Annotated in this window: 53 protein-coding genes, 1 pseudogene and 1 riboswitch (1 of these 55 only partly in view); of the genes and pseudogenes, 27 read left to right on the top strand and 27 right to left on the bottom strand. The window is 70.6% G+C overall.

Annotated elements, in window-relative coordinates:
- From ACI3KX_RS06685 to ACI3KX_RS06695, 3 genes are all read right to left on the bottom strand, one after another.
- The coding region (locus ACI3KX_RS06685) for a sigma-70 family RNA polymerase sigma factor (RefSeq protein WP_404908924.1) at positions 1-910 on the bottom strand (910 nt) is incomplete at its 3' end.
- 437 nt (positions 911-1347) lie between these two features.
- Entirely contained in the window at positions 1348-2484 is a 1137-nt protein-coding gene (gene nagA / locus ACI3KX_RS06690) for an N-acetylglucosamine-6-phosphate deacetylase (protein WP_363357979.1), read from the bottom strand.
- Positions 2485-2525: 41 nt separating this feature from the next.
- Positions 2526-4046 carry a beta-N-acetylhexosaminidase gene (locus tag ACI3KX_RS06695; RefSeq protein ID WP_404909071.1) on the bottom strand — a complete coding sequence of 507 codons (1521 nt, stop codon included), beginning with the start codon at positions 4044-4046 and terminating at the stop codon, positions 2526-2528.
- A gap of 171 nt (positions 4047-4217) precedes the next feature.
- Positions 4218-4302: riboswitch (ZMP/ZTP riboswitch) on the top strand.
- Between the two features lie 45 nt (positions 4303-4347).
- On the opposite strand from ACI3KX_RS06695, the gene glyA reads away from it, so the two are divergent.
- The 3 genes from glyA to ACI3KX_RS06710 are packed head-to-tail and all read left to right on the top strand — an operon-like array spanning position 4348 to position 7483.
- A complete protein-coding gene (glyA, locus tag ACI3KX_RS06700) occupies positions 4348-5622 on the top strand; it encodes a serine hydroxymethyltransferase (RefSeq protein ID WP_404908927.1) in 1275 nt (424 codons plus the stop codon).
- Positions 5619-6494: a bifunctional methylenetetrahydrofolate dehydrogenase/methenyltetrahydrofolate cyclohydrolase gene (locus tag ACI3KX_RS06705; RefSeq protein WP_363357976.1), complete on the top strand. Its 876-nt coding sequence runs from the start codon at positions 5619-5621 to the stop codon at positions 6492-6494. The genes glyA and ACI3KX_RS06705 overlap by 4 nt, the downstream gene beginning before the upstream one ends.
- A gap of 38 nt (positions 6495-6532) precedes the next feature.
- Positions 6533-7483 (top strand): NAD(P)-dependent alcohol dehydrogenase, encoded by a 951-nt coding sequence (locus ACI3KX_RS06710; protein ID WP_363358245.1) that lies wholly within the window; start codon positions 6533-6535, stop codon positions 7481-7483.
- Between the two features lie 28 nt (positions 7484-7511).
- Here the strand turns inward: ACI3KX_RS06710 and ACI3KX_RS06715 are convergent, their stop codons facing one another.
- The 11 genes from ACI3KX_RS06715 to ACI3KX_RS06765 all read right to left on the bottom strand — a co-directional run bounded on the left by ACI3KX_RS06715 (position 7512) and on the right by ACI3KX_RS06765 (position 17990).
- Positions 7512-8159, bottom strand: a complete 648-nt coding sequence (locus ACI3KX_RS06715; protein WP_404908929.1) for an NAD(P)H-dependent oxidoreductase — start codon at positions 8157-8159, stop codon at positions 7512-7514.
- The gene (locus ACI3KX_RS06720) at positions 8156-8635 is read right to left on the bottom strand and encodes a MarR family transcriptional regulator (protein ID WP_363357974.1); all 480 of its coding nucleotides are present in this window, start codon (positions 8633-8635) and stop codon (positions 8156-8158) included. Before ACI3KX_RS06720 ends, ACI3KX_RS06715 begins: the two co-directional genes overlap by 4 nt.
- A 66-nt stretch (positions 8636-8701) precedes the next feature.
- The gene (locus tag ACI3KX_RS06725) at positions 8702-9769 is read right to left on the bottom strand and encodes a DUF6596 domain-containing protein (protein ID WP_363357973.1); all 1068 of its coding nucleotides are present in this window, start codon (positions 9767-9769) and stop codon (positions 8702-8704) included.
- A gap of 62 nt (positions 9770-9831) precedes the next feature.
- Positions 9832-10212, bottom strand: a complete 381-nt coding sequence (locus ACI3KX_RS06730; RefSeq protein WP_363357972.1) for a YciI family protein — start codon at positions 10210-10212, stop codon at positions 9832-9834.
- A gap of 74 nt (positions 10213-10286) precedes the next feature.
- Positions 10287-10886: a hypothetical protein gene (locus tag ACI3KX_RS06735; protein WP_404908933.1), complete on the bottom strand. Its 600-nt coding sequence runs from the start codon at positions 10884-10886 to the stop codon at positions 10287-10289.
- 61 nt (positions 10887-10947) lie between these two features.
- Positions 10948-11751, bottom strand: coding sequence for an HpcH/HpaI aldolase/citrate lyase family protein (locus ACI3KX_RS06740; protein ID WP_404908935.1), 804 nt, complete (start codon positions 11749-11751; stop codon positions 10948-10950).
- Positions 11736-12521, bottom strand: a complete 786-nt coding sequence (locus ACI3KX_RS06745; protein ID WP_404908938.1) for a 2-keto-4-pentenoate hydratase — start codon at positions 12519-12521, stop codon at positions 11736-11738. The genes ACI3KX_RS06740 and ACI3KX_RS06745 overlap by 16 nt, the downstream gene beginning before the upstream one ends.
- 128 nt (positions 12522-12649) lie before the next feature.
- A complete protein-coding gene (hpaD, locus tag ACI3KX_RS06750) occupies positions 12650-13816 on the bottom strand; it encodes a 3,4-dihydroxyphenylacetate 2,3-dioxygenase (RefSeq protein ID WP_404908941.1) in 1167 nt (388 codons plus the stop codon).
- 44 nt (positions 13817-13860) lie between these two features.
- Positions 13861-15408 (bottom strand): 5-carboxymethyl-2-hydroxymuconate semialdehyde dehydrogenase, encoded by a 1548-nt coding sequence (gene hpaE, locus ACI3KX_RS06755; protein ID WP_404908944.1) that lies wholly within the window; start codon positions 15406-15408, stop codon positions 13861-13863.
- 60 nt (positions 15409-15468) lie between these two features.
- Complete coding sequence (locus tag ACI3KX_RS06760; protein ID WP_404908947.1) at positions 15469-16158, bottom strand: GntR family transcriptional regulator; 690 nt, start codon at positions 16156-16158, stop codon at positions 15469-15471.
- On the bottom strand, positions 16155-17990 hold the full coding sequence (locus tag ACI3KX_RS06765) for a fumarylacetoacetate hydrolase family protein (protein WP_404908950.1): 1836 nt from the start codon (positions 17988-17990) through the stop codon (positions 16155-16157). The genes ACI3KX_RS06760 and ACI3KX_RS06765 overlap by 4 nt, the downstream gene beginning before the upstream one ends.
- Positions 17991-18107: 117 nt before the next feature.
- On the opposite strand from ACI3KX_RS06765, the gene ACI3KX_RS06770 reads away from it, so the two are divergent.
- The gene (locus ACI3KX_RS06770; RefSeq protein ID WP_363357964.1) at positions 18108-19490 is read left to right on the top strand and encodes an MFS transporter; all 1383 of its coding nucleotides are present in this window, start codon (positions 18108-18110) and stop codon (positions 19488-19490) included.
- A gap of 88 nt (positions 19491-19578) precedes the next feature.
- Here the strand turns inward: ACI3KX_RS06770 and ACI3KX_RS06775 are convergent, their stop codons facing one another.
- Positions 19579-20187: a TetR/AcrR family transcriptional regulator gene (locus ACI3KX_RS06775; RefSeq protein WP_404908954.1), complete on the bottom strand. Its 609-nt coding sequence runs from the start codon at positions 20185-20187 to the stop codon at positions 19579-19581.
- 112 nt (positions 20188-20299) lie between these two features.
- Between ACI3KX_RS06775 and ACI3KX_RS06780 the strand changes: the two genes are divergently transcribed.
- The 10 genes from ACI3KX_RS06780 (at position 20300) to ACI3KX_RS06825 (ending at position 29504) form a co-directional block, all read left to right on the top strand.
- Positions 20300-21049 (top strand): enoyl-CoA hydratase/isomerase family protein, encoded by a 750-nt coding sequence (locus ACI3KX_RS06780; protein ID WP_404908957.1) that lies wholly within the window; start codon positions 20300-20302, stop codon positions 21047-21049.
- Positions 21046-21903 carry a 3-hydroxyacyl-CoA dehydrogenase family protein gene (locus tag ACI3KX_RS06785; RefSeq protein ID WP_404908960.1) on the top strand — a complete coding sequence of 286 codons (858 nt, stop codon included), beginning with the start codon at positions 21046-21048 and terminating at the stop codon, positions 21901-21903. The genes ACI3KX_RS06780 and ACI3KX_RS06785 overlap by 4 nt, the downstream gene beginning before the upstream one ends.
- Positions 21900-24053, top strand: a complete 2154-nt coding sequence (gene paaZ, locus ACI3KX_RS06790; RefSeq protein WP_404908963.1) for a phenylacetic acid degradation bifunctional protein PaaZ — start codon at positions 21900-21902, stop codon at positions 24051-24053. The genes ACI3KX_RS06785 and paaZ overlap by 4 nt, the downstream gene beginning before the upstream one ends.
- Positions 24054-24088: 35 nt before the next feature.
- On the top strand, positions 24089-24514 hold the full coding sequence (locus tag ACI3KX_RS06795) for a hotdog fold thioesterase (RefSeq protein WP_404909073.1): 426 nt from the start codon (positions 24089-24091) through the stop codon (positions 24512-24514).
- Between the two features lie 113 nt (positions 24515-24627).
- Positions 24628-25620, top strand: a complete 993-nt coding sequence (paaA, locus tag ACI3KX_RS06800; RefSeq protein ID WP_404908965.1) for a 1,2-phenylacetyl-CoA epoxidase subunit PaaA — start codon at positions 24628-24630, stop codon at positions 25618-25620.
- Positions 25617-25922, top strand: a complete 306-nt coding sequence (paaB, locus tag ACI3KX_RS06805; RefSeq protein WP_363357958.1) for a 1,2-phenylacetyl-CoA epoxidase subunit PaaB — start codon at positions 25617-25619, stop codon at positions 25920-25922. Before paaA ends, paaB begins: the two co-directional genes overlap by 4 nt.
- A gap of 152 nt (positions 25923-26074) precedes the next feature.
- Positions 26075-26872, top strand: coding sequence for a 1,2-phenylacetyl-CoA epoxidase subunit PaaC (gene paaC, locus ACI3KX_RS06810; RefSeq protein WP_404908969.1), 798 nt, complete (start codon positions 26075-26077; stop codon positions 26870-26872).
- Between the two features lie 128 nt (positions 26873-27000).
- A complete protein-coding gene (gene paaD / locus ACI3KX_RS06815; RefSeq protein WP_404909075.1) occupies positions 27001-27516 on the top strand; it encodes a 1,2-phenylacetyl-CoA epoxidase subunit PaaD in 516 nt (171 codons plus the stop codon).
- Positions 27516-28733 (top strand): 1,2-phenylacetyl-CoA epoxidase subunit PaaE, encoded by a 1218-nt coding sequence (gene paaE / locus ACI3KX_RS06820; RefSeq protein WP_404908972.1) that lies wholly within the window; start codon positions 27516-27518, stop codon positions 28731-28733. The genes paaD and paaE overlap by 1 nt, the downstream gene beginning before the upstream one ends.
- 9 nt (positions 28734-28742) lie before the next feature.
- The gene (locus tag ACI3KX_RS06825) at positions 28743-29504 is read left to right on the top strand and encodes an enoyl-CoA hydratase/isomerase family protein (protein WP_404908975.1); all 762 of its coding nucleotides are present in this window, start codon (positions 28743-28745) and stop codon (positions 29502-29504) included.
- A 184-nt stretch (positions 29505-29688) separates the two neighbouring features.
- Here ACI3KX_RS06825 and ACI3KX_RS06830 read toward each other — a convergent pair whose 3' ends face one another.
- Positions 29689-30411 carry a TetR/AcrR family transcriptional regulator C-terminal domain-containing protein gene (locus ACI3KX_RS06830; protein WP_404908978.1) on the bottom strand — a complete coding sequence of 241 codons (723 nt, stop codon included), beginning with the start codon at positions 30409-30411 and terminating at the stop codon, positions 29689-29691.
- An 87-nt stretch (positions 30412-30498) separates the two neighbouring features.
- On the opposite strand from ACI3KX_RS06830, the gene ACI3KX_RS06835 reads away from it, so the two are divergent.
- Positions 30499-31680: an FAD-dependent monooxygenase gene (locus ACI3KX_RS06835; RefSeq protein ID WP_404908981.1), complete on the top strand. Its 1182-nt coding sequence runs from the start codon at positions 30499-30501 to the stop codon at positions 31678-31680.
- Between the two features lie 72 nt (positions 31681-31752).
- On the opposite strand, the gene ACI3KX_RS06840 is transcribed toward ACI3KX_RS06835, so the two are convergent.
- On the bottom strand, positions 31753-33405 hold the full coding sequence (locus ACI3KX_RS06840) for a thiamine pyrophosphate-binding protein (protein ID WP_404908983.1): 1653 nt from the start codon (positions 33403-33405) through the stop codon (positions 31753-31755).
- A 158-nt stretch (positions 33406-33563) separates the two neighbouring features.
- Between ACI3KX_RS06840 and ACI3KX_RS06845 the strand changes: the two genes are divergently transcribed.
- Complete coding sequence (locus ACI3KX_RS06845; RefSeq protein WP_404908986.1) at positions 33564-33872, top strand: hypothetical protein; 309 nt, start codon at positions 33564-33566, stop codon at positions 33870-33872.
- Between the two features lie 89 nt (positions 33873-33961).
- Here ACI3KX_RS06845 and ACI3KX_RS06850 read toward each other — a convergent pair whose 3' ends face one another.
- Positions 33962-34672, bottom strand: coding sequence for an IclR family transcriptional regulator (locus tag ACI3KX_RS06850; protein WP_404908989.1), 711 nt, complete (start codon positions 34670-34672; stop codon positions 33962-33964).
- A gap of 161 nt (positions 34673-34833) precedes the next feature.
- Between ACI3KX_RS06850 and ACI3KX_RS06855 the strand changes: the two genes are divergently transcribed.
- The 4 genes from ACI3KX_RS06855 to ACI3KX_RS06870 all read left to right on the top strand — a co-directional run bounded on the left by ACI3KX_RS06855 (position 34834) and on the right by ACI3KX_RS06870 (position 40402).
- Positions 34834-36762, top strand: a complete 1929-nt coding sequence (locus ACI3KX_RS06855; protein WP_404908992.1) for an FAD-dependent monooxygenase — start codon at positions 34834-34836, stop codon at positions 36760-36762.
- Positions 36763-36921: 159 nt separating this feature from the next.
- The gene (locus tag ACI3KX_RS06860) at positions 36922-38391 is read left to right on the top strand and encodes an NAD-dependent succinate-semialdehyde dehydrogenase (RefSeq protein WP_404909077.1); all 1470 of its coding nucleotides are present in this window, start codon (positions 36922-36924) and stop codon (positions 38389-38391) included.
- Between the two features lie 165 nt (positions 38392-38556).
- Positions 38557-39228 carry a VOC family protein gene (locus ACI3KX_RS06865; RefSeq protein WP_404908995.1) on the top strand — a complete coding sequence of 224 codons (672 nt, stop codon included), beginning with the start codon at positions 38557-38559 and terminating at the stop codon, positions 39226-39228.
- Positions 39229-39451: 223 nt separating this feature from the next.
- A complete protein-coding gene (locus tag ACI3KX_RS06870) occupies positions 39452-40402 on the top strand; it encodes a manganese catalase family protein (protein ID WP_404908998.1) in 951 nt (316 codons plus the stop codon).
- Between the two features lie 74 nt (positions 40403-40476).
- Here ACI3KX_RS06870 and ACI3KX_RS06875 read toward each other — a convergent pair whose 3' ends face one another.
- Positions 40477-40842 (bottom strand): DoxX family protein, encoded by a 366-nt coding sequence (locus ACI3KX_RS06875; protein WP_363357948.1) that lies wholly within the window; start codon positions 40840-40842, stop codon positions 40477-40479.
- A gap of 111 nt (positions 40843-40953) precedes the next feature.
- Between ACI3KX_RS06875 and ACI3KX_RS06880 the strand changes: the two genes are divergently transcribed.
- Both ACI3KX_RS06880 and ACI3KX_RS06885 read left to right on the top strand, forming a co-directional pair.
- A complete protein-coding gene (locus ACI3KX_RS06880; RefSeq protein ID WP_363357947.1) occupies positions 40954-41385 on the top strand; it encodes a helix-turn-helix domain-containing protein in 432 nt (143 codons plus the stop codon).
- A 50-nt stretch (positions 41386-41435) separates the two neighbouring features.
- Positions 41436-42518 carry a winged helix DNA-binding domain-containing protein gene (locus ACI3KX_RS06885; protein ID WP_404909001.1) on the top strand — a complete coding sequence of 361 codons (1083 nt, stop codon included), beginning with the start codon at positions 41436-41438 and terminating at the stop codon, positions 42516-42518.
- Between the two features lie 33 nt (positions 42519-42551).
- Here ACI3KX_RS06885 and ACI3KX_RS06890 read toward each other — a convergent pair whose 3' ends face one another.
- Positions 42552-43988, bottom strand: a complete 1437-nt coding sequence (locus tag ACI3KX_RS06890; RefSeq protein ID WP_363357945.1) for a helix-turn-helix domain-containing protein — start codon at positions 43986-43988, stop codon at positions 42552-42554.
- A gap of 141 nt (positions 43989-44129) precedes the next feature.
- Here ACI3KX_RS06890 and ACI3KX_RS06895 point away from each other — a divergent pair, with 141 nt between their 5' ends.
- Together ACI3KX_RS06895 and ACI3KX_RS06900 are read left to right on the top strand one after the other, a co-directional pair.
- Complete coding sequence (locus tag ACI3KX_RS06895) at positions 44130-46028, top strand: phosphoenolpyruvate carboxykinase (GTP) (protein WP_363357944.1); 1899 nt, start codon at positions 44130-44132, stop codon at positions 46026-46028.
- A 230-nt stretch (positions 46029-46258) separates the two neighbouring features.
- Positions 46259-46555, top strand: a complete 297-nt coding sequence (locus ACI3KX_RS06900) for a hypothetical protein (protein WP_363357943.1) — start codon at positions 46259-46261, stop codon at positions 46553-46555.
- Between the two features lie 3 nt (positions 46556-46558).
- On the opposite strand, the gene ACI3KX_RS06905 is transcribed toward ACI3KX_RS06900, so the two are convergent.
- Entirely contained in the window at positions 46559-48562 is a 2004-nt protein-coding gene (locus ACI3KX_RS06905) for an ABC transporter ATP-binding protein (RefSeq protein ID WP_404909006.1), read from the bottom strand.
- Positions 48563-48588: 26 nt separating this feature from the next.
- Positions 48589-48804 carry an AsnC family protein gene (locus ACI3KX_RS06910; protein WP_331911830.1) on the bottom strand — a complete coding sequence of 72 codons (216 nt, stop codon included), beginning with the start codon at positions 48802-48804 and terminating at the stop codon, positions 48589-48591.
- A 279-nt stretch (positions 48805-49083) separates the two neighbouring features.
- On the opposite strand from ACI3KX_RS06910, the gene ACI3KX_RS06915 reads away from it, so the two are divergent.
- The 3 genes from ACI3KX_RS06915 to ACI3KX_RS06925 are packed head-to-tail and all read left to right on the top strand — an operon-like array spanning position 49084 to position 51775.
- Positions 49084-50025, top strand: coding sequence for an ATP-binding cassette domain-containing protein (locus ACI3KX_RS06915; protein WP_363357941.1), 942 nt, complete (start codon positions 49084-49086; stop codon positions 50023-50025).
- Between the two features lie 50 nt (positions 50026-50075).
- Positions 50076-50951, top strand: a complete 876-nt coding sequence (locus tag ACI3KX_RS06920; RefSeq protein ID WP_363358240.1) for an ABC transporter permease — start codon at positions 50076-50078, stop codon at positions 50949-50951.
- On the top strand, positions 50948-51775 hold the full coding sequence (locus ACI3KX_RS06925; protein ID WP_363357940.1) for an ABC transporter permease: 828 nt from the start codon (positions 50948-50950) through the stop codon (positions 51773-51775). Before ACI3KX_RS06920 ends, ACI3KX_RS06925 begins: the two co-directional genes overlap by 4 nt.
- A 71-nt stretch (positions 51776-51846) precedes the next feature.
- Here ACI3KX_RS06925 and ACI3KX_RS06930 read toward each other — a convergent pair whose 3' ends face one another.
- From ACI3KX_RS06930 to ACI3KX_RS06950, 5 genes and pseudogenes are all read right to left on the bottom strand, one after another.
- Positions 51847-53325: an MFS transporter gene (locus ACI3KX_RS06930; RefSeq protein ID WP_404909011.1), complete on the bottom strand. Its 1479-nt coding sequence runs from the start codon at positions 53323-53325 to the stop codon at positions 51847-51849.
- A gap of 236 nt (positions 53326-53561) precedes the next feature.
- A complete protein-coding gene (locus ACI3KX_RS06935; RefSeq protein ID WP_363357938.1) occupies positions 53562-53915 on the bottom strand; it encodes a Fe-S protein in 354 nt (117 codons plus the stop codon).
- Between the two features lie 75 nt (positions 53916-53990).
- On the bottom strand, positions 53991-54467 hold the full coding sequence (gene ribH / locus ACI3KX_RS06940) for a 6,7-dimethyl-8-ribityllumazine synthase (RefSeq protein WP_404909014.1): 477 nt from the start codon (positions 54465-54467) through the stop codon (positions 53991-53993).
- Positions 54464-55738 carry a GTP cyclohydrolase II gene (gene ribA / locus ACI3KX_RS06945; protein ID WP_404909017.1) on the bottom strand — a complete coding sequence of 425 codons (1275 nt, stop codon included), beginning with the start codon at positions 55736-55738 and terminating at the stop codon, positions 54464-54466. Before ribA ends, ribH begins: the two co-directional genes overlap by 4 nt.
- Before the next feature lie 167 nt (positions 55739-55905).
- Positions 55906-56280, bottom strand: a pseudogene (locus tag ACI3KX_RS06950) (riboflavin synthase); its annotated part runs 240 nt beyond the window's last position; the annotation flags it as partial.

A 56280-nucleotide genomic window follows, 5' to 3' on the forward strand; every position in this document is an offset into this window, starting at 1 on the left:
CACTCGTGGATCCTGCGGCCGCACCGGTCACGCCGACGGGGCTCGCGGCCACGCCGCCCTGGACGACGCTCGACGGCATCGCGGCCAGTGCGACCAGCGATGCGCCGCCGCCCTGCATCGTCGCGAGGTAGCCGGTGGTGCCGACCGCGCCGAGGGCGAGGGGGAGCAGCACCAGCGCCAGCCGGCTCGAGACCTCCTTGGCCTCGCTGGCGACGATCGAGCACCGCACGCAGCCCGCGAGGTGCCGCTCGACCTTCATGTGGTCGCGGCGGCCGACATTGTGGCGCGCGTAGGCTCCGAGGCGCTCGATGGTCCACTGGCAGTCCGACCCGTCGGCGATCGAGCGCAGATGTGCCTGGATCCACGCCTCGCGGAGCCCTTCGCGGGCACGGAACGTCAGCTGCGCGACGGCGGTCGCCTTCATTCCGAGGAGCGGTGCGATCTCGGCGGGCTTCATCCGCTCGATCTCGGAGTACCAGAGCACCTCCTGCCACCGGGTGGGCAGACTCCGGAACGCCTGGTGGGTGAGGCTGCGGTCGAGCGCGGCCTCGCTCTCGTGCTCGGCGCCGGAGGGGTCCTCGACGCCGTCGAGCTCTTCGTACGGCGTCTCGCGCCGTGCGCGACCCCAGGCCGCAGCGGTGTTGCGGATGCTCGTGAAGAGGTAGGCACGGAAGGATCCCGTGGGCCCGCCGCCGTTGACGATGGAGTGGTAGATGCGCGTGTAGGCCTCTTGCACGAGATCGTCGGCATCGAGGCTGGACGTCATGTTGCGGGCGACCGTGACCCCCGCGCGATAGTGACGCCGCCACAGCTCGGCGAACGCCGAGGTGTCGCCCGAGCGCGTCTGCAGCACCAGGTCGGTGTCTGCGACGACGTCGGGATCGTGCTCGCGCACTTCGTCGTGATCCATGAGGCCCCCAGTCCCGCGGGCGCACGGCGAACGTCGTGCATCCCGGGTTCGCGTCGCGATCAGCGGCGCGGCTCGTTCCATTGTCGTCGCCGTGATGCGATTTGACCAGCGGCGGATGATCGTCGCCCGCCGCGGTTCCCGACTCCGAGAAATTCTGAGGAAGTGACGTAATAGATCGCCCCGCGCGCGGTCTCTTTGGTCAGAGTGGTTGGCCGCCCTTGTGTGGGGCATGACGGCGGCCGCCCCCCGCGGCGAAGTCGCGGACATGGCGGGGCTCGAAGGTATCTCGGGGGAGGGACCTTCGGCCCCGCCTGCATTCGTTCTGCACGGCGGTCACCACGCCGGTGCGGCGGTGACGACCCGCGATCACTCCGAGCCCGTTGAGCCGAGCCCGTTGAGCCGATCCAGCTGAGCCGATCCCGCTGAGGCGCCGGGTGTCAGACGGCGCTGCCGGCGACCCACACCCGGCGGACCGCGAGGCCCGCGTCGAGCAGCACGGCGTCGGCCAGTGCGCCGATGTCGAGGGTCCCGAGATCGTCGCGGCCGATCGCGCGCGCGGGCTGGGCGCCGAGCGCGCGCACGACGACATCGAGGGGGACGCCCGCACCCGCGACGTGGCGCAGGGCGGCGTCCTGCGTGAGGGTCGAGCCGGCGATCGCGCCCCCCTGTTCCAGCCGCGCCACGCCGTCGGTGACGCGCACGCCCAGACCGCCGAGCTCGTACCGGCCGTCCTGCGAGCCGGCGGCCGCCATCGCGTCGGTGATGAGGGCGATCCTGTCGCCGGCGACCGTGAAGAGCGTCGCGATCAGCTCGAGGTCGACGTGGACGCCGTCGGCGATGACCTCGAGCGTGACGCGGTCGTCGCGGAGCGCTGCGACCACGGGGCCGGGCGCGCGGTGGTGGATGCCGGGCATCGCGTTGAACGCGTGCGTCAGCAGCGTCGCGCCGGCGTCGAACGCGCGGCGGGTCGTGGCGGCATCCGCGTCGGTGTGGCCGACGGCGACGGCCACGCCGGCGTCGACGAAGCGCCGGATCGCATCGAACGCACCCGGCCGTTCGGGGGCCAGCGTGACCTGGCGGATGGTGCCGCGGCCCGCTTCGATCAGGCGATCGACGGATGCCGCGTCCGGCGCACGCAGCAGGGACTCGGTGTGCGCGCCCTTGTGGCCGGGGTCGAGGAAGGGGCCCTCGAGGTGCGAGCCGAGGATCGTGGGATCGGCGTCGCAGAGATCGGCCACCATGGCCACGCGTGCGGCGAGCTCATCGATCGGGGCGGTGATGAGCGACAGCACGGCGCGCGTCGTCCCGTGTGCACGGTGGATCGCGCGGCCGGTGGCGATGGCGTCCGGGCCGTCGTCGAAGCCGGCACCGCCACCGCCGTGCCCGTGGATGTCGACGAAGCCCGGGACGAGGCATCCGCCCCCGCCGTCCACCGTCTCGTCGGCACGGGGGAGTTCGTCGCCGGCGCCCGCCGCCACGACCCGCTCGCCGTCGAACAGCGCCCACGCGTCGTCGCGACCGCTGTCGACAGCGGCGGAGCCCAGCAGGCGTACGGAGTGGACGAGGGTGCTCATGCGGTCTCCCGGTCAGTGGGCGGCGTTCGTGCGGAGACGGGTCATTCGGTGGCCCAGGGGATCTCCTCGGACGGGTGGAAGCCGATGCCCATGCTCGTCCACAGTGGTCCGAGTGCGCCGACGCGCTCGCGGAAGGAGGCCCACGTGCGCAGCTCGCTCGTCCCTGTCTTCGGCGACCAGGCTGCTTCGGCGGCCGCGGCCGCCCGCGGGAATGCCATGGTGTCGATGTCGGCCGCCGTGCTGATCGTCTCCGTCCACAGGGGCGCCTCGACGCCGAGGATGCCGGAGTCGTCGATCCCCGGGATCACGTCCGACGGCTCCCACGAGTAGGCGCGCTCGACGCTCGTCGGCCCGTTCGCCCACGTGAGGCCGAGCTCGGGACCGGTGGGGTACTTCATGTCGAGGTAGATGGCGTCGGCGGGGGAGAGGATCAGCTGCGCGCCGTTGTCGACGAAGGCACGTGCCTTCTCGGCCATGCCCTCCTGGGGTGTGCGGTAGCCCCAGTACTGACCGAGGGTGGTGTCTGCGATGTCGGCCGCGGCGCCGGCCTCGTGCCACGCGACGGGTGTCTTGCCGAGGTCGGCGATGATGGCGCTCGCGCGGGTGACGAACGCCGCGAAGTCCTCGTCATTGGTCGAGAGCGACTCGTCGCCTCCGAAGTGGAGGTAGGGCCCCGGCGTCATCGCGGCGAGTTCGCCGAACACGTCGGCGACGAAGTCGTAGGTCGCCTCCTCATGCACCTTCACCGAGGAGAACCCGACGGCCATGCCCTCGTACGGCACGCCGGCGCGGGGCTCCTCGCCGCCGTAGTCTCGGATGATCTCCCGCATGTGATCGCTGATCGTCGGGTCCTCGGCGAGGTCCGGGTAGGCCAGGCCGACGGCGTGCGTGTGGCCGGGCATGTCGACCTCTGGCACCACGATCATGTGCCGGGATGCCGCATACTCCACGATCTCGCGGTAGTCGTCCTTCGAGTAGAACCCGCCGGCATCTCCGCCGACAGCGGTGGCCGAGGCGCGCGCGGTCAGCTCAGGACGCGAGTCGAGGTGGATGCGCCAGCCCTGGTCGTCGGTGAGGTGGAGGTGCAGCGCGTTCAGCTTCAGCGAGGCCGCGCGGTCGATGTACCCCTTGACGGTCTCGACCGGGTGGAAGTGGCGGGCGACGTCGAGCATGACGCCGCGGTACGCGAAGCGCGGGGTGTCTGCGATCGTGACCGCCGGCACGGTCCACTCGCCGCCGTCGCGGGCGATCAGCTGGCCGAGCGTCTGCACGCCGTAGAACAGACCGGCCGCGTCGACGCCGGTGACGACCACGGATGCCTCGTCTACCGCGATGCGGTACGACTCGGCGCCCGAGCCCGCCGAGCGGTCGATCCGCAGGTCGATGGCGGCTCCGTCGTCGACGGATGCCAGGGCCAGTCCGGCGCGGGCCTGGACGACCGACGCGAGGGCGGCGGCGGCATCCTTCTCTCCGGTCACCGTCGTGGCGGACGACAGCCGGAACGGCGCACCGGACCCCGCCTCGATCGAGGCGGGCGCGGGGACGACGGCGGGAAGCGACACGGTGTCTCCATTCTGTGCGACCGGCGCGCAGCCGGCCAGCAGCGCGACGACGAGGACCGCTGCGGCGGCAGTCCGTCCTCGTCGACGATTCATGTAAAGAGTCCTAACAAAAAGGATGCGGTTCAGCCTACCGGAACCTCCGATGCAGGCGTCACCCGGCGTCCGTTATGCTCGGGGTGTCGCGACTGGCGTTGAGGTGGGACACCACCGGGGAGCGACCGACTACGGCATTCGACCGCACGCCTGGGCCGATGTGACCCCGCCCCGGGGATTATCCAGCAAGCCGTCGTCAGGAGATCGCATGACCGATCAGTTCTTCAACGCCCCTCTCTCCGAGGTCGATCCCGAGATCGCCCAGGTGCTCGACCGCGAGCTCGAGCGCCAGCGCGGCTACCTCGAGATGATCGCCTCCGAGAACTTCGTGCCCGTCTCGGTGCTGCAGTCGCAGGGTTCGGTGCTCACCAACAAGTACGCCGAGGGCTACCCCGGCCGCCGCTACTACGGCGGCTGCGAAGAGGTCGACGTCGCGGAGGAGCTCGCCATCCAGCGTGCGAAGGCGCTGTTCGGCGCCGAGTTCGCGAACGTCCAGCCGCACTCCGGCGCCACGGCCAACGCCGCCGTGCTGCACGCCATCGCGCGCCCCGGCGATACGCTGCTCGGCCTCTCGCTCGACCAGGGCGGCCACCTCACCCACGGCATGAAGATCAACTTCTCGGGTCGCCTCTACAACATCGTCGCCTACGGCGTCGACCCCGAGACCTCGACCATCGACATGGACGAGGTGCGTCGCCTTGCGATCGAGCACCAGCCCAAGGTGATCATCGCCGGCTGGTCCGCCTACCCGCGCCAGCTCGACTTCGCCGCCTTCCGCGCCATCGCCGACGAGGTCGGCGCGCTGCTGTGGGTCGACATGGCGCACTTCGCCGGCCTCGTGGCCGCCGGCCTGCACCCGAGCCCGGTGCCGCACGCCCACGTCGTCTCGTCGACCGTGCACAAGACCATCGGCGGCCCTCGCTCGGGCTTCATCCTCACGAACGACGCCGACCTCGCCAAGAAGCTCAACACCGCGGTGTTCCCGGGCCAGCAGGGTGGCCCGCTCATGCACGTGATCGCCGCCAAGGCGACCGCGTTCAAGCTCGCCGCGACCCCCGAGTTCAAGGAGCGCCAGGAGCGCGTCCTGCGCGGCGCGCACATCATCGCCGAGCGCCTGTCGCAGCAGGATGTGAAGGATGCCGGCATCGCGGTCCGCTCGGGCGGCACCGACGTGCACCTCGTGCTCGTCGACCTCCGCAACGCCGAGATCGACGGCAAGCAGGCCGAGGACCTGCTCCACGAGATCCACATCACCGTCAACCGCAACGCGGTGCCGAACGACCCGCGGCCGCCCATGGTCACCTCGGGCCTGCGCATCGGCACGCCGGCGCTCGCGACGCGCGGTTTCGGCGATGCGGAGTTCACCGAGGTCGCGGATGTCATCGCCCTCGCGCTCCTGCCGAACGCCGACGTCGAGGCGCTGCGGGCGCGGGTCGCCGCGCTGACCGCAGCCTTCCCGCTCTACCCGGGGCTCGAGCAGTGACCGCGCAGAAGCTCGACGGGCGCGCGGCGGCGGCCCGGATCAAGGAGGAGCTCCGCGAGCGCGTCGCGGCGCTGAAGGCGAAGGGCATCACGCCCGGCATCGCGACGGTGCTCGTCGGCGCCGACCCGGCGTCGCAGCTGTACGTCGGCATGAAGCACCGCGAGTCCGAGGCCATCGGCATGAACTCGATCCAGCGCGAGCTGCCGGCCGACGCCACGCAGGCCGACGTCGAGGCGCTGATCGACGAGCTCAACGCCGACCCGGAGTGCCACGGCTACATCGTGCAGCTGCCGCTGCCGAAGCACATCGACACCGACGCGATCCTCGAGCGCATCGACCCCGCGAAGGACGCCGACGGCCTGCATCCGACCAACCTCGGCCGGCTGGTGCTCAACGTGAACGGGCCGATCACCACGCCGCTGCCGTGCACGCCGCGCGGCGTGATCGAGCTGCTGCTGCGCAACGACTACGACCTCAGGGGCAAGGATGTCGTCGTGGTGGGCCGCGGGGTCACGATCGGGCGCTCGATAGGCCTGCTGCTCACCCGCCGCGAGATCAACGCGACCGTGACGCTGACGCACACCGGCACGACCGACCTGCCGCGCCACCTGCGCCAGGCCGACGTGATCGTGGCGGCCGCGGGCGTCAAGCACATCGTGCGCGCCGAGGACGTCAAGCCCGGCGCCGCCGTGCTCGACGTCGGCGTCACGCGCGAGGAAGACCCCGAGACCGGCAAGTCCAAGGTGTATGGCGACGTGCACCCGGACGTCGCCGAGGTCGCCGGGTACCTGTCGCCCAACCCCGGCGGCGTCGGCCCCATGACGGTCGCCCTGCTCATGACGAACGTGGTCGAGGCCGCCGAGCGCGCATGACGCCTCGTGCGCGCCTGTATGGTGAGCGCGTGCGCGCGATGGTCTACGAACGATACGGCGGGCCCGAGGTTCTCACGCTGCGAGAAGTCCCCACACCGATTCCGTCGCGCGGTGAGGTGCTCGTCGAAGTCGTGGCGACTTCGGTCAATCTCTCGGATTGGGAGGGACTGCGCGGAAGTCCCGGCTATTCGCGCTTCGGCGGACTCATCCGGCCCGCGCGCCATACTCTGGGCTCCGACATCGCCGGTCGAATCGTCGCCGTCGGCGAGGGCGTGAGCCGTTTCGTCGTCGGCGACGAGGTGTTCGGCGACAACCTCGCACGCAAAGGGGGATTCGCCGAGTACGCGGTGGCGCCGGAGTCTGCGCTGACGCACAAGCCGAAGGAGCTCTCGTTCGCCGAGGCATCGACGATCCCTCAGGCGGGGGCGATCGCGTCGCAGGCCGTTGCCCTTGCGGCTCCCGGGTCGCGGATGCTGATCAACGGCGCCGGCGGCGGGTCGGGCTCGTTCTTGGTGCAGCTGGCGAGCGCGAAGGGAGTGCACGTCACGGCGGTCGACAATGCCGGCAAGCAGGACTTCCTGAGGGTGCTCGGCGCCGACGCGACCCTCGACTACCGACGCGATGACTTCACACGCACGGGTCCGTACGACCTGATCGTCGACCTCGTCGCCAGTCGATCGATCTTCGCCTATCGGCGCGCGCTCGCGAAGGGCGGGCGCTGCGTCGTGATCGGCGGCACCAGCCGGGCCGTTCTCCGGATGGTCACGGTCGGGCGGCTGCTCGGCGTGCTGACCCGCGCGCACCTCGGCCTGCTCATCGTTCGGCAGGGTCCCGCAGGCTTCGCTTCGGTGGCGAGATCATGCGCGAGCGGTGACCTCGACATCCACATCGATCGGGTCTTCAGCCTGAGCGAGGTGCCTGCTGCGCTGGCCTGGCACGGAGAAGGGCGAGCACGCGGCAAGGTCGTCGTGGCCGTGCGAGAAGGCTGAGGCCCCCGGGAGGCGCGTCCGGCGCACGTCACGCCGGGACGAGCTCCTCGCTCTCGCGCGCGACGACGGATCCGGCATCCGTCGCCCCGAGGGATGCCATGCCGCCGACCCAGCGCTCGCGGTCGGCGTCGCTGCGGTGGCGCACCTCTGCGAGCCGCGTGACGGCGCGGACGCGGATGCCGCAGAACTCCAGCGTCGCGTTGCGCAGCGACCGGATGGCGGCGTTGCGATAGGCCCAGGCGTTCCAGATCTTCGGGGAGTCCATCGTCATCACGATGCGCGCCGTGCGGCCGGTGAGCAGCTTGTCCCACAGGCGGCCGGCGGCGCGGTAGCGGTAGGCGAAGCCCGACAGGAAGACGCGGTCGATCCAGGTCTTGAGTGCCGCCGGGTACGAGCCCCACCACTGGGGGAAGAAGAAGGCCAGGTGATCCGCCCAATCGACGTCGGCGACGTAGGCGGCGACCTCAGGGTCGAGCGGCACGTCGGCATCGCTGCGGGGGAGGCGCATCTCGTTGCGGTCCGACGGATGCCGCGGCACCGCGTCGCGCGCGAGGTCGACGAGGCGCACCTCGGCGCCGGCGGCGCGCGCCGCGTCGGCGTAGGAGTGGGCGAGCGCGTGATTGAGGCTGCCGGCGAGCGGCGTGCCGATCACGACGAGGATGCGGGGAGCGTTCATGCGCGGATCTCCTCTGGTATGGCCGTGCGTCCGCGGGGCGAGGGCTGCTGCTTGACGAAGGCGGTGAGGGCGATGAGCTGTGCGTTCAGACGAGGCGCGTCGATCGGGTCGTCCCCGAGCGCCGGGTCGGTGAGCATCGCGGCGAACTCCCGCTCGAGCGCGGCGCCCGCGTCACGCACCAGCTCGGTGCTCTTGGGTGTGAGGGAGAGCAGGATGCTGCGGCCGGCCCCGGGCGGGGACTGCGCGGTGATCCACCCCTCCTCGACGAGCGCAGGGACGCGCTTGCTGACCGCGGCCTTGGTGACTCCGAGGCAGTGCGCGAGCGTCGTCATGTCGGCGGGCTCGGCGTCGTACAGCACCGCAAGGAACTGGAAGTGGTTGAACGTCACGCCGTAGCCGGACCGCAATGCGGCGTCCGCGAAGGCGTCGAGCTCCGCGAGAAGCTCGTGGAGGGTGAAGGTCAGCCGGTCGGACACACAATGAGTAAACCAGTTGACTCGCAGTGAGTCAACAGGTTTACTCAGGGGGCGGTTGCGGGACGATCATCGGGCGCCCAGCCGGTCCTCCGCGGCGGCCAGCGCGGCCCGCGCGCCGTCGGTCGGTGCGATGGCGACGAGGCCCCGGTAGAGCTTCACCAGCGACTCGATGTCGAGCTCGCCGGTCCGGGCACGGTCGCAGTGCACGGCCTGGATGGCAGCCTCGAGCTGGAAGCGGCCGAGCGGTCGGCCGAGAGCGGAGGCGCGGCGCAGCAGCGCGGCGCCTTCGGCGATGAGCGCGCGGTCCCAGAGCGTCGGATCCTGCTCGTCGAGCGGTGGCCAGGGCTCCTCGGCTCGTGCTGGCGCTCGGGACTGCGCGTAGGTGAGAAGCGCGGCGAGTCCCCATGCCTCCGGCTCGTCGCCGAGGAGCGTCGCCGTGAGCACCGCGAGCCAGCGCGCCTCATCGGCGAGCGACTCCCGCGGCTCGTCGCCCTGATCGAGCCAGCCGATCGCGTAGGCGCCGTAGATAGCCTCGAGCACCGCGGGCAGGCGAGCGGGCATGTCGGTGCGCGTCGGAATGCGGAACGGGATGCCGGCGTCGCGGATGCGCCGCTTCGCGCGCACGAGCCGCTGCGCCATCGTCGCCTGCTCGACCCCGAACGCGCCGGCGATGGCGGCGGCGTCGAAGCCGAGCACGGTCTGCAGCATGAGCGGGGTCCGGACCGCGGGGTCGATCGCCGGGTGCGCGCAGGCGAACAGCAGCTCCAGTCGCTTGTCGGGGATCGCCTCGCTCTGCTCGAGCGCCGTGAGCGCGTCGACGGCATGCTCGTCGGCGCGCGCTGCGGCGATCCCCTCGTCGAGGGGAACGCCGCGGCGGTGCGACGCGGAGCCCAGAGCGTCGCGCAGGCGGTTGCGAGCCACGGTGACCAGCCACCCTTCGGGATTGGCGGGGATGCCGGCATCCGGCCACGTGCGCAGCGCGCGCTCGAATGCGTCGGCGAGGGCGTCCTCGGCGAGGGCCAGGTCGTTCGTGGAGGCGGCGAGGATCGACAGGATGCGGCCGTACGACGCCCGCGCAGCGCGCTCGGCGACCGCGAGGGCGGCGTGCTGGCGTGCGGCGTCATCGGGATCCACGCTCCCGGGTGCTCCGTGCAGCGCGCCGCCGCTGTGCGGAGGGGGCGCGGGATCCGTCGGCATCAGCGCGCGAAGGTCGTCCAGGCGCCGTCGTGGAAATGGGTCGCGCTCGGCCGCACCTCGACGGCACCCCAGCCCGCCGACGGAGCTCGCCCCGCCCACGCGATCGCCGCGTCGAGGTCGTCGACGTCGATGACGAAGGTGCCCCCGAGCTGCTCCTTCGTGTCGGCGAAGGGGCCGTCCTGCACGCGGAGCGAGCCGTCGGCCGCGGTCACGGTCGTCGTCACCGCGGAGGGCTGGAGCACCTCGGCGGAGATCAGCACGCCGGCCTCGTCGAGCGCCTTGGCATACTCGTCGAATTCGCGCATGCCCTCGGCCAGCGCTTCGGGACCGAGGTCCTCGGGTGTCATCTCGGGGTAGTGCAGGAGCAGTGCGTACCGCATGGTGTCGTCCTTTCTGGTGGATTGCGACACCCCTATGACGATCTCCGCCGTCCCCGATCGACAGGTCGGGCGAATCAGCCTTTTCCGAGCTCGTCGAGCATGCGGCGCTGCTCGTCGGTGAGACCGTCGTTCAGCTCGCGACGACCCGCTTCGGTCGCGGGCGCCGGTGCACCGGGATAGGTGTCACGAGGGCTCGGGACCCCGGGCGCCGAGGTCGCGGCATCCGTCCCCGCGGTCTGGGTCCCGGTCGCCTTGTCGTAGAGCGTCCCCGCATGGCCTTCGACCTTGTCGTCTATCGCGCCGTAGATCGCCCAGCCGATGAGGAGGAAGACGGGAGGCAGGACCCAGCCCCAGAACGCGCCGAAGATGCCGCCGCCGATCGAGACGCCGGTGAACAGCACGGTGGCGATCCACACGAGGAAGGCGACCGCGAAGGCCAGGAAGAACTCGACCAGCTTCTCGCCGGCCCTCGTGCGCTGCCCGGCGGACTTGGCCGCCATCGAACGGAACCACTTCTCGACGAGCGGCTTGATCCAGATGACGAGTGCCGTCAGGACGATGCCCGCCCACAGCGCCGCGAAGCCCACGCGCGCCGGCGTGAGCCAGCCGACCACGAGCAGAACGAGGATGTTGAACACGAGCAGCGACGCGAACCGCACGACCCACTTCTTCATGCGTTCACTGTGCCACGTTCCGCCGACGGGAGGGAATCGGGCGGATGCCGCTGCCGGCGCGTCAGTACGACGTGCGCTCGCCGGCGGCGTCGGTGGGGACGAAGCGGGCGGCGAGAGCCTCGGACCCTCGCGCGAGGAGTGCGACGTCGGCGCCGACGAGCACGAACCCCGCTCCCGCCTCGACGTAGGCGTCCGCCGCGGCCGGGTCGAACGCGTTGACCCCGACCGGCTTGCCCGCCGCGCGCACGGCGTCGAATGCGCGCAGGGCGGCGGCGACGACATCCGGATGTGTCTGCTGGCCGAGCACCCCCATCGACGCGGCGAGGTCGGAGGGTCCGACGAAGACGCCGTCGACGCCGTCGACCTCGGCGATCTCGGCGGCGGCCTCGACACCCGCCGTCGTCTCGATCTGCACGAAGAGCGACACGTGGGCCTCGGCGTCCTGCAGGTACCCGTCGACACGATTCCATCGCGCCGAGCGTGCGAGCGCCGAGCCCACACCGCGGGTGCCGCGCGGGGGATAGCGCACGGCCGCCACGGCGGCCTCGGCATCCGCTCGGGACGACACCATCGGCACCAGGAGGTTCTGAGCTCCGAGATCCAGCACCTGCTTGATCGTCACGACGTCGCCGATGGGCACGCGCACCACCGGCGTCACCGGATAGGCGGCGACGGCCTGCAGCTGCGCGAGGACGGACTCGAGGCCGTTGGGGGAGTGCTCCATGTCGATGAGCACCCAGTCCAGGCCGGCCCCGGCGCAGATCTCCGCCACGAGCGGAGATCCGGTGCACACCCACATGCCCGCCAGCGGACGGTCGGCGCCGGCGAGCGCGTCGCGGAAGGTCGGGGTCAGGCGAAGCGGCATTCGATGACTCCCATCGGTCCGTAGTCGCACAGCACGCTATCGCCTCGCGACACCCACATGGGGCGCGTGAACGATCCGGCGAGGATGATCTCGCCGGCCTCCAGGCGCGCGCCGTGCTGGTGGAACTTGTTGGCGAGCCATGCGACGCCCGTCGCGGGGTGGCCCAGCACACCCGCGGCGACGCCGGTCTCTTCGATCTCGCCGTTGCGGCTCAGGACGCCGGGGACCCAGCGCAGGTCGATCTCGTCGGGGCGCTTGCGCACGGTGCCCAGCACCATCGCGCCGTAGGCCGCGTTGTCGGCGATCGTGTCGACGATCGTGCGCCCCTCGAGCTCGACGTGCGAGTTGAGCACCTCGAGGGCGGGGACGGCGTAGTCGATCGCCGCGAGTGCGTCGTCGAGCGTGCAGTCGGGGCCTTCGAGCGGCGTCTTGAGCACGAACGCGAGCTCGACCTCGATCCGGACGTTGGAGAAGACGTCGACCGGGATCTCCGCGCCGGAGCGGTACACGGTGTCGTCGAACATGACGCCGTAGTCGGGCTCGGTGATTCCCGTCGCCTGCTGCATCGCCTTCGACGTGAGCCCGATCTTGCGCCCGACGAGCGTCCGGCCGGCAGCGACGTTGGCGTCACGCCAGACCCCTTGGATCGCGTAGGAGTCCTCGACGGTCGCGTCGGGGTACCGCGCCGTGATGCGTGGGATCACGCCGTGCGTGCGGTCGGCCTCGGCCAGCTCGTCGGCGATCGCCGCGATGTCATCGGGTGACAGCATCCGTTTCTCCTGTCGTGTCTGGTGAGTCCAGGGCGTTCCGTCTCGCTTCGCTCGCTCAACGACCGGATCCTTTCACCCGGTCGTTGCGCGAGCGAGGAACGAGCGAGACGAAACGCGACGAGTCCGCCCTAGAGCTGGTGGCCGAGCTTGTACTCGCCCTGCTTCCAGCTGGGCAGCTCCTCGTCCTTCTCGTCGGGGCGGGTGTACGAGAACCCGTCGGCGCCGATCGTGACGGCCATCTCGGACTCGTCCGTGCGGGCGACGACGGGCTGCGGGTTGCCGTCGAGGTCGAGCACGAGGGAGGCCTCGGTGTACCAGGACGGCACCACCGGGTTGCCCCACCAGTCGCGGCGCTGGTTGTCGTGCACGTCCCAGGTGATGACGGGGTTGTCGGGGTCGCCGGTGTAGTAGTCCTGCGTGTAGATCTCGACGCGGTGGCCGTCGGGGTCGCGCAGGTAGAGGTAGAACGCGTTCGAGACGCCGTGGCGGCCGGGTCCGCGCTCGATCGCGTCCGAGCGGCGGAGCGCGCCGAGCTTGTCGCAGATCGCGAGGATGTTGTGCTTCTCGTGGGTGGCGAACGCGACATGGTGCATGCGGGGGCCGTCGCCGCCGGTCATGGCGGTGTCGTGCACCGTCGGCTTGCGGCGCATCCAGGCGGCGTAGACGGTGCCGCCCTCGTCCTGGATGTCTTCGGTGACGCGGAAGCCCAGCGACTGCATGAAGTTCACCGCGCGGGGCACGTCGGGGGTGACCTGGTTGAAGTGGTCCAGCCGCACCAGCTCGCCGGGGGTGTGCACGTCGTAGCGCCACGAGAGACGCTCGACGTGCTCGGTCTGGAAGAAGAACTCGTAGGGGAATCCGAGCGGGTCGGTGACCCGCACCGAGTCGCCGATGCCCTTGACGAAGCCGTCCGGGCGGCGCTCGACGCGGCAGCCGAGCTCCTGGTAGAACGCGACCGCCCGGTCGAGGTCCTCCGGGGTGCGCACCCGGTACGAGAACGCGGCGACGGCGGCGACGGGGCCCTGACGCAGCACGAGGTTGTGATGGATGAACTCCTCGGTCGAGCGCAGGTAGATCGCCTCGTCGTCCTCTGCGGTGACGTGGAGCCCGAGCACGTCGACGTAGAACGTGCGCGACGCGGCGAGGTCGGTCACGACGAGCTCCATGTAGGCGCAGCGCAGGATGTCGGGGGCCGGGCTCTCCGGCGTCGGTACCGGGTTGTCGGTGTGGATCGGCGCCTCCTGGCTCACGTAGAAGCCCGAGGAGGTGAGGGTCATGTCGTCACGGTGGGTCATGTCGCGTCCTTGCGTGTGCGGATGGTCGGGGCGTCTGCCTCGGCTCAGGCCTTGCCGAAGGTCGGGTTGTGGGCGGGGCCGAGGGTGATGTGCACGGCCTGCTGGTCGGTGTAGAAGTCGATCGAGCGGTAGCCGCCCTCGTGGCCGAGGCCGGAGGCCTTGACGCCGCCGAACGGGGTGCGGAGGTCGCGGACGTTGTTCGAGTTGAGCCACACCATGCCGGCCTCGATGGCCTGCGAGAAGTTGTGGGCGCGCTTGAGGTCGTTCGTCCACACGTACGCGGCGAGGCCGTACTTCACGCCGTTGGCGAGCTCCAGCGCCTCTTCGTCGGAGTCGAACGGAGTGATCGCGACGACCGGGCCGAAGATCTCCTCCTGGAAGATGCGGGCGTCGGGCGCGACGTCGGCGAACACGGTCGGGCGCACGAAGTTGCCCGCGGCGAACCCGTCGGGACGGCCGCCGCCGGCGACCAGCCGCGCCTCGCCCTTGCCGATCTCGATGTAGCTCATCACCTTGTCGTAGTGCTCGGGGTGTACGAGCGCGCCGACCTCGGTGGCGGGGTCGTGCGGGTACCCGACGACGACGCGCTCGGCTTGCGCCGCGTAGCGCTCCACGAACTCGTCGTAGACGGCGCGCTCCACGAGGATGCGCGAGCCGGCGGTGCAGCGCTCGCCGTTGAGCGAGAAGACGCCGAAGATGGTCGCGTCGATCGCGGCCTCGAGGTCGGCGTCGGCGAACACGACGGCCGGGCTCTTGCCGCCGAGCTCCATCGACAGGCCCTTCAGGAACGGTGCGGCGTTGGCGAAGATGAGCTGACCGGTGCGGCTCTCGCCGGTGAACGAGATGAGCGGCACATCGGGATGCTTCACCAGGGCGTCGCCGGCGTCTTCGCCGAGGCCGTTGACGAGGTTGAAGACGCCCTGCGGCAGCCCGGCCTCCTCGAAGATGCCCGCCCACAGCGAGGCCGACAGCGGCGTGAACTCGGCGGGCTTCAGCACGACGGTGTTGCCCGTCGCGAGCGCGGGGCCGAGCTTCCACGACTCGAGCATGAACGGCGTGTTCCACGGCGTGATGAGGCCGGCGACGCCGATGGGCTTCCGGTTGACGTAATTCATCTGGCGGCCGGGCACCTTGTAGGCGTCGTCGGCCTGCGCCACGATCAGGTCGGCGAAGAACCGGAAGTTCTCGGCGGCGCGACGCGCCTGCCCGAGCGCCTGGGTGATCGGCAGCCCCGAGTCGAACGACTCGAGCTCGGCCAGCCGGGCGTCGCGGGACTCGACGATGTCGGCGATGCGGTGCAGCACGCGCGAGCGCTCGCGGGGCAGCATCCGCGGCCAGGGCCCCTCGGTGAACGCGCGCCGTGCGGCGGCGACGGCCCGGTCGATGTCCGCCTTCTTGCCGGCGGCGGCCTGTACGTAGGTCTCGTTGGTGACGGGATCGAGCACGTCGAACGTGTCGCCGTCGGCCGAGTCGACGAACTCGCCGTCGATGTAGTGCTGGATGCGGGTGGGGAGGCCCTCGGGCACGTGCCGCGTCGCCGCGGCGGCGTCAGGCGCTTCGCTTCCGGGACGGGTCGTGGTGGTGTCGGTCATTGCTTGCTCCTTCGTCGGAGGTCGTGGTCCGGATGCCGGGGGCGCCGGCATTCGGAAGGTTCAGAACGCCGGGAGGCCGAGGGCCTCGTCGGGATGCTCGTGGATCATGTAGGCGTCGAGGGTCGCCGAGCGATGCCGTCGCGCGGCCTTCTCGATCTCGCCGAGGGGGGCGCCGGTCTCGATCAGCTGCAGGATGTTCTCGTGCTCGCGCACCGACTCGGCGGCGCGGCCCGGCACGAAGCTGAAGGTCGAGTCACGCAGGTGGCCCAGCCGGCCCCACTCGGCGTCGACGAGCTCGAGCATCCGCGGGTTCGCGCACTTCGTGAACAGCGCCGCGTGGAACTCCTGGTTCAGCCCGGTGAACGCCCGCGGGTCGAAGTGCTCGAGGGTCTCGATCATGAGCTCGTTGATCCGCCGCGCCGCGCGGATGTCGTCGGGCGTGAGTCGGCGCGCCGCCAGCGCGGTGGCCGCTCCCTCGAGGATCGACAGCGCCTGCATGCTGAACCGGTACTGCGAGTCGTCGACCATCGACACCCGCGCGCCGACGTTGCGCTCGAACGTGACGAGTCCCTCGGCCTCGAGCTGGCGGATGGCCTCGCGCACCGGCACGACGCTCATGTCGAGCTCGCCCGCGATGCTGCCGAGCACCAGCCGGTACCCCGGGGTGAACTCCTGGTTGGTGATCCGCTCCTTCACCCAGCGGTACGCGAGCTGCGACTTGCTGAAAGTCGTCGTCGTGTCGGGGGTCATCGTCCGCTCTGCCCGTCCTCGAGCGCTGCAGTCTCCTGCGGCCGCTGCGTCTGCGCCGTCGCGCGTTCGCCGTCGACTGCCGCGCCGGTCTCACGCGACGCCTCGAACCGCGCCCGCCATTCGGCGTTCATCGGGAAGAGCCCGTCGACCGGATGCCCCTCCGCGACGCGCTCGGCGATCCACGCGTCCTCGTCCTCCTGGGCGAGCGCCGCGTCGACGACCTCCTCGACGATCGCGGGCGGGATCACGACGACCCCGTCGGCGTCGCCGACGATGACGTCGCCGGGCTGCACGGTCGTGCCGCCGCATGCGATCGTCAGGTCGGCGTCCCACGGGACGTGCTTGCGGCCGAGAACTGCGGGGTGCGCGCCGGACGAGTACACCGGGATGCCGACTGCCGCGACGGCTGCGGCATCCCGCACCCCGCCGTCGGTGACGATGCCGGCGGCGCCCCGCGCATGTGCGCGGATCGCCAGGATGTCGCCCAGCGTGCCCGAACCCGCTTCGCCGCGTGCCTCGATCACGACGACCTCACCGTCGCCGACGGCGTCGAACACGCGCTTCTGCGCGTTGTAGCCGCCGCCGTGGGAGGCGAACAGGTCCTCGCGGTTGGGGACGAAGCGCAGCGTGCGCGCCGTGCCGACCAGCTTGGATGCCGGATGCAGCGGCCGCACGCCGTCGATGTGCACGTTGTTCAGCCCGCGCTTGCGCAGCTGCGCCGAGAGCCCGGCGACGGGAACGGCTTCGAGCTTCGCGCGCAGCTCGGGGGAGAGCCCCGCGGTCGTTGAGCGAGCTTGCGAGTCGAAACGCGCTTCGCCTCGGTCGCTCGTCGGCTCGGCGCGGGCTCCGGTCGTTGAGCGAGCTTGCGAGTCGAAACGCGCTTCGCCTCCGTCGCTCGTCGGCTCGGCGCGGGCTCCGGTCGTTGAGCGAGCTTGCGAGTCGAAACGCGCTTCGCCTCCGTCGCTCGTCGGCTCGGCGCGTTTCGTCTCGCTCGTTCCTCGCTCGCTCAACGACCGCGTCCCACGCTCGCTCAACGACCGGGCGGCGGCCTCGCGCGAGCCCCACGCCTCGGTGCGCTGCAGGTCGTCGGCCTCAGGGAGCGAGCCGAGGTCGGCGTCGAAGTCTGCGACGCCCTGGACGACCGTCGTCACCAGCCGCCCGGAGGACGGCCCGCCCGGGACGTCGACCTCCACTTCGACGACGTCGCCGGGCTGCGCGACGGACGAGCCGGCGGGGGTTCCGGTGAGGATCACGTCGCCCGGCTCCAGGGTGAAGTGCTGCGACAGGTCGGCGACGAGCTGCGCCAGCGGGAAGAACATGCCCGCGGACGTGTCGTCCTGGACGAGGTCCCCGTTGAGCCAGGTGCGCACGCGGAGCGCGTCAGGGTGCACGAGGCGGGCGTCGATGAGCGCCGGGCCGATCGGGGTGTAGCCGTCGCCGCCCTTCGACCGCACGTTGGAGCCCTTGTCGTTGGCGCGCAGGTCGTACAGGCCGAAGTCGTTGGCGGCGGTGACCGCGGCCACATGCGACCAGGCGTCGGCGAGCGCCACGTGCCGGGCCGCCTCGCCGATCACGAGCGCGATCTCGCCTTCGAAGGCGAGCAGCTCGGTGCCGGCGGGGCGCTCGATGGTGCTGCCGGATGCCGCGACCGAGCTCGACGGCTTGAAGAAGTACGACGGATGCTGCGGCCGGCGCCCGCGCTGGTCGGCACGCGACGCATAGCTGAGGTGGACGGCGACGATCTTTCCCGGGCGCGCGGGGAGGGCCGCGAACCGCGGATCCGCCGGGGGATCCGCCGCACCCGACGGGGCGGCATCCGTGATCTCGTCCATTCGAGCTCCCTCACTCTTGCGTCGTATCCGAAATCGTATATGATCGTGCAGCATCCGGCAACCAACCCCGAAACACCGCCGGAGACGACGACGTCAGCCCCCGACACAGGAGTCACCATGAGCACATCGCAACCCGAGGCGGGGTTCACCCCCACCGGAACCATCGCCGCATCCGTCGACCGCCGCCGGGTCGTCTTCGCGACCGTCGTCGGCACCACCGTCGAGTGGTACGACTTCTTCATCTACGCCACGGCCGTCGGCCTGGTCTTCGGTCAGCTGTTCTTCGCGCCGCTCGGTGCGAACAGCGCGATCGTGGCCTTCGCCACCGTCGGCGTGAGCTTCCTGTTCCGCCCACTCGGCGCCTTCCTCGCCGGCCACTTCGGTGACAAGTACGGTCGCAAGGTCGTGCTGATGTGGACGCTGATCCTGATGGGCGCGGCGACCGCGCTGATCGGGGTGCTGCCCACCTACGAGGCCATCGGCATCTGGGCGCCGATCCTCCTGGTGCTGCTGCGCATCCTGCAGGGCATCTCGGCCGGCGGCGAGTGGGGCGGCGCGGTCCTCATGGCCGTCGAGCACGCGCCGCGCACCCGCCGCGGCGCCTTCGGCGCATCGCCGCAGATCGGCGTTCCCCTCGGCCTGCTGCTCGCCTCGGGCGTCATGGCGCTCATGGCGATGATCGCCCCGGGCGACGCGTTCCTCGTGTGGGGCTGGCGCGTGCCGTTCCTCCTCAGCGTCGTGCTCATCCTCGTCGGCTACTACGTGCGCCGCCGTGTCGAAGAGAGTCCCGTGTTCGCCGAGCTGGCCGAGCGCAAGGAGAAGGCGCGGATGCCGATCGTCACGCTCTTCCGCAAGCACGCCCTGCTGGTGTTCATCGCCGCGCTCGTGTTCGCGGGCAACAACGCGGTCGGCTACATGACGACGGGCGGCTACATCCAGGGATACTCGACAAACCCCGAGGGTCCGCTCGCGCTCGAGCGGGGTCCGGTGCTCTGGGCCGTCGCCGGCTCCGCGGTGACGTGGCTGCTGTCGACGCTGGCCGCCGGGTTCGTGTCGGACCGCATCGGCCGGCGGACGACGTACATCATCGGCTGGATCATGCAGCTCGTCGGCGTCTTCCTGCTGTTCCCGCTCGTGAACACGGGGAACATCTGGCTGCTGTTCCTCGGCCTTGCGATCCTCACTTTCGGCCTCGGCTTCACGTACGGGCCGCAGGCGGCGCTGTACTCCGAGCTCTTCCCGGCATCCATCCGCTTCTCGGGGGTCTCGATCTCGTACGCGATCGGCGCGATCCTGGGCGGCGCGTTCGCCCCGACCATCGCGACGGCGCTCGTGCAGGCGACCGGCTCGACGCTGTCGGTCACGTGGTACCTCGCCGGCATGACGGTCGTCGGCCTGCTCGCCACGCTGCTGCTGCGCGATCGCTCCGGCATCCCGCTCGGCCCCGACCACGAGGCGGAGCAGTCGGTCAGCCCGATCTACGGCATGGCGAAGGCCTGACCTTCTCCGTCCCACGGCTCGCCTGTCACGAAGTGCGGCCCACGCCCACCATTCGTGACAGGTGAGCGGTTGGGCCTCGGGCCGGGCGTCAGCGGGTGCGCATGCCGTCGAGGGCGACGGCGACCACGTCGTGCGCGAGGCGGTCGCGGTCGACCGGGCCGGTGGGGCGGTACCACTCGACGATCGAGTTCACCATGCCGAAGAGCAGGCGGGGGGCGACGGCGCCGTCCACGTCGGCGCGCACCTGACCCGCGCGCTGAGCCTCGACGACGAGCGCGGTGACCCGGTGGTCGAATGCGCGCCGCCGCTCGAGCGCGGCGCGCTCCACGTCGCTGTTGCCGCGGACGCGGAGCAGCAGGGTGACGTGGGGCAGCTTGTCGACGAGCACCCGGACCGCACCGCGCAGCACCGCACCGAGCCGCTCGGCGGGGTCGTCGACGGCGGCATCGGGGGCGTCGAGCACTCCCTCGAGCCCGTCGAGGGCCTCGTCGAGCGCAAGGGCGAGCAGCTGCTCCTTCGAGTCGAAGTGGTGATAGAGCGCCGATTTCGTGAGGCCGAGCCGTGAGGCGAGGTCGGCGACCGACGTGGCGTCGTAGCCCTGCTCGTTGAACAGCGTCACGGCGACCGTCAGCACCTGGTCGCGGTCGTAGCCCGGGCGCCCGCGGCGGGCGGGGAGGGGCTCGGCGGTCGCGGACATGCGCCCAGTCTGGCACCGGTCTGCACAGGATCCGCGCAACGGAGGGATATTACTGAACGATCGGTCAAGTATTATGGTCGCGACCGCGATGGAGCGGATCGAGAGGATGCCGATGCCAGCGTCGAGTGCAGGGCCGCTGCAGATCCAGCGCCGCGCGGACCGCGTCGTCGCCACGCTGACGCGACCCGAGGTGCGCAACGCCATCGATCAGGACATGATCGACCGGCTGCACGAGCTCTGCGGCGAGCTGGAGCGCGAACCCCGCACCCTGATCCTGACCGGCTCCGACGGCGTGTTCGCCTCGGGAGCCGACATCGCACAGCTGCGCGAGCGCCGCGCCGCCGACGCCCGCCGCGGCATCAACACCCGCGCGTTCCAGCGGGTGCGCAGCCTCCCGATGCCGGTGATCGCCGCGATCGACGGCTACGCGCTGGGCGGTGGGGCCGAGCTCGCCTACGCGGCCGACATCCGCATCGGCACGCCCGCACTCCAGATCGGCAACCCCGAGACCGGCCTCGGCATCATCGCCGCCGCGGGTGCCACGTGGCGCCTGCCCGAGATCGTCGGCGAAGCGCGGGCAGCCGAGATGCTGCTGACCGGACGGATACTGGATGCCGGCACCGCCGTCGCCTGGGGACTCGTGTCGTCGCTGTACGAGCCGGCCGATCTGCTCGCGGCCGCCCACGCGATCGCCGACCGCATCGCGCGCAACGATCCGCTCGCGACGCGCTACACGAAGACCGCCCTGCGGGCGCCGCGCACCGCGCACCCCGAGATCGAGCTCGAACTGCAGGCGAAGCTCTTCGAGAGCCCCGAGAAGGAGCGGCGCATGGCCGCGTTCCTCGAGAGCCGCAAGCGATGAGCGTGCCGGAGCGCGTCGGCGTGATCGGCGGCGGCCGCATGGGCGCGGGCATCGCGCACGCGTTCGTCCTCGCCGGCGCCGAGGTCGTCGTGGTCGAGCGTGACGCCGAGGCGGCGGCTGCGGCATCCGCTCGCCTGCTCGACACGGTGCGGCGCAGCGTCGAGCGCGGCGCAACCGACCGCGACGTCGACGCGCTCGCCTCGGCGATCAGGACGGCGACGGATGCTGCAGCTCTCGCCGGCTGCCGGCTGGTGGTCGAGGCGGTGCCGGAGGAGCGCGACGCGAAGGTCGCGGCCCTCACGCGCGCGGAGCACGTTCTCTCGCCCGATGCCGCGCTCGCCACCAACACGTCGTCGATCTCCATCGACGACCTCGCGTCGGTGCTGGCCCGGCCGGAGCGCTTTCTCGGGCTGCACTTCTTCAACCCCGTGCCCGCGTCGCAGCTCGTGGAGGTCGTGACCGGGGCCGCCACCGAGCCGGAACTCGTCGACGAGGCGAGGACGTGGATCGAGGCTCTCGGCAAGACGCCGATCGTCGTACGCGACAGCCCGGGCTTCGCGTCGAGCCGCCTCGGCGTCGCGCTGGGCCTGGAGGCCATCCGGATGCTCGAGGAGGGCGTCGCCTCGGCCACCGACATCGACGCGGCGATGGAGCTCGGCTACCGGCATCCGGTCGGGCCGCTGCGCACGACCGACCTCGTCGGCCTCGACGTGCGGCTCGGGATCGCCGAAGAGCTGCACCGACGGCTGGGGGAGCGGTTCGAGCCGCCGCTGCTGCTGCGGCGCCTCGTCGCCGAGGGACATCTCGGCCGCAAGAGCGGCCGCGGCTTCTACGAATGGAGTGAACAGCGATGATCGAGCAGACAGGGACCGTCGAGCGACCGGGCGCCATCGAGCCGTCCCCGACCGGCATCCTTCCCAGCTATCTCCGCGACGAGTGGTGGAGTCCCGACACCGGCGACGACGCGACCCCGGTGCTCGATTCGTCGACGGGTGAGGTCGTCACGTATCTGAGCACGCAGGGCGTCGATCTCGCGGGCGCGATCGCCCATGCCCGCACGGTCGGGCAGGCGGGTCTCGGCGCGCTGACGTTCCACCAGCGGGCGCTGCTGCTCAAGCAATTCGGCATCGCTCTGACCGCGCGCAAGGAGGAGCTCTACGAGCTGTCGAAGCGCGCCGGCGCCACGGTGCGCGACTCGCTCAACGACATCGACGGCGGCATCGGCGTGCTGTTCACGTATTCCTCGAAGGGGCGCCGTGAGCTGCCCAACGCGCAGGTGTACCTGGACGGCCCGGTCGAGTCGCTGTCGAAGGACGGCTCGTTCCTCGGCCGCCACGTCTACACGCGGCTGCCGGGCGTCGCCGTGCAGATCAACGCCTTCAACTTCCCGATGTGGGGTGCGCTCGAGAAGTTCGCCCCGGCCTTCCTCGCCGGCGTGCCGACGATCGTGAAGCCCGCGTCGCCGACCGCGTACGTCGCCGAGGCGTGGGTGCGCATCCTCGTCGAGACCGGACTCCTGCCCGCCGGGTCGCTGCAGCTGGTGAGCGGCGCGGTGCCCGGCCTGTTCCACCACCTCGGGCTGGGCGACCTCGTCGGCTTCACCGGCAGCGCGTCGACGGCCGAGCGGCTGCGCGCGCAGGCCGCGCCGGGGCTGCGGTTCACGAGCGAGACCGACTCGATCAATGCGTCGGTGCTCGGGCCCGACGCGGTGCCGGGTACGCCGGAGTTCGACGCGTACGTCAAGCAGCTCCTGGTCGAGCTGACGACGAAGGCCGGTCAGAAGTGCACCGCGATCCGCCGCGCCATCGTCCCGTCCGTCGCGGTCGCCCCGCTCGTCGAGGCGCTGCGGCAGAAGATCGCCGAGCGCGTCGTCGTGGGCGATCCCCACGCGGAGTCCGTCACGATGGGACCGCTCGTCTCCCTTGCGCAGCGCGACGAGGTGCTGCGCGCCGTCGACGCGCTCGAGGCCGCCGGCGGGCGGATCGTGCTGGGAACGACGGACGCGCCCGACGTCACGCGCGCGGACGGCTCCACGGGGCCTGCCCCGGACGGCGCGTTCGTCGGCCCGATCCTGATCGGGTTCGACGGTGAGGCGGCCGCGCTGCCCGACGCGGTCCACGACGTCGAGGCGTTCGGCCCGGTGGCGAGCGTGCTCGCGTACCGGACAGTGGAGGAGGCCGCCGACCTCGTCGGTCGTGGCGGCGGATCGCTCGTCACGAGCATCGCGACGTCCGACCCCGGCGTGGCGGCGACCCTCCTCGCGCGCACCGCCGCGTACAACGGGCGACTGCTGTTCCTCGACCGGGACGACGCCCGCACCTCCACGGGTCACGGAGCGCCCGTGCCGCACCTCGTCCACGGCGGACCGGGCCGCGCCGGCGGAGGGGAGGAGCTCGGCGGCATCCGTGCGGTGCTGCACCACATGCAGCGCACCGCGGTGCAGGGCTCGCCTGAGATGCTGACGGCGCTCACCGGCGTCTGGCACCAGGGCGCGGCATCCCGCTCCGACCGCCACCCGTTCCGCAAGTCGCTCGCCGAGCTGGCCATCGGCGACCAGCTCGCGTCGCCGTCGCGCGCGGTGACCCTCGACGACATCGAGACGTTCGCGAACTTCACGGGCGACCGCTTCTACGCCCACATGGATGAGGAGGCGGCGGCCGCCAACCCGTTCTTCCCCGGTCGCGTGGCGCACGGCTACCTGCTCGTGTCGTGGGCGGCCGGGCTCTTCGTGGACCCGGATCCCGGTCCGGTGCTGGCGAACTACGGGCTCGAGAACCTGCGCTTCATGACGCCGGTGTCACCCGACGACGAGATCCGTGTCGTGCTGACCGCGAAGCAGATCACCCCGCGCGAGACCGACGACTACGGCGAGGTGCGGTGGGACGCCGTCATCCTCAACCAGCGCGACGAGATCGTCGCGACCTACGACGTGCTCACGCTGGTCGCCAAGACCGCGGAGGCGGCGGCAACCGGAGATCCCGTACCGGCAGAGGTCGGAGCGTGAGCGAGCCTGCCGACCACTTCGCCGGGGAACGGAGCATGCTGCAGCGTGACCGCGCATCGGCGGCGCTGGGCATGGTGGTCGAGCGCGACGTGCCGGGCGAAGCCATCGTGTCGATGCGCGTGCGCGACGACATGACGAACGGCTTCGCGATCACGCACGGCGGAATGGTGTTCGCGCTCGCCGACACGGCGTTCGCGATGGCGTGCAACGCCGTGGCCACGGGTGAAGAGGGCGCGGATGCCGACATCACGGTGGCGGCCGGCGCCGACATCTCGTTCCTCAAGGCGACGCGCGCCGGGCAGACGCTGACCGCCCACGCGCGCCGCCGCGCGCTCGCCGGCCGCAGCGGGCTGTACGACGTGACGGTGACCGACGAGACCGGGGATGTCGTGGCGGAATTCCGCGGGCGCTCCTTCACCACGCGGCCGTCGGGCTCCGACCGCCCCGGCGCCGCCGGCTGACGGTGGCCGCGGCATCCGTCCTGGGTTAGACTTACTGAACGAACGGTCTGTAATCCTTCGACAGGCTCAGGAGCCGCGGAGGACAGGCTCACGAACCGGAAACGGAGTCGATGATGACGACCGATGTGCTGATCGACGAGGCTGCCGAGCAGGCGGCCTTCGACGCGATCATCGAGGCGGATTCGCGCATCGAGCCTCGCGACTGGATGCCGGCCGCGTATCGCAAGACCCTGATCCGGCAGATCTCGCAGCACGCGCACTCCGAGATCATCGGCATGCAGCCCGAGGGCAACTGGATCACCCGGGCGCCGAGCCTCAAGCGCAAGGCGATCCTGATGGCCAAGGTGCAGGACGAAGCCGGTCACGGGCTGTACCTGTACTCCGCCGCGCAGACCCTCGGCATCACGCGGGACGAGATGACCGAGCAGCTCATCGAGGGCCGTGCGCGCTATTCGTCGATCTTCAACTACCCGACGCCGACCTGGGCCGACATGGGGGCGATCGGCTGGCTCGTCGACGGCGCCGCGATCTGCAATCAGGTGCCGCTGTGCCGTGCCTCGTACGGCCCGTACGGCCGGGCGATGGTGCGCATCTGCAAGGAGGAGTCGTTCCACCAGCGGCAGGGATTCGAGATCCTGCTGACGCTCATGCAGGGAACGCCCGCGCAGCGGCAGATGGCGCAGGATGCCGTCGACCGCTGGTACTGGCCCTCGCTCATGATGTTCGGGCCCCCCGACGACGAGTCGCCCAACTCGGCGCAGTCCATGGCGTGGAAGATCAAGCGGTTCTCGAACGACGACCTGCGGCAGCGGTTCATCGGGATGCTGGTGCCCCAGGCCGAGGTGCTGGGCGTGACGCTCCCCGACCCCGAGCTGCGGTGGGACGAGAAGGCGGACCGCTGGCACACGAGCGAGATCGACTGGACGGAGTTCCACGAGGTGCTCGCCGGCCGCGGGCCGATGAACGTCGAGCGCATCCGGCACCGCCGGACCGCGCACGAGGACGGCGCCTGGGTGCGCGAGGCGGCCGCCGAGTACGCGCGCAAGCAGGCCGGCATCCGGTCGTTGAGCGAGCGAGGAACGAACGGGAACGAGGTGGCGCGATGACGACGTCAGGCGCCTCGCCGCGCGAGTCATGGCCGCTGTGGGAGGTGTTCGTCCGCGCCGGACGCGGCCTCAGCCACGTGCACGCGGGCTCACTGCACGCACCCGACGCCGACTTCGCGCTGCGCAATGCCCGCGATGTCTACACGCGCCGGAGCGAGGGCACGTCGATCTGGGTGGTTCCCGCCGATGCGATCACGACGAGCGACCCCGACTCCAAGGGCGCGTTCTTCGAGAGCCCCGCCGGCAAGAACTACCGCCACGCCACGTACTACACGGCGTCCGAGGGGGTGCCGCACCTGTGATCCACGTGCATCCCGACGGCCGGGGAGTTTCGTCTCCGCGTTTCGACTCGCAGGCTCGCTCGACGACCGCAACACCGCCGGGCGTTGAGCGACCGAGGAACGAGGGAGGCGAAACGTCGCGACCCGATCTCCGAGCCGACGCGCACGGCGAGGTGACCGTCGAGCGCGTGGAGCTGTCGGCCGAGCTCGCGGGGGGTGAGGGCCGCGCCGCCACGCCTGACGTCGCCGAGTACGCGCTCTGGCTGGGCGACGACGCGCTGATCCTCTCGCAGCAGCTCGGCGTGTGGATCGCACGAGCCCCCGAACTCGAAGAGGACGTGGCACTCGCCAACATCGCGCTCGACCTGCTCGGACACGCGCGCTCGTTCCTGCGCTACGCGGGCACCTACGACGACCGCACCGAGGACGACCTCGCGTACTGGCGCGAAGAACCGGAGTTCCGCTGCGCCTGGCTGTTCCAGCAGCCCAACGGAGACTTCGCGCAGACGATGGCTCGCCAGCTGGCGGCATCCGTCTACCTCTTCGAGCTATACACCGCGCTGCAGAACTCGTCCGATGAGACGCTCGCCGCGATCGCGGCCAAGGCGGTCAAGGAGGTCGAATACCACCGCGACCACGCCGTGCAGTGGACGCTGCGCCTGGCCGGCGGTACCGACGAGTCCCGCCGCCGCATGATCCGCGCGGTGGGCGACGTCTGGCCGTACGTCGGCGAGCTCTTCCGCGACGAGCCGCTCATCGACCGGCTCGACGACGTCGCGGTACGGCCGTCGACCCTGCAGCCGGCGTTCGACGCCGTCATCGCCGCGGTGTTCGCGGACGCGCAGCTCGAGCTCCCGTCCGCACCGATGTCGTCGGCGGGCGGTCGCCACGGTTCGCACTTCTCGACCCTGGGGTACCTCCTCGCCGAGATGCAGGTGCTCGCCCGGCAGCATCCGGGGGTGACATGGTGACCGGCTCCGCAGCTTCCCCCGCCCGCCCCGTACCGTTTGCAGGATCGGCGGGCTCGGCGGCGCGCACATCCGCGGAATCCCGCGGGTCCGCATCGGCACCGGCCGTGGCGATCCTGCGCACGGTACGCGTGGAGGCTCAGACAGGGGGAGCCGAGGATGCCGCTGGTCTCAGGGCGCGCGCGTGGGCGGTGGCGGCATCCGTTCCGGATCCCGAACTGCCGGTGCTCACCATCGAGGATCTCGGGGTGCTCCGTGACGTCGTGGTCGACGGCGCACACGCCACGGTGACGATCACGCCGACGTACTCGGGATGCCCGGCGATGGACGCGATCCGCGACGACGTCGTGCTTGCGCTGACCGCGGCCGGATTCGACGACGTCGACGTGCGGCTCGTGCTCGCACCCGCCTGGACGACGGACTGGATGACGGATGCCGGCAAGCGCAAGCTCGTCGACTACGGCATCGCGCCGCCGACCGGGCGTGCCGGGGCCACCGGCCCGATCCGCCTGGCGCTGTCGGTACGGTGCCCCCGCTGCGGTTCGCTCGACACCCGCGAGATCGCCCGATTCGGCTCCACCTCGTGCAAGGCGCTGTACGAGTGCCGCGCCTGCCTCGAGCCCTTCGACCACTTCAAGGTGCACTGATGGATCGAGACCATCCGCCCGGGTCGAACCACGGGGTCTCGGCGGGGGAGAACCAGCGCATCGCCGAGACGCTGCTCACGACCGCGGTGGGCGGTCCGCGTGGCAGCCGGCACCGTGCGCGCTTCCACACACTGCGGGTGGCCGCCGTCAGGCCGCTCACCGACGCCTCGGTCGAGGTGACGTTCGCGATCCCGGAAGAGGTGCGCGGCGAGTTCGACTACCTGGCGGGACAGCACGTGGCGCTGCGCACGATCCTCGACGGCCACGAACTGCGCCGCTCGTACTCGCTGTGCCGAGCGGAGGATGCGGGCGGCGGGGGCGACGGTCCGCGCACGATCAGCGTCGCGATCAAGCGCGATCTCGGCGGACGCTTCTCGACGTGGGCGCAGACCGAGCTGCACGCGGGCGACGAGATCGACGTGATGAGCCCGCAGGGCACCTTCACCTCGAAGCTCGCCGACCTCGACGGCGCGCACGTCGCCGGCATCGCGGCAGGGTCGGGCATCACGCCGTTGATGGCGCTCGCCGCGACGGTGCTCGCGCGGTCCGACACCTCGCAGTTCACCCTCGTCTATACGAACCGCTCGAGCCTCGACGTGATGTTCCTGGACGAGCTCTCGGACCTCAAGGATCGCTACCCGACGCGGCTCGCCCTGCACCATGTGCTGTCGCGCGAGCAGCGCACCGCACCACTGCTGTCGGGCCGCATCGACGAGCCGCGCCTGCGGCGCATCCTCGAGGAGCTCGTGCTGCCCGATACCGTCGACGAGTGGTTCCTCTGCGGGCCGTTCGAGCTCGTCCAGCTCTGCCGCGACACGCTCGCCGACATCGGCGTCGACCCCGCGCACGTGCGCTACGAGCTGTTCACGACCGGCGAGGGGGAGCGGGCCGAGCCCGCGGCCGGCCGCCCGGTGGTGGTCGCCGAGGATGAACCGGTGCGTCGCATCGAGTTCACCCTCGACGGCCAGTCGCAGGCCGTCGACAGCCCGGTGGCCGCGCACGAGTCCATCCTCAACGCGGCGCTGCGCGTGCGCCCGGACGTGCCGTTCGCGTGCGCCGGCGGCGTCTGCGGCACCTGCCGCGCACGGCTGCTGCAGGGCTCGGTGACCATGACCGAGAACTACGCGCTCGAGCCCGACGAGCTCGAGCGCGGTTACGTGCTCACCTGTCAGTCCCATCCCACGACCGACACCGTCGTGGTCGACTACGACGTCTAGGAGGACGAGTTGATCGAGCTTTCCATCGTCGGCGATGTGGCCGAGGTCGTGCTCAATGCGCCCGAGAAGCTCAACGCCCTGTCGCTGCGCGAACTGGGAGAGATGGATGCCGCCTACCGCGCGGCCGAAGACGCCGGCGTGCGGGCTCTACTGCTGCGAGCCGAAGGCCGGGCCTTCTGCGCCGGTCGCGACATCGCCGGCGTCGACCCCGAGACCGACGATGTGCCCGAGTACCTCACGGGCGTCGAGACGCTCATGCGGCGGATCGCGGCGTTCCCCGCTCCGACGTTCGCGGCTGTGCACGGCGCATGCCTCGGAGTGGGGCTGGGACTCGCCATCGCGACCGACGTCGTCTACGTCGCCGACGACGCCAAGATCGGATCGCCCTTCGCGAGCCTCGGCGCGATGCTCGACTCGGGCGGTCACGCGCTCCTCTACGAGCGGCTCGGAGCGCATCGCGCGCTCGACCTGATCTATACCGGCGAGCTCATGAGCGGCGCCGAGGCCGTCGCGGCCGGACTCTTCAGCCGCGCCATGCCGGTCGAGGAGGTGTTCGACTTCACGCAGCAGCGGGCGTCGGTCGCGGCATCCGGCCCCACCGCCGCCTTCGTGGCGTCGAAGCGCCTCATCGCGCGTCTGCGGGGTGAGCGCCTGTGGGATGCAGTCTCCGAAGAAGCACGCGGGCAAGAGGCGCTGCGCACCACCGCCGACTACCGCGAGGGGTTCCAGGCCTTCCAGCAGAAGCGCCGCCCCGACTTCCGCGGTGAGTGACCCTCACGATCCGGCGTCCAGGGGGTCGCGTTGCGTGGGTTCGCTCGGTGGGATGCCGCGTGTTGTGACACCCGAGCGGCGGGATGGGGGAATCGGGGGTCGCGTTGCGTGGGTTCGCTCGGTGGAATGCCGCGTGTCGTGACACCCGAGCCGCGGGGTCGAAGGATCACGCGACGTCGAAGGATCACGCGACGTCGGAGCTCGTCCGCTCGGCGATGAGCGCCGCGACCCCCGCCAGCAGGCGCTCGATGCCGAAATGCAGCGCTGCGTCGCGGTCGCCGTCGCGCGCGGCGTCGGCGAAGGCGGCCGACGTGCGCGGATAGTCGGCGGAACGCGCCGCCAGCACCGGCCCCAGCTGGGCGGCGAGATTCTGCTCGGGATGGGGTCCTTCCGCCTGCTGCCGCACCATCGACTGCGCATGGCCGGCCAGGAGCGCCAGCAGGTCGAGTCGCTCACCGCCGCCGAGCGGCAGCTCGCTCATCGCCTCCAGCCCCCGCTCGTACCACGCCAGCTCTCCCGGACCGGGAACGTGAGGACGCTGGGCGAGCGTGACCGCCCAGGGGTGCGCAACGGCGCGCTCATGCAAGGCCAGCGTCCACGCCGTCAGCGCGGCGCGCCAATCAGCGTCCGATGATGCGGGCGGCCCGCCGAGGGACCGGTCGAGGAGCACCGCGTCGAGCTCGGTGCGTCCCGGAACGTAGCGGTACAGCGCCATCTTGGCGGTTCCGAGCCGTTCCGCGACGCGCTGCATCGTGACGGCATCGAGTCCGTCCTCGTCGGCGATCGCCGTCGCCGCGGCCACGATCGCGTCGATCGTGAATTTCGGTCGCGGGCCGCGCCTGCCCACGGCTGGCTCGTGCCACAGGAGCTGCACGGATGCCGCGACGCCGTCCTCAGGGGATGCCATGCCGACCTCCTTCGAGTATTGCGTCCAGCGTACGCGAATAGATACTGTGTCTAAAGGACGCAATTAATCAGGAGTCAGGAAAGAGACATGACCAACAGGACAGTGCTCATCTCGGGAGCGAGCATCGCCGGACCCGCCCTTGCCCGCTGGCTCGGCCGCAACGGATTCGACGTCACCGTCGTCGAGAAGGCGCCGGCCGTGCGCCCCGGCGGTCAGGCGGTCGACTTCAAGGGCCGCACCCATCGTGACGTGCTGACGCGCATGGGGGTGCTCGCCGACGTGCAGGCCGCGCAGACCGCGAGGACGGACTGGCGGATGGTGGATGCCGAGGACCGCGTCAGTGCCGTCGTGCCGGGGGAGTTCATCGGCGGCGATCTCGAGATCCTGCGGGGCGACCTCACCGGAATCCTGCACCGCGACTCGGTCGGCGACGCGGAGTACATCTTCGGCGACGAGATCGTCGCGATGACCGAGACCGCGACCGGAGTCGATGTCGCATTCGCCGGGCGCGCCGCTCGGCGCTTCGACCTGGTGATCGGCGCAGATGGCGTGCACTCGGCGGTGCGACGGCTGGCCTTCGGCCCGGAGGAGGACTTCGTCGAGCCGCTCGGCTGTTACTACGCCGTCGCGAGCGGTGAGGAGCCGCTCGACGGCCTCGAGACGCGGCTTCCCGATGGCCGCTCAGTGGCGTACGGCTACAGCACGCCCGGGCGCCTTGCTCTCCTCGGCGGGCAGAAGGCGCCGAACCTCTTCGTCTTCCGCGCCGCGCGGCCGGACTACGACCGGCGCGACACGTCCTCGCAGCGGCGCTTCCTGACGGACGCCTACGCCGGCGTCGGCTGGCGCGTTCCCGCGGCGCTCGAGGCAGTGGCCACGGCATCCGACTTCTACCTCGACGCTCTGACCCGTACGCGCATGTCGACGTTCACACGCGGACGCACGGCGCTCGTCGGCGACGCCGGCTATGCGAATACGCTCGGCGGGTTCGGGACGGGCCTCGCCATCGTGGGCGCCTATGTCCTCGCCGGCGAGCTGGTGGCGGCACGCGGAGACCACGAGACGGCATTCGCCGCGTACGACAGGCGGATGCGCAAGCCGACGAAGATCGCGCGGACGGGTGACGCGGGGCCCTTCCTGGCACCGACGTCGACGTGGCGCATACGCATGCGCGACTGGTCGTTCCGCAACGCGCTGATGTATCGGATGATGCTGTGGATCACCGACGCGTTCGCCACGGACGCCGGTCTGCCGGACTACGACCTGCGCTGAGCGGCGGTGGCCGGTGGCCGGTGCACGACGCGGCGGCAGGAGGCATCCGCTCTCCGCCCGCGGGAGCAGCGCTCAGGAGTTCACGCGGATGATCTCGCGCTGGTACGGCGCCACGACCGTGCCCGAGATGCGGCAGTCCAGCACCAGGAACGGGCGGGATGCCGCGGGCTCGGCGACCCACGTCGCCAGGCGCTCCAGATCGTCGAGGCCGCGCACGACCACGCCCTCGGCGCCGACGCCCGCTGCGAGGGCCGCGAAGTCCACCTCGGGGATGAGCATGGGCTCCTGCGCGAGGCCCTTGAGCCCGTAGAGGTTCACTTCGGCGCCGTACGCGGCATCGTTCCAGACGACCGCGAGTCCGCGCCCGCCCGCGACCCGCACCGCGGACTCGAGGTCGGCGAGGGCCATGAGCCCACCGCCGTCTCCGGTCGTGAGCACGACGGTGGCCGACGGCTTCGCGAGCGCCGCGCCGGGGACCGACGGCCAGCCCAGCCCGATCGACTGGAACGCCGTCCCGACCATGATCATCCGATCGGGGGAGGCGACCGGCCAGTACATGTTCGCCCAGCCGATGAAGTGCCCGCCGTCCGACACGACCACGCGGTCCTCGGGCAGCAGCTCGCCGATCCGGGTCGCGACCGATCGGGGGTCGAGCCGACCGTCGGGTGCCACGCCCTCGCCGGGGTCGTATGCGCGAAGCGGCATGATGTCCACGGCCTCGCGCCAGCCGCTCTGTCCGGCGCCCCGCCCCCGCAGTCCGTCCGCGACCGCGCGCGCGACCGTCGCGGCATCCCCGCGCACATATCCGCCCACGTGGGGGTGGGTGGCTGCCGGCGCCACATCCACCTGGAACACACGCGTGCCGGGCGCGAAGAGGTCGCCGAACCGCATCGTGAACTGGTTGAGGGACGCCCCGAACACGACCGCCACGTCGGCCTCGCGCACCAGCTCCATGGCGCCTTCGGCGCCGAAGCCTCCCGTCACGCCGAGGTCGAACTCGCTGCGGGGGAAGATGCACCGGCCGAGCGCGGTCGAGGCAGTGATGGCGCCGACGGCATCGGCGACCTCACCCAGCGCCTCACCCGCGCCCGATATCCAGGCGCCGTGACCGGCGAGCAGGAACGGGCGCTCGGCCGACGCCAGTGCCTCGACGATCCGCTCGACGGCGCTCTCTGCGAACGGTCCGGCCGGCACCAGCGGCCCGGGCAGGCGAGGCTCAGGAGCCTCGGGCACCGGGCCCGCGTCGCGCGCCGCCACGTCGTACGGGATCGCGAGCACCGTCGGCACACGGTAGGTGAGCGCGTGCTCGATCGCGATGACCGTCGTGGCCGCGGCATCCGCTCGCCCGACGGTGTACGTCCGCGCGCCGACGGCCGACGCGAGGGCGATCTGGTCGACGTCCCACGGGCGCGGACCCGATGTCGGCTCGTCGCCGACGACGAGCACGAGCGGAACATGCGCCTGCACCGCCTCGGCGAGGGCGGTGAGCGTGTTCGTGAAGCCGGCGCCGTACGTCGCGGTCGCCGCCGCGAGCCGGCCCGAGGCGCGGTGGTAGGCGTCGGCGGCCACGACGCCGCCCGCCTCGTGGCGCACGGCGGTGAAGTGCACCTCGGTGGAGCGCTCCAGCGCGTCGAGGAAGTAGGCGTTGCCGTTGCCCATGACGCCGAAGACGTGGTCGATGTGACGGGCGAGGGTGAGGGCGACGTGGGCCGAGACGGTGCTCATGGCGGGGGGGGCGGGGACGGCGGTGCCTTTCGAGACGGAACGGATGATGAGGCCGTATGTGTCTCGCGCGTGCGCGCTGCGTGCCCATTTTTCGAGCACAGGCGGGCGTCGATGCCGCCGGACGTGTCGAGTATAGGTCTTCCGCCAAGATGGGAGTCATGAAGACGATCCAGCTGCGCCGGTACACGCTCGTCGACGGGGAGTACGACGCCTTCGTCGCCTGGTGGAACGAGTGGATGCCGAAGGTGCGGCCCGCCGCCGGTTTCGCCATCGAGTTCGCCTACGGCCTGCCCGAGACGAACGAGTTCGTGTGGGCGGTCAGCGCCCCCGGTGACGCGGAGGCGTTCCTCGCCCTCGAAAAGGAGTACCTGGCATCCGAAGGGCGCGCCGAGGCGTTCGCCGGCGTGCCGCAGCGCGTCGCCGAGCACAACATCCGCCTGGTCACCGAGTACCCCACGACGGCGTAGCCGAACCCGCGGCTTCGAGGAACCTGCCGTCCAGGAAACGCAGGTTCCGGGCATCCCGAACCTGCGAAACCTGGACCGCATCCCCGGGATCAGCCGCCGAGCGCGTCGCGGATCGCGGTCGCCGACTCAGTCAGCCGGGCCGCGATCTCGTCGTCGCTGTGCGCGCTGGCCACGAACACGACGGCGATCGCCGCCGGTCCGCGTCCGCGCACGGCGAGCGGTACCGCGACGGCGCGCAGGCTCGGGATGACCTCGTCGTGGCTGGTCGCGAAGCCGCGGGCGGCGGCATCCCGCACCTCCGCCGCCAGCGCTGCCGACACATCGCCCGGCCACGACGGCTCGGGCAGCAGCGACAGGATCGCCTTGCCCGGCGCGCCGCGCGTGGTCGGATGCCGTGTGCCCGGCCGCTGCGCGACGGGGTTCACGGCGTGCCGCGGCTCGACGCTCGAGAGCGTCACGCACTCGTCGTGGTCGAGCACGGCGAGGAAGCAGGTCACGCCCAGGTCGCCCGCGACCGCGGTGAGCTCGGGGAGGGCCTCTGCCTGCAGGTCGTGCGCCACGCCCGCGGCGAGGGCGGCCATCCGCGCACCGAGCTCGACGCGGCCGGCGGGATCCCGCTCGACCAGCCCGTGATCCTCGAGCGTGCGCAGCAGCCGGTAGGCGACCGAGCGGTGCACGTCGAGCCGCTGGGCGATCTCGTCGATCGACAGCGGCCCGCGCGCCTCGGCGAGCACTTCGAGGATCCGGATGCCGCGGCTCAGGGTCTGCGAGGCGGGAGCGGTGGAGGTGGCAGGGGACACGGGGCTCGCTGTCTCGTCGCACGGCGGTCTTGCCGCGTCGACGCGGGTCGTATACGATCTGTTCAATAGTAGAACGGCGTGTTCGAATATAGAACACGGCGATCCTCAGTACAAGCTCCCAGGCCACAAGCCCTCGACACCGTCGTCCGAGGAGGACACCGATGCAGTTCCACCACCACGGCTACGTCTCGGCCGACCCGCGGGTGCAGGATGCCGCCGGCACCGGCGTCGATCGCCCCGCCGCACTGCCGGACGAGGTGGACGTGCTGATCGTCGGATCCGGCCCCGCCGGCATGCTGCTCGCCGCCCAGATGTCGCAGTTCCCCGGCGTCACGACCCGCATCATCGAGCGCCGCGAGGGACGCCTGGTGCTCGGCCAGGCCGACGGCATCCAGCCGCGCAGCGTCGAGACGTTCCAGGCGTTCGGATTCGCCGAGCGCATCGTCGCCGAGGCGTACAACATCGCCTACATGAACTTCTGGGGCCCCGACCCCGAGAACCCGCGCAACATCATCCGCACCGCGCGCACCGAGGACTACGCCTTCAAGATCAGCGAGTTCCCGCATCTCATCGTGAACCAGGCGCGCGTGCTCGACTACTTCGCCGAGGCCGCAGCCCTCGGCCCCGGCCGCATCGTCCCCGACTACGGCATCGAGTTCGTCGGCCTCACCGTGCACGACAACGCAGGCGAGGGCGCCGACGCGCACCCGGTCGAGGTGCGCGTGAAGTACGCCGCGGGTGAGCACGCCGGCGAGGAGCGCACCGTGCGCGCCAAGTACGTCGTCGGCTCCGACGGCGCGCGCAGCGGGGTGCGCGAGGCGATCGGCCGCTCGCACGTCGGAGCGTTCGCGGCACACGCGTGGGGTGTCATGGACGTCCTCGTCAACACGGACTTCCCGGACTGGCGCACCAAGTGCGCGATCAACTCCGAGGCCGGCAACATCCTCCACATACCGCGCGAAGGCGGCTACCTCAGCCGCATGTACATCGATCTGGGCGAGGTGGCCAGCGACGACGACCACCGCGTGCGTCAGACGCCGATCGAGGAGATCATCCGCCGCGCCAACGAGATCCTCCATCCGTACACGATCGACGTGAAGCAGGTCGCGTGGCACAGCGTGTACGAAGTGGGCCATCGCGTCACCGACAAGTTCGACGACGTCGACGTCGACCAGGGCCACGACCCGCGCGTGTTCCTCACCGGCGACGCCTGCCACACGCACAGCGCCAAGGCCGGACAGGGCATGAACGTCTCGATGCAGGACGGCTTCAACCTCGGCTGGAAGCTCGGGCATGTCCTCACCGGCCTCAGTCCTGCCTCCCTGCTCTCGACGTACTCGGCCGAGCGTCAGCCCGTCGCGCAGCAGCTCATCGATTTCGACCGCGAGTGGTCGGCGCTCATGGCGCGCAAGCCCGAGGAGATCTCCGACCCGCAGGAACTCGCCACGTTCTACCTCGGCACCGCCGAGTTCCCCTCCGGGTTCATGACGCAGTACGGCCCGTCGATGATCGTGACGGATGCCGCGCACCAGCAGCTCGCCGAGGGCTTCCCGCTGGGCAAGCGCTTCAAGTCCGTCGAGGTCGTCCGGGTGTGCGACGGCAACGCCGTGCATCTCGGTCACCACGCCAGGGCCGACGGTCGCTGGCGCGTGTATGCCTTCGCCGACGCCCCGGCGGCGGGGGAGGCATCCGTTCTCTCGGACTGGGCGGAGTTCATGGCGTCGCCGCAGTCGCCCGTGCACCGCTTCACGCCGGAGGGCGCCGACATCGACGCCGTCTTCGACGTGAAGGTCGTCTACCAGCAGCGCTTCGACGACGTCGACATCTCACGGGTACCCGAGCTGTTCCTGCCGCGGACGGGACCGCTCGGACTCATCGACTGGGAGAAGGTCTACGCGGCGGCGCCCAGCGCCTGGACCACCGACGACATCTTCGAGGAGCGCGGGCTCTCGCGCGACGGCGTCGTCATCGTGGTCCGCCCCGACCAGTACGTCGCCGCCGTGCTCCCGCTCCAGGCGACCGACGAGCTCGCCGCCTTCTTCGCCCAGGTGTTCCTGCCCCAGCACGAGCCGGCGACCGTCGCCGGCTGAGTGCGTCCGCGGCGGCGAAACAACACACAGAGCTGTACATCGCGTATATCGGCCGCTGCGGCGGCGGCGGGCAGAATTGGCCCGGTAGACATCGACAGAACGGATGCCGTGAATACGCGGCGTCCGTGAAACGACAAGGGAGTCCCCGTGACCACGACGATCACCGAAACCCGTGAGTCCGAGCTGCTGGCGTCCGTGCCCGACGGGCTGTTCATCGGCGGGCAGTGGCGCGCGGCATCCGGCGACAAGACGCTGAAGGTCTACGACCCCGCCAACGGCGAGGTCGTGAAGGAGATCGCCAACGCGTCGCCCGAGGACGGCAAGGCCGCGCTCGATGCGGCGGTCGAGGCGTTCCCCGGGTGGGCGGCGACGCCGGCGCGCGAGCGTGCCGAGATCCTGCGTCGTGCGTTCGATCTGCTGCAGGAGCGCAAGGAGGACTTCGCGCTGCTGATGACGATCGAGATGGGCAAGCCGTTGGCGGAGGCGCGCGGCGAGGTCGCGTATGGCGGCGAGTTCCTGCGCTGGTTCAGCGAGGAGACGGCCCGGGTGCAGGGCCGCTACGGCGCGAACCCCGAGGGCACCGGTCGCATGATCGTGTCGCAGCATCCGGTGGGTCCGTGCTTCCTGATCACGCCGTGGAACTTCCCGCTCGCGATGGCGACCCGCAAGATCGCGCCGGCCCTGGCCGCGGGCTGCACCGTGGTGATCAAGCCCGCCGAGCTCACGCCGCTGACCACGCTGTTCTTCGCGAAGCTGCTCGAGGACGCGGGCCTGCCCAAGGGCGTCGTCAACGTGTTCACCACGTCGACCTCGGGCGCCGTGTCGGAGCCGATCATCCGCGATCCGCGCCTGCGCAAGCTGTCGTTCACCGGGTCGACGCAGGTCGGTCAGCGGCTGCTCGAGCAGGCCGCCCAGGGCGTGCTTCGCACGTCGATGGAGCTCGGCGGCAACGCGCCGTTCGTGGTCTTCGACGACGCCGATCTCGACAAGGCGGTGGACGGCGCGATGCTTGCGAAGTTCCGCAACATCGGCCAGGCGTGCACCGCGGCGAACCGGTTCATCGTGCACCGCTCGGTCGCCGACGAGTTCGCGCGCCGCGTGACCGAGCGGGTGAACGGCTTCACGGTCGGCCGCGGCACTGAGGAGGGCGTGACCATCGGCCCGCTGATCGATGACCGTGCGGTCGCCAAGGCGTCGCAGCTGGTGCAGGATGCCGTCTCGCGCGGCGCGAAGGTCGCCACCGGCGGCAACGAGATCGACGGGCCGGGGACGTTCTACGAGCCGACCGTCGTCACCGACGTGCAGCCGGGGTCCGACATCCTCCGCGAGGAGATCTTCGGACCGGTGCTCGCCATCATCCCGTTCGACACCGAGGACGACGCCGTGCGCCTCGCGAACGACACCGAGTACGGTCTCGTCTCGTACGTCTTCACCGAGAGCCTCGCCCGCGGGCAGCGCATGATCGAGCGCCTCGAGACCGGCATGATGGGCCTGAACATGGGCGTCGTCTCCAACGCCGCCGCGCCGTTCGGCGGCTGGAAGATGTCGGGCCTGGGCCGCGAGGGCGGCGCCGAGGGCATCCACGAGTACCTGCAGACGAAGTACACCCTCACACCCAACCCGTTCTGACCCCGCCTGAATCGAAGACACGAGATGAGCGGATGCCCGGGGAGGGGCATCCGCTCATCTCTCTGTTCGCTTCGGCGCGTGGGGCGTGAAGATCGGACGCCGCTGAGCCGTCCCGTGTGTCCAGGCCTCCGACTACCCTGGGCGCAGACAAGCGAAGGAGCTCCCATGGGCGAGTCGACGAGCGGATCGGGCTGGATCACCCCGGCCGAGTTCCACCGAGCGCCGGGGGTCTCGGACTGGCGCGTCACAGGCAGAGGCCCCCAGGCCGTCTTCACCTCGACATCGCTGTCCCACGCGGCGGGGCTCCTCGCCCCGGTCATCACGGCCGCCGAGCGATTCGGGGTACTGCCCGACGTCGACGTGCGTCCCGAGGGTGTCGTCGTGCGCATCCCTCACCGCGGCCCGGAGGGGACCCCCGCGGCCGCCGTGGAGTTCGCCGCTGCCGTCTCCCGAGCCGCCGCCGAGCTGCAGCTGACGCCCGATCCCTCGCTCGCGCAGTCGATCGGCATCTACGTCGCCCAGCACTCCCAGGCCGATGTGCGACCGTTCTTCACCGCCGCGCTGGGCTACGAGGCCTTCGGAGACACGGATGCCGTCGACCCGCTTCGCTGCGGGCCGCAGCTCGCCTTCAACCCGATCAGCGGCGACACTCCGGCGAGGGGCCGGACGCACTTCGACGTCTTCGTGCCGGCCGACCAGGCCCGCGCGCGGGTGGATGCAGCGCTCGCCGCCGGCGGCAGACTGGTCGACGACTCGCACGCGCCCGCGTGGTGGTCGCTCGCATCGCCCGACAACCACGGCGTCGACATCGCGGCCTGGACCGACACCCACGACTGACCTGCACCCGTCGCCGTGGAGTCCACGGCTGCCATCGATGCCGTTCCGAGCCTGATCGACCGCGCCGGCTCGGCGCTCCCGCGCGCCCTGGCTAACGCGCTCCTCGAAGGTCGGAAGGGAGGCCGCGCGATAGTACGCGCCGTCGCCAGCCGTGTCCATCCCGGTGCCGACGTCGGATCAGGACCACAACGTAGAGGCCACGTCCACGTCGGAAAGGAACCTCATGTACTTCCACCTCCAGAATCTGATCAACCCCATCGAGCAGGACGAGCCGGATCCCGCCGCGGCGAACGCGCTGCAGGAGGGTCTGGGTGGTCAGTTCGGCGAGATGCGCACGATGATGCAATACCTGTTCCAGAGCATCAACTTTCGCGGAACCAGCGCGAAGCCCTACAAGGACCTCATCCAGGGCATCGGCACCGAGGAGATCAGTCACGTCGAGTTGATCGGCACGACGATCGCGCGGCTGCTCGACGGCTCTCCTGCATACCAGGGTCAGAAGGGGGACCCGCTCGACCTACCGGGTGCGGGCGGCGCGACCCCGCTGAGCATCGCGCTGGACCACGGCAACATCCACCACTATCTGGTCGGCGCTCAGGGCGCGCTGCCGGTGGACGCGGTCGGATACCCGTGGAGCGGCAGCTATGTCTACAACTCGGGCAACCTCGTCCTTGATCTGCTCTACAACCTCATGCTCGAATCCACCGGTCGCCTGCAGAAATGCCGGCTGTACGAGATGACTGACAACAAGACCGCGCGATCCACGATCTCGTACCTGATCGTGCGGGACCAGGCGCACGAGAACGCCTACGCCAAGGCCCTCGAAACGCTGGGCGTCAACTGGAGGAGCACCCTTCCGATCCCCAAGACCAACGCCGAGCGCTTCCCCGAGGTGAAGCGGCTCCTCGACCTGGGCCTTCAGAGCAAGCAGTTCTCCTTCGACCTCGGGGACCAGTCGCAGGCCGGAAAGATCTTCCAAGGCATGTCGCCGTCCGGAGACGACACGAACCTCGACGCCAGCGAGCAAGCGCCCGAGGGCGTGCCCATCGAGATCGCGCCGGAGCGGCCCGAGGAGTTCTCTCCCGGCGCCGACCAGGACCTCATCGCGCTCATCGAAGCGACGGCGGCGATGGAGATGGCCGACATCGATGCCACCTTCGGCCGACTCGGCTGAGCTGGGCGCATATTCAGAGCGAGGAGAGCGGATGCCGCGAGCCGCGCATCCGCTCTCCCGCATGTCATCGGGGATCAGAGCACGACGAGGAAGCCCAGCACCGCACTGGCTGCCGAGAGCACGGCGAGGACGATCGACGGCGTCGCGTTCTCCTTGCGACGGGCGTGGACGACGATTGCGCCGACCATGACGATGGTGAGCGCCGCGGCGGCGATCGGGGTGAGGATCGGCGCGATGCCCGTGAGCAGCGGGAGGATCAGGCCGAGGCCGCCGATGAGTTCGGCGGCGCCGATGAGCTTGACGGTCGGGTCGGCGAAGTCGTCGGCCCAGGTCATGCCGCTCGCGACCAGGGCGGGCTTCGGACGGGCGATCTTCATCGAACCGGCCGCGATGAACGCGAGCGCGAGCAGGCCGTTGAGGATCCAGAGGGCGATGGTCATGGGTGCTCCAGGGAGAGATCGTGGGGTCTGTTACTGTTTGTAAGCAACCCCATGATGCGTCACTCGAAAGACGCGTACAAAAGGCACACGGATGTAAGTAGGTGACATCGGATGGCGAAGGCACTCACCGTCGAGGTCGCGGGTACGCCCGCGCTCACCGGGTACGAGCGTTCGTGCGAGGGTGACCCGTCCGGCACGGATCACGGGCGCGCGATCCGCGATGTGCTCGACCGCATCGGCGACAAGTGGTCGCTGCTCGTCATCGGCACCCTGCGCGGCGAGCGTCTGCGGTTCACCGAGCTCCAGCGCCACATCCCGGGCATCTCGCAGCGCATGCTGACGCTCACGCTTCGCCAGCTCGAGCGGGACGGGCTCATCACCCGCACCGTCCACGCCGAGGTGCCGCCGCGCGTCGAGTACGAGCTCACCGAGCTCGGCGGCACCCTCATCCAGCACGCCAGGGCGCTCGCCGACTGGGCGATCGAGAACCAGTCGAGCATCGAGGAATCCCGAGCGGCCTACGACGACGCACATCAGCGCTGACCACCCGATCGCGGACACCGCACGTCCGCGGCCTGCGCCATGATGGGCGGATGGACGCAGCCTCGACCACGCGCGACGAACGGCTCCGGTCCCATCGGCTGAGCGCTCCCGCGCGGAGCGTCGCGGACGCAGCGCGCCACATGCTGGCGACGCAGGGCCAGGAGTTCTGGGGCGGGCGCTGGGCGCTGGCGGCCCGCACGAGCGGCCGGACCACGATCCGCGACGTGGATGCGGCGTTCGACCGCGGCGAGATCGTGCGGTCGTGGACCATGCGGGGGACGATCCACGTCATCCCCGCCGAAGACCTCGCGTGGGTGCTGTCCATCACGGGGGAGCGGCAGCGTCGGCAGGCGGCGGCCGTCCACCGCGCGGAGGGCATCGACGGGCCGGAGCTCGACCGGGCCGAGGCGGCCGTGCGCGCCGCCCTCGGCGGCGGCAACCGCCTGACGCGCAAGGAGCTCTTCGAGGTGCTCGAGCTCGCGGGTGTCTCGACCGCCAAGCAGCGCGGCTACCATCTGCTCGTCGCGCTGTCGCTGCGCGGAGTGGTGTGCCAGGGACCTGTCGTGCCCCGCGAGAGCGGTCCGACCCGCGAGCAGTCCCTCGTGCTCGTCGACGAGTGGGTGCGCGAGCCGGCGACGCCGGCGGATCCGCTCGCAGAGTACTTCTTCCGCTTCATCGCCTCGCACGGGCCGGCAGGCGCCCGGGACTTCGCGTGGTGGTCGTCGCTGCCGCTCGGGACCGCCCGCAGCGCGGCGGAGGCGGCATCCGATCGCCTGGTCGTCGTGGGCGACGAACCCGAGCCGCAGTACATCGTCGCGGGCAAGCGACCCCGGCTCGTGCCGACCGCGCCCCAGGTCGTCGCGCTCCCGCCGTTCGAGGAGTACTACATCTCGTACGCCGATCGCACGGTCCCGTGCGCGCCGGAGTTCCTGACCGCCATCGGTCCGAGCATGAACGGGATCGTGCGGCCGATCATCGTGGCCCGCGGCCAGATCGTGGGTGTCTGGACCCACTCGGTCGCCGTCGGACGCCACGCCGACGATCCGATCCCCGAGCTGTTCACCGCCGAGCTGTCGACCGACGAGGAAGTCGCGGCCGCGCTCGACCGCTACCGCGACTTCATCACCGCCTAGCGCCCTTCGACAGGCTCAGGGACCGGGTTCCCGTCAGGCGTGGCGGTCGAGGAAGTCGTAGACCTCGTTGTCGTCGACGCCGGGGAACGCGCCACGGGGGAGCGGCGAGAACATCTGCATGTGCACGCGCGCGCTCGGCCATGCCTTGCCCGACCAGCGCTCCGAGACGTCGGAGGCGACGCGTCGACAGCACGACTCGTCGGGGCAGGTGGAGGTGGCGCGCTTCTGCGTCTCGCGTCCGCGGAACCACCGCGCGTCGTCGAAGGGCACTCCGACGGTGATCGAGAACTCGCCCGCCGAGGTGCTGCCGGTCTGCGTCGAGCACCAGTAGGTGCCCGCGGGGGTGTCGGTGTACTGGTAGTGCTCGGTCGTGCGGTTCTGCTCCGAGAACGCGGCGCGCGCCGAGAACCTGCGGCAGGCGATCTGCCCGTCGACGGCGCCGGTGACGTCCATCGGCAGGGGCAGGTCGTCGTTCTCGTAGACGCGTGAGATGGCTCCCGAGCCGTCGACGCGGAGGAAGTGCAGCTTGATCCCCAGGTGGTGGGTCGCGAGGTTGGTCAGGCGCATGCCCGCCGCCTCGTGGGTCACACCGAACGCGTCGCGGAAGTCCTCGACCGCGAGGTTGCGGTCCTTCTTGGCCTGCTGGAGGAACGCGACCGACGCGGTCTCGGGCATGAGGCAGCACGCCGCGTAGTAGTTGATCTCGAGCCGCTGCTGCAGGAAGTCGGCGTAGTCGGTCGGGCGCTTGTGCCCGAGCAGGCGGTGGGCCATCGCCTGCAGCGCCATCGATCGCAGGCCATGACCGCCGGGGATGGATGCCGGGGGCAGGTAGATGCGGCCGTGCTCGAGGTCCGTCACCGAGCGGGTCGAGTGCGGCAGGTCGTTGACGTAGATGAGCTCGAAGCCGAGCTTCTCGGCCATGATGCTGACGGTGCGGTGGGTGAGCGCGCCCGAGACGTGCCCGGCAGACTTGAGCTGCTTCTCGGCGAGCTTCTCGATCTCGGGCAGGTAGTTGTCGCGCGCGCGCATCATGAGACGCAGCTCGGTGTTGGCGCGACGCGCCTCCTCGGGGGTGGCGATGGCCTCGCGCTCCCGGCGCTGCAGCTCGCGGTGCAGGCCCAGGACCGACTCGAGCGTGTCGTCGCTCATGCCCTTCGACACCTTGATCGGCGGCACGCCCAGCTGGCGGAAGACCGAGCTGGTCTGCGCGCGCTCGAGCTCGATCTCGAGCGCCGCCCGCCGGTTCGGCGGCTCGGTCGACAGGAGCTCGGCCACATCGACGCCGGTGGCGGTGGCGATCGCCTGGAGGAGCGAGAGCTTCGGCTCGCGCTTGCCGTTCTCGATGAGGCTGAGCTGGCTTCCGGCGACGCCGACCAGGGCTCCGAGCTCATCCAGGGTGTAGCCGTGGGCCAGACGCTGATGGCGGATGCGGTGGCCCAGGGTCGACAGTTCCAGGGAGGTGGGGGGCATTCCTTGATCGTAGCGAAAGAATCGCGACTCTTGACGCGAGGTTTCGTGGGAAGAGGCATCCATCAGGGTCGAAAGTAGAGGAAGAGCACGAATCTGCATCGTCGAAACCATCCGACGGTCGAATCAACGAGGAGCGACACCATGGCCCTTGCCGACATCTTCACCCGGACCGAAGGCTCCGCTTCCACCGCGCATCCCACTGCCACATCGAACGGCACCACGCGGACGTATGGCGAACTGCCGACCGTTCAGGGCGAGGGCATGGTCGCACTGCGCGCCTGGGTCGACGAGATCGCCGCGCTCACCCGGCCCGCCCGCGTGCACTGGGTCGACGGTTCGCGTGCCGAGAACGACGCGCTGCTGCGCGAGATGGTCGACGAGGGGAAGCTCATCAAGCTCAACCCCGAGTGGCGCCCGGGCTCCTACCTCGCACGGTCGCACCCCAGCGACGTCGCTCGCACCGAGGGGCGCACCTTCATCGCCTCCGAACGCGAGGAGGACGCCGGCCCGACCAACAACTGGGCCGCGCCCGACGAGATCCGCGCCACCATCACTCCGCTGTTCGAGGGCTCGATGGTCGGCCGCACGATGTACGTCGTGCCGTTCTCGATGGGCCCCGTCGGCGGGCCGCTCTCGCACATCGGCGTGCAGGTCACCGACAGCGCCTACGCCGTCACCTCGATCGGCATCATGACCCGCGTGGGCACCGACGTGCTGCGCGAGATCGCCGGCGGAGCCCCCTGGGTCAAGACGGTGCACTCGGTGGGCGCGCCGCTGCAGCCCGGCCAGGCCGACGTCGCGTGGCCCTGCAACGACGAGAAGTACATCGTGCACTTCCCCGACACCCTCGAGGTCTGGTCGTACGGGTCGGGCTACGGCGGCAACGCGATCCTCGCAAAGAAGTGCTTCGCCCTCCGCATCGCCTCGGTCATCGGCCGCGACGAGGGCTGGCTCGCCGAGCACATGCTGCTCATCCGGGTGATCGACCCGGCAGGACGCGCCTACCATCTCGCCGCAGCCTTCCCGTCGGCATGCGGCAAGACGAACCTCGCGATGCTCCGCCCGACCATCCCGGGCTGGCGCGTCGAGACCCTCGGCGACGACATCGCGTGGCTGCGTCCGGGCGAGGACGGCCGCCTCTGGGCCATCAACCCCGAGGCGGGCTTCTTCGGCGTCGCGCCGGGTACCGGCGCCTCGACCAACGTGACCGCGGTCGAGACGCTCTGGGGCAACACGATCTTCACCAACGTCGCGCTGCGTCCCGACGGCGACGTCTGGTGGGAGGGCCTGACCGACGAGCCGCCGGCAGAGCTCACCGACTGGGAGGGCAACCCGTGGACACCGGCATCCGGTCGCCCCGCCGCCCACCCGAACTCGCGCTTCACCGTCGCCGCCGCGCAGTGCCCGCAGATCGCCGACGACTGGGACGCGCCGCAGGGCGTGCCGCTCGACGCTATCCTCTTCGGCGGGCGCCGCGCCACCAACGTGCCGCTCGTCGTCGAGGCCACCGACTGGACCCACGGCGTCTTCATGGGCTCGAACGTCTCGTCCGAGCGCACCGCGGCCGCCGAGGGCACCGTCGGCGAGCTGCGCCGCGACCCGTTCGCGATGCTGCCGTTCTGCGGCTACAACATGGCCGACTACTTCGCGCACTGGCTGAAGGTCGGGCAGAAGCTGCGGTTCGACCGCGCGCCGCGCGTGTTCCAGGTGAACTGGTTCCGCAAGGGCACGGACGGACGCTTCCTGTGGCCGGGCTTCGGCGACAACTCGCGCGTGATCGACTGGATCATCCGTCGCATCGAGGGTGAGGTCGGCGCCGTCGAGAGTCCGATCGGTCGCCTTCCGCGCGCCGAGGACCTCGATCTCGAGGGCACCGACGTGTCGAAGGCCGATCTCGACGAGCTCTTCGCCGTCGACCCGCAGCTGTGGTTGCAGGAGGCCGACCTCACCGAGGAGTTCTACCGCACCTTCGAGGGACGCGTCCCCGCTCCACTGTGGGCCGAGCTCGCCGCCCTGCGGTACCGCCTGCAGCGCGCCTGACCTCGGCGGACTCCCGCTCCACGAAGAGCGGATGCCCCGGCCTCACCTGTGCGGTGGCCGGGGCATCCTTCGTCGTGCACCTCTACCGAGCTCCCCGCGCGCTCGGTCCGTGTTCACTTGCGCTGAACGTACGTCGACACGCGGTCCGGGCGTACGTTCAGCGCAAGTGAACCGGTTCATGTGGGCGGCGATGAGCAGCGGGCCGCGACGGTGGTGGCAGGATGACGCACATGGCCGATTCCGAGATCATCCTGTGCTGCCTGCTCTGGGCTCACCCCGGTGCTGAAGACGCGCTCGTCGCCTACGAGGACGGCGTGCTCGCTCTGCTGCCCGACCACGGGATCGTGCTCGACGTCCGTGCCGTCGGCGACGGGATGCAGGGCCGCCCGCTCGAGACCCAGGTCTACCGCATCCCGAACCAGGCCGCGCTGGACGCTTACCTGGCCGATCCTCGCCGCACCGCGAACGCCGCCGAGCGCGACCGCGTCATCGCGCGGACCGAGCTGTTCCCCGTGACGCTGCGCTGAGGCTCAGACCAGCAGCTGGTGCTTCGCGAGGTCGCGGTAGAGCGGCGTCGTCCGCACCAGTTCGGAGTGCGTGCCCTGCCCGACGACCTGGCCGTGGTCCATGACGACGATGTGGTCGCTGTCGACGACGGTCGAGAGGCGATGGGCGATCACGATGAGCGTGCGGCCGGCGGCGACCGCGTCGATCGCCTCGCGCATCCGCTGCTCGTTGAGCCCGTCGAGCGACGAGGTCGACTCGTCCAGCAGCAGGATCGGGGGAGCGGCCAGCAGCGCCCGCGCGATCGCGAGACGCTGGCGCTCGCCGCCCGAGAGCATGACGCCCGACTCGCCCACCGGAGCGTCGACGCCGAGCGGGTTGCGGTCGAGCACGTCGCCGAGATTCACGGCGCGCAGCACCGTTTCGCACTCGGCATCCGACGCCTCGGGCGACGCCAGTCGCAGGTTGTCGCCGATCGTCCCGGCGAGGGTCGGGGCGTCCTGCTCGACGTAGCCGAGCTGTGCGCGCAGCGCGTCGCGGTCGAGAGCGCGCACGTCGGTGCCGTCCAGCAGGATGGCGCCGTCCGTCGGGTCGTAGAAGCGCTCGATGAGCGCGAGGGTCGTGCTCTTGCCGGCGCCCGACGGGCCGACGAGCGCGACGCGCGCACCCCGCGGCACCGAGAACGACACGCCCCGCAGCACGTCGGCATCGGCGGAGGCGGATGCCGCGGCATCCGTCCGTCCTTCCGCGTGAGCCACCGCAGACTCGTCGCCGAGCGCGATGGTGGACGTGTCGACGTGGGCGCTCTCGAGCACCGCGCGCGCCTCGGACTCCGCCTTGCGACGCGCCTCGACGACGTTCTCGGGGTAGCGGAACCGTACGTCGCGGAACTCGATCGCCGCCTCGGCGGCGGCATCCGAGCCAGACGGCGTCTCGGCCGCGCGCACCCGGGCAGCGACCTCGGCGTCGCTCTGCGACTCGGTCGGCAGGTCCAGCACCTCCTGGATACGGCCCAAGGCGCCGAGCGCCTGGCTCACCGACGTGATCGCGCCGAAGAACGAGCCGAGAGGCGCGATCAGCATGAACAGGAACATGATGAAGGTCACGAGGCTGGCGATCGACAGCGCACCGGTCGCGACGCGGAAGCCGCCGAGACCGATCACGACCAGCAGCGAGACCTGCAGCGCGATGCCGGCGATCGGCACGACGAGCGCCGACACCTTGGCGATGCGGACGCCGACGGTGTAGGCATCCGTCGCCTGCGCGGTGACCGACTCGACCTCGCGGTCCGTCGCACCCGACGCGCGCACCGTGCGGATCGACCCGACGGCGCGCTCGACACCCGAGGCGAGCGCGCCCACCTTCTCCTGCTGCTCGGTGGACGCGGTGCGGATGCGGCCGCTCAGAGTCACGACTCCGAGCACCGAGATGCCGATCACGAGCACGATGATCCCGAGCAGCACCGGATCGATGAGCGCCATCGCGATCAGGGCGCCGGCGAACAGCAGTGCGTTGCCGATGGAGTCGGCGAGGCCCTGGGTGAGCGCGGCGTAGAGGAGGGTCGTGTCGCTGCCGACGCGCGAAACGATGTCGCCGGTGCGACGCGCGTCGAACTCGCTGATCGGCAGATGCAGGATGCGGGCGATGAGCCGGCGTCGGCTGGAGTACACGACGGCAGTGCCGGTGCGCTGCAGCAGGTAGTGCTGCCAGCCCGAGATGAGCGACGAGAGCAGCACGAACCCGACGAGCGCCCAGATCAGAACGCCGAGGTCGAGATTGTCCTGCACCCGGGTGATGACCTCGCCCACGAGCAGCGGCTGCACCAGCGACGTGCCCGCGCTCAGGATGCTGAGCACGACCACCACAGCGAGAGTGCGCTTGTGCTCGAAGAGGTAGGGCAGCAGCTGCGCGAAGCTCGCGCGCGGGCCTTCCTGGTTCTTGCCGCGCCGCCCGCGTCCGCGCGATGGGCGCGGCGAGGACGCCGCGGGGGATGCGGCGGCGGGGGCTTCGTCGAGTTCGGCGGAGGGCATGGGTGTACCTCGTTCGTGAAGGGGGCTTACCTTCGACCGTACTTCTTGTGGACGGCCTGTCTGCTCACGCCCAGGGCGCTCGCGATCGCCTGCCACGAGAAGCCGAGGTTGCGGGCCTTGCGCACCTGCACCTCTTCGGCGCGAGCGAGCTCGCGGCGGACCTCGGCGAGACGGTGCAGTTCGGCGAGCGGCTCGCGCGCGTCCGATGCGCCGATCAGGGTGCGCAGGTCGTCACCGCTCATCGCATCGCCTCTCTGGTGGCCGCCCATCGGAGGATGAGCTGTCGGGTCACGGACGCTGCGGGTGCGGCATCCGTCGTCAACCGTAGTTGACACGTCTCGCGACGTCAACTCACGTTGACGCATCCTGCGCCGTTCGTCCCGGCCTCACCATCCCGGTTCACTTGCGCTGGACGTACGCCGCGCGCGGCGGGTCGCGTACGCATAGCGCAAGTGAACGGGTCGGTGAGGGGAGCAGTCGGCGCGCTGTGCGGTGTCGGAGCGGGGGGTTAGTGTGGTGCGGTGCCTGCCCCCGTGATCACCGCTGAGAACCTCGTCAAGGCCTACAAGGTCAAAGGCAAGCCCGACTTCCTCGCCGTCGACGGCCTGTCGTTCGAGGTCGCGCCCGGAGAGTCGTTCGGCCTGCTCGGCCCCAACGGCGCCGGCAAGTCCACGACGATGAAGATGGTCGGCGCTGTCTCGACCCGCACGGGCGGCGCGCTGTCGATCCTCGGGCTCGATCCCGACCGCTACGGACCCGAGATCCGCTCGCGCCTGGGAGTCGTGCCGCAGCAGGACAACCTCGACGGTGAGCTCAACGCGCGCGAGAACCTCTACATCTACGGCCGCTACTTCGGGCTGCCCGGCAAGGTGTGCCACCAGAAGGCCGACGAGCTGCTGGCGTTCGCCCAGCTCGAAGACAAGGCGAAGAGCAAGGTCGAGCAGCTCTCCGGCGGCATGAAGCGCCGCCTCACGATCGCGCGCGGCCTCATCAACGACCCGCGCATCCTCCTGCTCGACGAGCCGACGACGGGCCTCGACCCGCAGGCGCGCCACGTGCTGTGGGACCGCCTGTTCCGGCTGAAGGAGCGCGGCACGACGCTGGTGCTCACGACGCACTACATGGACGAGGCCGAGCAGCTCTGCGACCGGCTCATCGTCGTCGACAAGGGCCGCATCATGGCCGAGGGCACCCCCGCCTCGCTCATCCGCGAGCACTCCAGCCGCGAGGTGCTCGAGGTGCGCTTCGGCTCGGAGCGCAACGAGCAGGTCGCACCGCAGCTCGAGGGCATCGGCGAACGCGTCGAGGTCCTGCCCGACCGCATCCTGGTCTACGCCCACGACGGCGAGGCGGCCCTCGAGACGGTGACGCAGCGAGGGCTGACGCCGATCACGTCGCTCGTGCGGCGCTCCAGCCTCGAGGACGTGTTCCTGCGCCTCACCGGAAGGTCGCTGATCGAATGACCTCCGTTCCCGAAGACGCTCCGCCCGCCGGCGAGCCAGGCGAGTCACGGATGCCGCGGCCCGGCGGCGCGCCGGCCGCCACGTCCACGCAGCTCTCGCTCGACGAACTGCGCGCCGAGGCGATGCAGTGGGGACGCAAGCCCCGCGCATTCGGCACGTGGTACGTCACCGAGCACATGGTGCGCGCGATGCGCGCATACGGCTGGACGATCGTGGTCGGCGCCCTCGGGCAGCCGATCCTGTACCTGCTGGGCCTCGCGGTGGGACTTGCCGCCCTCATCGACGCGCCCATCTCGCAGAACGGCGTCGAGGTGTCGTACCTCGTGTTCGTCGCGCCGGCGCTGCTGATGACTGCGGCGATCTCGGTGGCGTCCGAGGAGTTCTCGTACCCGGTGATCGCCGGTTTCAAGTGGCGTCGCTACTTCTTCGGCTTCAGCGCCTCGGCGCTGTCGCCGGGGCAGATCGCCGGCGGCGTCGTCGCCGGCGCGTCCGCGCGCATCATCGTCGTCGTGGTCGCCTACTACCTGTTCCTGTGGCTCTTCCAGGCCGTGCCAGACCCGGCGACCGGCTGGCTCACGATACCGATCGGACTGCTCGCGGGCCTCGCCTTCGGCATCCCGTACATGGCCTACGCCGCGTCGATCACCGACGACAAGGGCCAGGTCGCGCTCGTGCAGCGCTTCATCTTCATGCCCATGTTCCTGTTCTCGGGCACCTTCTACCCGCTGGCCACCCTGCCGCTGTGGCTGCAGTGGATCGGTTGGGTCTCGCCGCTGTGGCACGCGACCGAGCTCGGCCGCATCGCCACCTACGGCATGCCGGTCGATCCGTTCGCGATCGTGATCCACGTCGGGTATCTGCTGGTGCTGTCGATCGGCGGGTACGTCATCGGTCGCCGCATCTTCCAGAGGAGGCTCGGCGCATGACCGTCGCGACCGGAACCGAGACCGCGGTCACCCGTGCCGGCGGCGTGCGGGCGCTCTGGGCGGGCAACCCGCAGTCCGTCGTGCAGCGCGGTCTCATCGCCGCGCGCTCGTCGAGCTGGGCGGTCGTGCTGTCGGGCTTCTTCGAGCCGGTGTTCTACCTCGCCTCGATGGGGATCGGTCTCGGAGCCCTCATCGGCGACGTGCAGACCTCCAGTGGCATCGAGGTGCCGTACGCGGCCTTCATCGCTCCCGCGCTGCTCGCCGTCTCGGCCATGAACGGCGCGATCTACGACTCCACGTGGAACGTGTTCTTCAAGCTCAACTACGGCAAGCTCTACGAGGGCATGCTCGCGACCTCGCTGGGTCCGCTCGACGTCGCGCTGGGAGAGATCCTCTACGCGCTGCTGCGCGGCCTGCTCTACGCGACCGGCTTCATGATCATCATGCAGATCCTCGGGCTGAACCTGGCGTGGACCGCCATCCTCGCGCTGCCCGCCGTGCTCCTCATCGCCTTCGGTTTCGCGAGCCTGGGCATGGCGGTCACCAGTTACATGAAGACGTTCCAGCAGATGGACTGGATCAACTTCGTGCTGCTGCCGATGTTCCTCTTCTCGGCGACGCTGTACCCGATCACCATCTATCCCGAGTGGGTGCAGCACATCATCATGGCGTTCCCGCTGTGGCACGGCGTCGAGCTGGTGCGCGGCCTGACGACCGGCATCCTCACGCCCGAGATGTGGTGGCACGTGCTGTATTACGTCGTCATGATCGCGATCGGTCTCGTGTTCACGACGAAGCGCCTGCGCGCCCTGTTCCTCGACTGAGACACAACGCCCCGAACGACGGATGCCGCAGCCCACGTGGGCTGCGGCATCCGTCGTCTTGGGTACCGAGGTCAGAGCGAGCCGGTCGCCCCGACGCCGAGGTCGGCGTCGTAGTCGATGTCCTTCGTCTCGGGCGCCAGGATCAGCGCGATGAAGGTCAGCACACTCATCGCCGAGAGGTAGAGACCGACCAGCACCGGGCTGCCGCCGGCGGAGGCCCACAGCCACACCGCGACGATCGGCGCGAGCGCGGCACCGAGGATCGACGACACGTTGTACGAGATCGCCGAGCCCGAGTACCGCACGTTCGTCGGGAAGAGCTCCGGGAGCACCGCACCCATGGGTCCGAAGGTCGACCCCATCAGCATGAAGCCGAACACGAGGAACGCCTGCACCAGCGCGCCGGTGAACTTCGGGTCGACCTGCGGCAGCAGGAAGATGTTGAAGGTGAGACCGAACACGATGATGAGGCCGGTCACCCACAGCAGCAGCCGTCGACGCCCGATCGCGTCGGCGATCGGGCCCGACAGCAGCGTGAAGATGCCGAAGAACACGACACCGATGATCTGCATCACCACGAAGTCGGTGTAGCCGAAGCCCAGACCGGGGTAGAACTGCGCCGAGAAGGCGGTGGCGTCGAACGGGTTGCCCGCGGCCTCGGCGGCGGCCTGCGCCGCGGCGGACGCCGTCTCGAGGTCGGCAGCCTTCGTGCCGTACGAGAGCGTGAAGTTCGTCATCAGGTAGAACAGCACGTAGGTCGCCAGCATGATGAACGTGCCGAGGATCAGGTGCCACCAGTGATGGCGGAGGACGGTGGCGAGGGGGAACTTGCGGATCGCGCCCTTCTCCTCCGCCTTGACGAAGGTCTCGGACTCCACGAGGCGCAGTCGCACCCACAGGCCGATGATGACCATGACGGCCGAGAACAGGAACGGCACGCGCCAGCCCCACGCCAGGAACTCCTCCGATCGCTGCCCGGCGCCGTCGGGGTGGGGGAGCAGGTAGTTGATCGCGAGGAACACCGAGTTGGCGATGATGAAGCCGAGCGGCGCGCCCAGCTGCGGGAATGTGCCGTACCAGGCGCGCTTGCCCTTCGGGGCGTTCTCGGTCGCGACGAGCGCCGCGCCCGACCATTCGCCGCCGAGCGCGAAGCCCTGCGCGAGGCGCAGCACCAGCAGCAGCACGGCCGCCCACACGCCGATCTCGTTGTAGGTCGGCAGGCACCCGATGAGGAAGGTCGCGATGCCCATCGTGAGCAGCGACGCGACGAGGGTGGCCTTGCGGCCGAAGCGGTCGCCGAAGTGGCCGAACACGATCGCGCCGAGCGGGCGGGCCACCATCGCGGCGCCGAACACGCTGAACGACAGCAGCAGCGACGTGGTGTCGTTGCCGGTGGGGAAGAAGAGGATGGGGAAGACCAGGACGGCGGCGGTCGCGTAGACGTAGAAGTCGTAGAACTCGATCGTCGTGCCGACGAGACTGGCGAGGATGACGCGGGAACGGGGATTTGCGGGGGCCGCGGGGATCGCGGCGGTGGTGGGGGAGGTCAATTTTCACCTGGGCATGCGCGGAGCGGGGCATCCTGGTGGGATGCGGCGGTGGGCGTCCGCATGGCGCAGGGTGACGCGTCAGGCGGCACTGCACTGGATCACCGTGAGCGCGGACGGTGTCGCCCGGCACGGAGAACCAGCCTACTCCCGCAGCGGCGCACCGAGACCCGGGATGCGGAAAGCGGATGCCGCGGCCGGGGCCGCGGCATCCGCTATCGAAGCTCTGAGGCCGTGCGTCAGCGCCAGATCACGGCGATCGCGGCGTTGGTGAGCGTCAGCACGCCGACAGCCCAGAACATCGCCGGTGGGAGCGACCCGGTCTTGCGCTGGCGGCCGCGGCCGATGCCGAGCAGGGCGCCGATCACGAGCAGGATCACGAGCTTGACGCCGAGCTTGACGTAGTTGAGCTCGTACTCGATGCCCCACGGCGCGGCGAGGATGAGTCCGGCCACCGCGGCGATCGCGAGACCCCAGTCCATGACCCGGGTGAATCGCCGCTTGCCGTTCACCGCCTCGACCACCCAGGCGCCGAACAGCACGGCGAAGCCGACGAGGTGGATGAGCACGACGATGTGGCGAAGGATCTCCATGCCATCAGTCTAGCTGAAGGTCAGCCGATCACCAGTCGTTTGGTCTCGCTTCGCTCGCTCAACGACCGACCTGCGTCAGCCCCGAAGTTCCCTCAGCACGAGGGCGGTGCGGATCGCCGCATCCGCCGCCTCGAAGCCCTTGTCCTCCACCGAGCCCTCGAGGCCGGCCCGGGCGATGCCCTGCGCCTCGTCGTCGAGCGTCAGCACGCCGAACCCGACCGGCTTGCCCGTGTCGAGCGCCACGCGCGTGAGCCCGTCCGTCGCCGCGTTCGAGACGAACTCGAAGTGGGGCGTCCCGCCGCGGATGATGACGCCGAGGGCAACGACCGCGTCGGCGCCGGCATCCAGTGCCGCCTTCGCGACGACGGGCAGCTCGAACGAGCCGGGCACCCGCACGATGCGATGCGAGGCGCCGGCGGCCGTCACGGCGCGCTCGGCGCCGGCGATGAGGCCGTCGGTGATCGTCTCGTGCCACGTTCCCGCGACGACGACGACATCGATTCCCGTGCCGTCGACCGTTCCGGTGACCAGGGGCGCGCCCTTGCCGCTCATCGTTCTGCTCCCTCGTGCATCTGGGCGAGTGCGTCGGCGAGGTCCGCCTCCGCGATGAGGTGACCCATGCGGTCGCGCTTCGTCGCCAGGTACTGGTGGTTGTTCGGGCCGACGCCGACCAGCAGCGGCACCTGCTCGACGATGTCGAGACCCAGTTCGCGCAGCTGGTTCACCTTGTCGGAGTTGTTGGTCAGCAGCCTCACGCGCTCGACGCCGAGATCCGACAGGATGCCGGCGGCGGCCGCGTAGTCCCGCGCGTCGGCCGGGAGGCCGAGCGCCAGGTTGGCGTCGACTGTGTCGAGGCCGCGCTCCTGCAGCGAGTAGGCGCGGAGCTTGTTGATGAGTCCGATGCCGCGGCCCTCGTGACCGCGCATGTAGATCACGACGCCGCCGTCCTGCTCGATGGCGTCGAGGGCGGCCTCGAGCTGCGGGCCGCACTCGCACTTGAGTGACCCGAAGGCCTCGCCGGTCAGGCACTCGGAGTGCACGCGCACGAGCGGCGCGTCGCCGAGCTCGCCTGAGACGACGGCGATGTGGTCGGTGCCGGTGACGCGGTCCTTGTACGCCAGGAACCGGAACGCGCCGTGCGAGGTGGGCACGTTCGCCTCGGCGCGCAGGCTCACGCGGCGCTTGTGGGCGCCCCGGATCGCGGGGTCGCAGGGGGCGTTCTCGTCGAGGTAGGCGATGAGGAGCTCGATCGTGATGACCGGGATGTCGTACTCGGCGCCCAGCTCCTGGAGTCCCGGCAGCCGCATCATGCTGCCGTCGTCGGCGACGACCTCGCCGATGACGCCCACCGGTGCGAGCTCTGCGAGCTTCATGAGCTCGACCGCGGCCTCGGTGTGACCGGCGCGCTCGCGCACGCCGCCGTCGACGGCGCGCAGGGGCAGGATGTGGCCGGGCCGGATGACGCTCGTCGGCGTCGACTCGGGGTCGGCGAGCACGTTGAGCGTGTGGGCGCGGTCGACGGCGCTGATGCCGGTCGAGATGCGGTCGGCGGCGTCGACGCTCACCGTGTAGGCGGTGCCGCGCGCGTCCTGGTTGTTCTCCACCATCGGCGGCAGATCGAGTCGGTCGGCCCATTCCGAGGGCATAGGGGCGCACAGGAATCCGCTCGTCCAGCGGACCGTCCAGGCGACCCACTCGGGAGTGGCGAGCTGGGCCGACAGGATGACGTCGCCCTCGTTCTCGCGATTCTCATCGTCGGCGACGATGACCGGCCGCCCGGCGCGCAGCGCCTCGAGGGCCTCGGGGATCGTGGAAAGGCTCATTTCGAGCCTCCTTCCGTCGGTGCGGACGCGTCCGCGGGGAGTTCGGGTGCGGCGTCCGGAGCCGCGAAGGCAGCCTCGCGGAGCGCGGGTGCGGCCGGAGCCGCGAAAGCAGCCTCGCGGAGCGCGGGTGCGGTCGGAGCCGCGAATGCAGCCTCGCGGAGCGCGGGTGCGGCCGGAGCCGCGAATGAGAGGAGTCGCTGCACGTGGCGCGCCAGGATGTCGGTCTCGAGGTTGACGCGGTCGCCCGGCACGCGGGCACCCAGGGTGGTGGCCGCGAGCGTCTCGGGGATGAGCGACACCTCGAACCAGGCCTCGGTCGCGGGAGCGGGGCTCGCGGCGCTGACGGTGAGCGAGACGCCGTCGACGGCGATCGAGCCCTTGTCGACGACCAGGGGGGCGAGCTCCGCCGGAAGCGAGATGCGCAGCACCTGCCACTGTGCGCCGGGGCGCACCTCCAGGACGGTGCCGGTGCCGTCGATGTGGCCTTGCACGATGTGCCCGCCGAGGCGGCCGTGTGCCGCGGTCGCGCGCTCCAGGTTCAC

Source organism: Microbacterium sp. ZW CA_36, assembly GCF_044987475.1.
In the GTDB taxonomy this organism is placed as follows: domain Bacteria; phylum Actinomycetota; class Actinomycetes; order Actinomycetales; family Microbacteriaceae; genus Microbacterium.

Coding starts and splice junctions, on each gene's coding strand:
- nagA (WP_363357979.1), bottom strand. CDS start 2,484: ATGAGCACCCTCGTCCACTCCGTACGCCTGCTGGGCTCCGCCGCTGTC.
- glyA (WP_404908927.1), top strand. CDS start 4,348: ATGACCGATCAGTTCTTCAACGCCCCTCTCTCCGAGGTCGATCCCGAG.
- ACI3KX_RS06710 (WP_363358245.1), top strand. CDS start 6,533: ATGGTCTACGAACGATACGGCGGGCCCGAGGTTCTCACGCTGCGAGAA.
- ACI3KX_RS06715 (WP_404908929.1), bottom strand. CDS start 8,159: ATGAACGCTCCCCGCATCCTCGTCGTGATCGGCACGCCGCTCGCCGGC.
- ACI3KX_RS06730 (WP_363357972.1), bottom strand. CDS start 10,212: ATGCGGTACGCACTGCTCCTGCACTACCCCGAGATGACACCCGAGGAC.
- ACI3KX_RS06735 (WP_404908933.1), bottom strand. CDS start 10,886: ATGAAGAAGTGGGTCGTGCGGTTCGCGTCGCTGCTCGTGTTCAACATC.
- ACI3KX_RS06740 (WP_404908935.1), bottom strand. CDS start 11,751: ATGCCGCTTCGCCTGACCCCGACCTTCCGCGACGCGCTCGCCGGCGCC.
- ACI3KX_RS06745 (WP_404908938.1), bottom strand. CDS start 12,521: ATGCTGTCACCCGATGACATCGCGGCGATCGCCGACGAGCTGGCCGAG.
- hpaD (WP_404908941.1), bottom strand. CDS start 13,816: ATGACCCACCGTGACGACATGACCCTCACCTCCTCGGGCTTCTACGTG.
- hpaE (WP_404908944.1), bottom strand. CDS start 15,408: ATGACCGACACCACCACGACCCGTCCCGGAAGCGAAGCGCCTGACGCC.
- ACI3KX_RS06760 (WP_404908947.1), bottom strand. CDS start 16,158: ATGACCCCCGACACGACGACGACTTTCAGCAAGTCGCAGCTCGCGTAC.
- ACI3KX_RS06765 (WP_404908950.1), bottom strand. CDS start 17,990: ATGGACGAGATCACGGATGCCGCCCCGTCGGGTGCGGCGGATCCCCCG.
- ACI3KX_RS06770 (WP_363357964.1), top strand. CDS start 18,108: ATGAGCACATCGCAACCCGAGGCGGGGTTCACCCCCACCGGAACCATC.
- ACI3KX_RS06775 (WP_404908954.1), bottom strand. CDS start 20,187: ATGTCCGCGACCGCCGAGCCCCTCCCCGCCCGCCGCGGGCGCCCGGGC.
- ACI3KX_RS06780 (WP_404908957.1), top strand. CDS start 20,300: ATGCCAGCGTCGAGTGCAGGGCCGCTGCAGATCCAGCGCCGCGCGGAC.
- ACI3KX_RS06785 (WP_404908960.1), top strand. CDS start 21,046: ATGAGCGTGCCGGAGCGCGTCGGCGTGATCGGCGGCGGCCGCATGGGC.
- paaZ (WP_404908963.1), top strand. CDS start 21,900: ATGATCGAGCAGACAGGGACCGTCGAGCGACCGGGCGCCATCGAGCCG.
- ACI3KX_RS06795 (WP_404909073.1), top strand. CDS start 24,089: ATGCTGCAGCGTGACCGCGCATCGGCGGCGCTGGGCATGGTGGTCGAG.
- paaA (WP_404908965.1), top strand. CDS start 24,628: ATGACGACCGATGTGCTGATCGACGAGGCTGCCGAGCAGGCGGCCTTC.
- paaB (WP_363357958.1), top strand. CDS start 25,617: ATGACGACGTCAGGCGCCTCGCCGCGCGAGTCATGGCCGCTGTGGGAG.
- paaE (WP_404908972.1), top strand. CDS start 27,516: ATGGATCGAGACCATCCGCCCGGGTCGAACCACGGGGTCTCGGCGGGG.
- ACI3KX_RS06830 (WP_404908978.1), bottom strand. CDS start 30,411: ATGGCATCCCCTGAGGACGGCGTCGCGGCATCCGTGCAGCTCCTGTGG.
- ACI3KX_RS06835 (WP_404908981.1), top strand. CDS start 30,499: ATGACCAACAGGACAGTGCTCATCTCGGGAGCGAGCATCGCCGGACCC.
- ACI3KX_RS06840 (WP_404908983.1), bottom strand. CDS start 33,405: ATGAGCACCGTCTCGGCCCACGTCGCCCTCACCCTCGCCCGTCACATC.
- ACI3KX_RS06845 (WP_404908986.1), top strand. CDS start 33,564: ATGAAGACGATCCAGCTGCGCCGGTACACGCTCGTCGACGGGGAGTAC.
- ACI3KX_RS06855 (WP_404908992.1), top strand. CDS start 34,834: ATGCAGTTCCACCACCACGGCTACGTCTCGGCCGACCCGCGGGTGCAG.
- ACI3KX_RS06865 (WP_404908995.1), top strand. CDS start 38,557: ATGGGCGAGTCGACGAGCGGATCGGGCTGGATCACCCCGGCCGAGTTC.
- ACI3KX_RS06870 (WP_404908998.1), top strand. CDS start 39,452: ATGTACTTCCACCTCCAGAATCTGATCAACCCCATCGAGCAGGACGAG.
- ACI3KX_RS06875 (WP_363357948.1), bottom strand. CDS start 40,842: ATGACCATCGCCCTCTGGATCCTCAACGGCCTGCTCGCGCTCGCGTTC.
- ACI3KX_RS06880 (WP_363357947.1), top strand. CDS start 40,954: ATGGCGAAGGCACTCACCGTCGAGGTCGCGGGTACGCCCGCGCTCACC.
- ACI3KX_RS06885 (WP_404909001.1), top strand. CDS start 41,436: ATGGACGCAGCCTCGACCACGCGCGACGAACGGCTCCGGTCCCATCGG.
- ACI3KX_RS06890 (WP_363357945.1), bottom strand. CDS start 43,988: ATGCCCCCCACCTCCCTGGAACTGTCGACCCTGGGCCACCGCATCCGC.
- ACI3KX_RS06895 (WP_363357944.1), top strand. CDS start 44,130: ATGGCCCTTGCCGACATCTTCACCCGGACCGAAGGCTCCGCTTCCACC.
- ACI3KX_RS06900 (WP_363357943.1), top strand. CDS start 46,259: ATGGCCGATTCCGAGATCATCCTGTGCTGCCTGCTCTGGGCTCACCCC.
- ACI3KX_RS06905 (WP_404909006.1), bottom strand. CDS start 48,562: ATGCCCTCCGCCGAACTCGACGAAGCCCCCGCCGCCGCATCCCCCGCG.
- ACI3KX_RS06910 (WP_331911830.1), bottom strand. CDS start 48,804: ATGAGCGGTGACGACCTGCGCACCCTGATCGGCGCATCGGACGCGCGC.
- ACI3KX_RS06920 (WP_363358240.1), top strand. CDS start 50,076: ATGCCGCGGCCCGGCGGCGCGCCGGCCGCCACGTCCACGCAGCTCTCG.
- ACI3KX_RS06925 (WP_363357940.1), top strand. CDS start 50,948: ATGACCGTCGCGACCGGAACCGAGACCGCGGTCACCCGTGCCGGCGGC.
- ACI3KX_RS06935 (WP_363357938.1), bottom strand. CDS start 53,915: ATGGAGATCCTTCGCCACATCGTCGTGCTCATCCACCTCGTCGGCTTC.
- ribH (WP_404909014.1), bottom strand. CDS start 54,467: ATGAGCGGCAAGGGCGCGCCCCTGGTCACCGGAACGGTCGACGGCACG.
- ribA (WP_404909017.1), bottom strand. CDS start 55,738: ATGAGCCTTTCCACGATCCCCGAGGCCCTCGAGGCGCTGCGCGCCGGG.